Source organism: Endozoicomonas elysicola, from assembly GCF_000710775.1.
GTDB classification, from domain to species: Bacteria; Pseudomonadota; Gammaproteobacteria; order Pseudomonadales; family Endozoicomonadaceae; genus Endozoicomonas; species Endozoicomonas elysicola.
Map to the genome: position 1 here is coordinate 1,828,211 of NZ_JOJP01000001.1, position 57,671 is coordinate 1,885,881.

General features: G+C 46.5%; 50 protein-coding genes (2 of these 50 running past the window's edge). 40 read left to right on the top strand and 10 right to left on the bottom strand.

Annotated elements, in window-relative coordinates:
• The 9 genes from ubiB to GV64_RS07720 all read left to right on the top strand — a co-directional run.
• A protein-coding gene (gene ubiB, locus GV64_RS07680) for a ubiquinone biosynthesis regulatory protein kinase UbiB (protein ID WP_020580681.1) crosses the window boundary here: on the top strand, positions 1–142 show its end. It extends 1,466 nt beyond the left edge of the window; the window shows 142 of its 1,608 coding nt (coding positions 1,467–1,608); its start codon lies beyond the left edge, outside the window; it ends in the stop codon at positions 140–142.
• Positions 143–163: 21 nt separating this feature from the next.
• Positions 164–571, top strand: a complete 408-nt coding sequence (hisI, locus tag GV64_RS07685) for a phosphoribosyl-AMP cyclohydrolase (protein ID WP_033402625.1) — start codon at positions 164–166, stop codon at positions 569–571.
• A gap of 41 nt (positions 572–612) precedes the next feature.
• Positions 613–939: a phosphoribosyl-ATP diphosphatase gene (locus GV64_RS07690; RefSeq protein WP_020580679.1), complete on the top strand. Its 327-nt coding sequence runs from the start codon at positions 613–615 to the stop codon at positions 937–939.
• Positions 940–1,076: 137 nt separating this feature from the next.
• Entirely contained in the window at positions 1,077–1,313 is a 237-nt protein-coding gene (gene tatA / locus GV64_RS07695) for a Sec-independent protein translocase subunit TatA (protein WP_026257988.1), read from the top strand.
• Positions 1,314–1,489: 176 nt separating this feature from the next.
• Positions 1,490–1,945 carry a Sec-independent protein translocase protein TatB gene (gene tatB / locus GV64_RS07700; protein WP_081622007.1) on the top strand — a complete coding sequence of 152 codons (456 nt, stop codon included), beginning with the start codon at positions 1,490–1,492 and terminating at the stop codon, positions 1,943–1,945.
• A 3-nt stretch (positions 1,946–1,948) separates the two neighbouring features.
• The gene (gene tatC / locus GV64_RS07705; RefSeq protein ID WP_020580676.1) at positions 1,949–2,734 is read left to right on the top strand and encodes a twin-arginine translocase subunit TatC; all 786 of its coding nucleotides are present in this window, start codon (positions 1,949–1,951) and stop codon (positions 2,732–2,734) included.
• A 198-nt stretch (positions 2,735–2,932) separates the two neighbouring features.
• Positions 2,933–3,229 carry a hypothetical protein gene (locus GV64_RS07710; protein ID WP_020580675.1) on the top strand — a complete coding sequence of 99 codons (297 nt, stop codon included), beginning with the start codon at positions 2,933–2,935 and terminating at the stop codon, positions 3,227–3,229.
• Between the two features lie 79 nt (positions 3,230–3,308).
• Positions 3,309–4,019 (top strand): 16S rRNA (uracil(1498)-N(3))-methyltransferase, encoded by a 711-nt coding sequence (locus tag GV64_RS07715; protein WP_020580674.1) that lies wholly within the window; start codon positions 3,309–3,311, stop codon positions 4,017–4,019.
• Between the two features lie 131 nt (positions 4,020–4,150).
• Entirely contained in the window at positions 4,151–4,918 is a 768-nt protein-coding gene (locus GV64_RS07720) for a DUF2059 domain-containing protein (protein ID WP_020580673.1), read from the top strand.
• 228 nt (positions 4,919–5,146) lie between these two features.
• On the opposite strand, the gene GV64_RS07730 is transcribed toward GV64_RS07720, so the two are convergent.
• Complete coding sequence (locus GV64_RS07730; RefSeq protein ID WP_020580671.1) at positions 5,147–7,444, bottom strand: primosomal protein N'; 2,298 nt, start codon at positions 7,442–7,444, stop codon at positions 5,147–5,149.
• Positions 7,445–7,571: 127 nt separating this feature from the next.
• Positions 7,572–8,009, bottom strand: coding sequence for an Hsp20/alpha crystallin family protein (locus GV64_RS07735; protein ID WP_026257986.1), 438 nt, complete (start codon positions 8,007–8,009; stop codon positions 7,572–7,574).
• A 305-nt stretch (positions 8,010–8,314) separates the two neighbouring features.
• Here GV64_RS07735 and rpmE point away from each other — a divergent pair, with 305 nt between their 5' ends.
• From rpmE to GV64_RS07760, 6 genes are all read left to right on the top strand, one after another.
• Positions 8,315–8,533, top strand: coding sequence for a 50S ribosomal protein L31 (rpmE, locus tag GV64_RS07740; RefSeq protein WP_020580669.1), 219 nt, complete (start codon positions 8,315–8,317; stop codon positions 8,531–8,533).
• Between the two features lie 13 nt (positions 8,534–8,546).
• A complete protein-coding gene (locus GV64_RS07745) occupies positions 8,547–9,356 on the top strand; it encodes a thermonuclease family protein (RefSeq protein WP_157236874.1) in 810 nt (269 codons plus the stop codon).
• A 76-nt stretch (positions 9,357–9,432) separates the two neighbouring features.
• Positions 9,433–10,689, top strand: a complete 1,257-nt coding sequence (locus tag GV64_RS07750) for a malic enzyme-like NAD(P)-binding protein (RefSeq protein WP_020580667.1) — start codon at positions 9,433–9,435, stop codon at positions 10,687–10,689.
• Between the two features lie 299 nt (positions 10,690–10,988).
• Positions 10,989–12,284: a cytosine permease gene (locus GV64_RS07755; protein WP_020580666.1), complete on the top strand. Its 1,296-nt coding sequence runs from the start codon at positions 10,989–10,991 to the stop codon at positions 12,282–12,284.
• A gap of 2 nt (positions 12,285–12,286) precedes the next feature.
• Positions 12,287–12,454, top strand: coding sequence for a hypothetical protein (locus tag GV64_RS25220; RefSeq protein ID WP_020580665.1), 168 nt, complete (start codon positions 12,287–12,289; stop codon positions 12,452–12,454).
• 27 nt (positions 12,455–12,481) lie between these two features.
• A complete protein-coding gene (locus tag GV64_RS07760) occupies positions 12,482–12,952 on the top strand; it encodes a nucleoside deaminase (RefSeq protein ID WP_020580664.1) in 471 nt (156 codons plus the stop codon).
• A gap of 45 nt (positions 12,953–12,997) precedes the next feature.
• On the opposite strand, the gene GV64_RS07765 is transcribed toward GV64_RS07760, so the two are convergent.
• Together GV64_RS07765 and GV64_RS07770 are read right to left on the bottom strand one after the other, a co-directional pair.
• A complete protein-coding gene (locus tag GV64_RS07765; RefSeq protein ID WP_020580663.1) occupies positions 12,998–13,894 on the bottom strand; it encodes a LysR family transcriptional regulator in 897 nt (298 codons plus the stop codon).
• Between the two features lie 135 nt (positions 13,895–14,029).
• Positions 14,030–16,507: a penicillin-binding protein 1A gene (locus tag GV64_RS07770; protein WP_020580662.1), complete on the bottom strand. Its 2,478-nt coding sequence runs from the start codon at positions 16,505–16,507 to the stop codon at positions 14,030–14,032.
• A 298-nt stretch (positions 16,508–16,805) separates the two neighbouring features.
• On the opposite strand from GV64_RS07770, the gene GV64_RS07775 reads away from it, so the two are divergent.
• The 10 genes from GV64_RS07775 to hemE all read left to right on the top strand — a co-directional run bounded on the left by GV64_RS07775 (position 16,806) and on the right by hemE (position 31,461).
• Complete coding sequence (locus tag GV64_RS07775; protein ID WP_020580661.1) at positions 16,806–17,870, top strand: pilus assembly protein PilM; 1,065 nt, start codon at positions 16,806–16,808, stop codon at positions 17,868–17,870.
• Positions 17,870–18,433: a PilN domain-containing protein gene (locus tag GV64_RS07780; RefSeq protein WP_020580660.1), complete on the top strand. Its 564-nt coding sequence runs from the start codon at positions 17,870–17,872 to the stop codon at positions 18,431–18,433. The genes GV64_RS07775 and GV64_RS07780 overlap by 1 nt, the downstream gene beginning before the upstream one ends.
• The gene (locus tag GV64_RS07785) at positions 18,430–19,041 is read left to right on the top strand and encodes a type IV pilus inner membrane component PilO (protein ID WP_020580659.1); all 612 of its coding nucleotides are present in this window, start codon (positions 18,430–18,432) and stop codon (positions 19,039–19,041) included. Before GV64_RS07780 ends, GV64_RS07785 begins: the two co-directional genes overlap by 4 nt.
• Complete coding sequence (locus GV64_RS07790; RefSeq protein WP_020580658.1) at positions 19,038–19,574, top strand: pilus assembly protein PilP; 537 nt, start codon at positions 19,038–19,040, stop codon at positions 19,572–19,574. The genes GV64_RS07785 and GV64_RS07790 overlap by 4 nt, the downstream gene beginning before the upstream one ends.
• Positions 19,575–19,833: 259 nt before the next feature.
• Positions 19,834–21,876 (top strand): type IV pilus secretin PilQ, encoded by a 2,043-nt coding sequence (locus GV64_RS07795; RefSeq protein WP_020580657.1) that lies wholly within the window; start codon positions 19,834–19,836, stop codon positions 21,874–21,876.
• Positions 21,877–22,003: 127 nt separating this feature from the next.
• On the top strand, positions 22,004–22,525 hold the full coding sequence (gene aroK, locus GV64_RS07800; RefSeq protein ID WP_034844130.1) for a shikimate kinase AroK: 522 nt from the start codon (positions 22,004–22,006) through the stop codon (positions 22,523–22,525).
• 14 nt (positions 22,526–22,539) lie between these two features.
• The gene (gene aroB, locus GV64_RS07805) at positions 22,540–23,619 is read left to right on the top strand and encodes a 3-dehydroquinate synthase (protein WP_020580655.1); all 1,080 of its coding nucleotides are present in this window, start codon (positions 22,540–22,542) and stop codon (positions 23,617–23,619) included.
• A gap of 650 nt (positions 23,620–24,269) precedes the next feature.
• On the top strand, positions 24,270–28,727 hold the full coding sequence (gene gltB / locus GV64_RS07810) for a glutamate synthase large subunit (RefSeq protein WP_020580654.1): 4,458 nt from the start codon (positions 24,270–24,272) through the stop codon (positions 28,725–28,727).
• Positions 28,728–28,817: 90 nt separating this feature from the next.
• Positions 28,818–30,263, top strand: a complete 1,446-nt coding sequence (locus GV64_RS07815) for an FAD-dependent oxidoreductase (RefSeq protein WP_020580653.1) — start codon at positions 28,818–28,820, stop codon at positions 30,261–30,263.
• A gap of 127 nt (positions 30,264–30,390) precedes the next feature.
• The gene (gene hemE, locus GV64_RS07820; RefSeq protein WP_020580652.1) at positions 30,391–31,461 is read left to right on the top strand and encodes a uroporphyrinogen decarboxylase; all 1,071 of its coding nucleotides are present in this window, start codon (positions 30,391–30,393) and stop codon (positions 31,459–31,461) included.
• A gap of 163 nt (positions 31,462–31,624) precedes the next feature.
• Here hemE and GV64_RS07825 read toward each other — a convergent pair whose 3' ends face one another.
• From GV64_RS07825 to GV64_RS07860, 6 genes are all read right to left on the bottom strand, one after another.
• Entirely contained in the window at positions 31,625–33,970 is a 2,346-nt protein-coding gene (locus GV64_RS07825) for a response regulator (RefSeq protein ID WP_020580651.1), read from the bottom strand.
• Positions 33,971–34,286: 316 nt separating this feature from the next.
• A complete protein-coding gene (gene purD / locus GV64_RS07830; RefSeq protein WP_020580650.1) occupies positions 34,287–35,567 on the bottom strand; it encodes a phosphoribosylamine--glycine ligase in 1,281 nt (426 codons plus the stop codon).
• Positions 35,568–35,990: 423 nt separating this feature from the next.
• Positions 35,991–37,574 carry a bifunctional phosphoribosylaminoimidazolecarboxamide formyltransferase/IMP cyclohydrolase gene (gene purH / locus GV64_RS07840; protein ID WP_020580648.1) on the bottom strand — a complete coding sequence of 528 codons (1,584 nt, stop codon included), beginning with the start codon at positions 37,572–37,574 and terminating at the stop codon, positions 35,991–35,993.
• A 159-nt stretch (positions 37,575–37,733) separates the two neighbouring features.
• Entirely contained in the window at positions 37,734–38,048 is a 315-nt protein-coding gene (fis, locus tag GV64_RS07845) for a DNA-binding transcriptional regulator Fis (RefSeq protein ID WP_020580647.1), read from the bottom strand.
• A complete protein-coding gene (dusB, locus tag GV64_RS07850; protein ID WP_201772532.1) occupies positions 38,045–39,052 on the bottom strand; it encodes a tRNA dihydrouridine synthase DusB in 1,008 nt (335 codons plus the stop codon). The genes fis and dusB overlap by 4 nt, the downstream gene beginning before the upstream one ends.
• A gap of 644 nt (positions 39,053–39,696) precedes the next feature.
• Entirely contained in the window at positions 39,697–40,260 is a 564-nt protein-coding gene (locus GV64_RS07860; RefSeq protein WP_020580644.1) for a hypothetical protein, read from the bottom strand.
• A 445-nt stretch (positions 40,261–40,705) separates the two neighbouring features.
• Here GV64_RS07860 and GV64_RS07865 point away from each other — a divergent pair, with 445 nt between their 5' ends.
• The 15 genes from GV64_RS07865 to GV64_RS07935 form a co-directional block, all read left to right on the top strand.
• Positions 40,706–41,932: an outer membrane beta-barrel protein gene (locus GV64_RS07865; RefSeq protein WP_020580643.1), complete on the top strand. Its 1,227-nt coding sequence runs from the start codon at positions 40,706–40,708 to the stop codon at positions 41,930–41,932.
• 303 nt (positions 41,933–42,235) lie between these two features.
• Positions 42,236–42,805: a polysaccharide biosynthesis/export family protein gene (locus GV64_RS07870; RefSeq protein WP_020580642.1), complete on the top strand. Its 570-nt coding sequence runs from the start codon at positions 42,236–42,238 to the stop codon at positions 42,803–42,805.
• Positions 42,806–42,952: 147 nt separating this feature from the next.
• Positions 42,953–45,157 (top strand): GumC family protein, encoded by a 2,205-nt coding sequence (locus GV64_RS07875; RefSeq protein ID WP_020580641.1) that lies wholly within the window; start codon positions 42,953–42,955, stop codon positions 45,155–45,157.
• 209 nt (positions 45,158–45,366) lie between these two features.
• On the top strand, positions 45,367–45,648 hold the full coding sequence (locus GV64_RS07880; protein WP_020580640.1) for a nucleotidyltransferase family protein: 282 nt from the start codon (positions 45,367–45,369) through the stop codon (positions 45,646–45,648).
• A gap of 87 nt (positions 45,649–45,735) precedes the next feature.
• The gene (locus GV64_RS07885) at positions 45,736–46,212 is read left to right on the top strand and encodes a hypothetical protein (protein WP_020580639.1); all 477 of its coding nucleotides are present in this window, start codon (positions 45,736–45,738) and stop codon (positions 46,210–46,212) included.
• Positions 46,213–46,570: 358 nt separating this feature from the next.
• The gene (locus GV64_RS07890; RefSeq protein ID WP_020580638.1) at positions 46,571–46,807 is read left to right on the top strand and encodes a FitA-like ribbon-helix-helix domain-containing protein; all 237 of its coding nucleotides are present in this window, start codon (positions 46,571–46,573) and stop codon (positions 46,805–46,807) included.
• On the top strand, positions 46,794–47,210 hold the full coding sequence (locus GV64_RS07895) for a type II toxin-antitoxin system VapC family toxin (protein ID WP_020580637.1): 417 nt from the start codon (positions 46,794–46,796) through the stop codon (positions 47,208–47,210). The genes GV64_RS07890 and GV64_RS07895 overlap by 14 nt, the downstream gene beginning before the upstream one ends.
• A gap of 873 nt (positions 47,211–48,083) precedes the next feature.
• Positions 48,084–49,157, top strand: a complete 1,074-nt coding sequence (locus tag GV64_RS07900) for an undecaprenyl-phosphate alpha-N-acetylglucosaminyl 1-phosphate transferase (protein ID WP_020580636.1) — start codon at positions 48,084–48,086, stop codon at positions 49,155–49,157.
• A 147-nt stretch (positions 49,158–49,304) separates the two neighbouring features.
• A complete protein-coding gene (locus GV64_RS07905) occupies positions 49,305–50,624 on the top strand; it encodes a UDP-glucose dehydrogenase family protein (protein WP_020580635.1) in 1,320 nt (439 codons plus the stop codon).
• Positions 50,625–50,973: 349 nt separating this feature from the next.
• A complete protein-coding gene (locus GV64_RS07910) occupies positions 50,974–52,062 on the top strand; it encodes a hypothetical protein (protein ID WP_152553964.1) in 1,089 nt (362 codons plus the stop codon).
• On the top strand, positions 52,055–53,311 hold the full coding sequence (locus tag GV64_RS07915; RefSeq protein WP_020580633.1) for an O-antigen ligase family protein: 1,257 nt from the start codon (positions 52,055–52,057) through the stop codon (positions 53,309–53,311). The genes GV64_RS07910 and GV64_RS07915 overlap by 8 nt, the downstream gene beginning before the upstream one ends.
• 2 nt (positions 53,312–53,313) lie before the next feature.
• Positions 53,314–54,375 (top strand): glycosyltransferase, encoded by a 1,062-nt coding sequence (locus GV64_RS07920; RefSeq protein WP_020580632.1) that lies wholly within the window; start codon positions 53,314–53,316, stop codon positions 54,373–54,375.
• A gap of 9 nt (positions 54,376–54,384) precedes the next feature.
• Positions 54,385–55,644, top strand: coding sequence for a nucleoside/nucleotide kinase family protein (locus tag GV64_RS07925; RefSeq protein ID WP_020580631.1), 1,260 nt, complete (start codon positions 54,385–54,387; stop codon positions 55,642–55,644).
• A complete protein-coding gene (locus tag GV64_RS07930; protein WP_020580630.1) occupies positions 55,641–56,906 on the top strand; it encodes a glycosyltransferase family 4 protein in 1,266 nt (421 codons plus the stop codon). The genes GV64_RS07925 and GV64_RS07930 overlap by 4 nt, the downstream gene beginning before the upstream one ends.
• A protein-coding gene (locus GV64_RS07935) for a hypothetical protein (protein WP_020580629.1) crosses the window boundary here: on the top strand, positions 56,878–57,671 show its 5' portion. Its footprint extends 262 nt past the window's final position; the window shows 794 of its 1,056 coding nt (coding positions 1–794); the start codon lies at positions 56,878–56,880; its stop codon lies beyond the right edge, outside the window. Before GV64_RS07930 ends, GV64_RS07935 begins: the two co-directional genes overlap by 29 nt.

Here is a 57,671-nt window from a genome sequence, read left to right on the forward strand (position 1 = left end):
AAAGCAGAGACGCTTTGGCGCTATATTACTACTTGTGGGTGGTGTGGTATTGGCCACTTCAGGGTTGGAAAACATCTTGTTGGATGACGCCGTGCTGGGATTACTGACTGCCGCACTGGGTGGCTGGTTAATCGTTCGATAAGAAGAATATGTGGATGGTGAGATGACGACAAATCAGTGGCTGGATGAAGTGCAATGGAATGACGATGGTCTGGTAACGGCCATTGCCCAGGATCATGAAACGGGAGAGGTTCTGATGCTGGCCTGGATGAACCGGGAGTCCCTTGAACTGACGCTGAAAGAACAGGTTGCGATTTACTGGTCCCGCTCACGGGGCAGGTTGTGGCGTAAAGGCGAGAGTTCGGGGCATACGCAGAGATTGCTGGAGTGTCGTCTGGACTGTGATGGCGATGCGATCCTGCTTAAGGTTGAACAGGTCGGGGGGATTGCCTGTCATACCGGTCGCAAGTCCTGTTTTTATCGTTGCCTTGCGGATCAAGACGGAAAAGCATCGTGGAATACCGAAGACCCGGTACTGCAAGACCCTGAAACTATTTATGGACGTCAGTAAAGACTGTTTTCTTTGCTGTAAATCATCCTACGGGCTAAAAGATGAGCGATATAATCGAGAAATTGACTGAAGTGTTAAGCAGTCGCAGGCAGGCTGATCCGGATTCCTCTTATGTTGCACAGCTTCATAATAAGGGGCTGGATCATATTCTGAAAAAAGTGGGTGAAGAGTCAGCAGAAGTGCTGATTGCTGCCAAAGCCTCAGAATATGACCATAACCGGGATGCAGTTGTCTATGAAACAGCGGACCTCTGGTTTCACACTATGGTAATGCTGTCTCATCTTGGGCTTGAGCCTGCAGACGTGCTGAATGAGCTGGACCGTCGATTTGGGCTTTCCGGTATTGAAGAGAAAGCTTCCCGCGGGTAATTCCCGGCTTCTTTTCCCTGATTGGCTATAAAATCCCTGGCTATAAATAGCTACGCCTACCGATGGTGACTGGGTTATTATGCCAATTACTTGGCTATTATTTGACCAGCTTCCATATGGAGCTGAAGGAGCAGAAAATGGGTTTTGGTGGTATCAGTATCTGGCAGTTGGTAATCATATTACTGATCGTAGTTATGCTTTTTGGCACTAAGAAGCTACGTGGCATGGGTAGTGACCTGGGTGGTGCAGTGAAAGGCTTTAAGAAAGCCCTGAACTCTGAAGAGGATAAAGACCAGGACAAGGCAGATGTTATTGAACAGCAGCGGCATAACCTGGAGTCTGACCTGGAGAAGTCCAAGCATAAGCAGTCATGAGCTTGTAACCAGCCTTGGGTGAATAAAAGGTTTCAGAGCCAAAGTCATTCGGGGCTGTCTTTTATTGGAAAAGCTCATTCGTGTTAAGCGTAATCCCCGTATGAAGGGGCAAATCGTGTGCTGCAGCTACCCGTTGCTTATGCCAGTGGTGTTATTGAGAGGTGTGATAGTTCGCTGTGCTTGATATAGGGTTTACAGAGTTATTATTGGTTGCCGTTATCGCCCTGGTTGTGCTCGGGCCCGAGCGGTTACCTCAGGCTATTCGAACCACGGCTTACTGGGTGGGCAAGATTCGTCGTAGCTTTCAATCGGTTAAAGAAGAGCTGGAGAAAGAAATTGATGCCGATGGCATCAAGCAGCAACTTCATAATGAAGCGGTTATGAAAGAGTTGAATAAGACTCGAGAGCAGTTTCAAAGCCAGATTAATGATATTAAAAAGACCGTGAATATTGACGCTGTATCTGATGAACCTGCTTCCAAAGTGGCTGCTGAAGAGAGCGTACAGGAAAAGACATCTTCCAGTTTTGCTGGTAGTTCAACCATTGATGTATCTGGTAAAGATAAGGCCGTTGAGAAAAGGGCTGTGAATGACTCGCAGGTGCAGCAGCCTCAAGATAAGGACAGGCAGTAGCGTATGTCAGAGCACGATCCCAAAGGTCAGCAACAACAATCAGAAACACCGGAAAAAGATAAAGAGCAGCCTCTTGTTCAGCATCTGCTCGAGTTGCGTAGCCGTATTCTGAAGAGTTTGATTGCGGTGCTGGTGGTTTTTGCCGGGCTGTTTTATTTTTCCAACGATATTTACGTTTATATATCGGAACCGCTTCGGGCCAGCTTGCCTGAGGGTAGCACCATGATCGCCACTGAGGTGGCCTCACCATTTCTGGCGCCTTTCAAGCTGACCATTGTATTGTCGCTGTTTCTTGCGATTCCCGTTATTTTGCACCAGGCATGGGGGTTTATTGCGCCAGGTCTTTACCGACATGAAAAGATCATTGCCATCCCGTTGTTGATTGCCAGTATATTGCTGTTTTATCTGGGGATAGCATTTGCCTATTATGTTGTTTTTCCGCTGATTTTTTCATTCTTCACCTCGGTAGGGCCTGAATCGGTCACAGTGATGACTGATATCAACAGCTATCTGGATTTTATCCTGAAACTGTTTTTTGCTTTCGGTGTTGCTTTTGAAATCCCGGTGGCTACAGTGCTTCTGGTCTGGTCAGGGGTGACTACCGTAGAAAGTCTGAAGGAGAAACGCCCCTATGTGGTGGTTGGCTGCTTTGTTATTGGCATGATCATGACGCCGCCTGATGTTATTTCTCAGTCCCTGCTGGCGATCCCCATGTGGTTGCTGTTTGAGTGTGGCATTGTGTTTGCCCGCTTTGTCAAAAGCCGAAAAGATATTGAAGAAGAGGCGTAAAGCCGTCGTGAGTGGAAAGTTCCGCTCACCTCAGGCTATAAGTCCCTGAAGAACGCAAAGTGACGGCATTTTCATAATAAAACAGTGTCTTCCTGTAACGGTAATACTCTGTTCGGCATTGGCTAAAGTAAAAGAAAGGTTAATTTTTTACCACAGTCATTGTATAGATTCAGGATAGGATTGTTTCAGGGAGGAAGTATGCAATATTCTCATGCCTTAAATGGTCAGAAGGATTTACTTTTTGACCATTTTCACCACCAATCACCATTTGATGTTCCCATTGAAGTCGTTCAGAACGGATTAGTCTGGCTTCTTTCTGATTCCCGTTTTCATCCAGTAAAAGCCCTTGTTCAAGGTGAATTTTCATCAGTGGATGAGTTAAGGCTTGAGCTGCTCTCTGGTAATATTAAGCTCTCACCCATAGCCATTGATCAGTTACTTGATGAGATTGATCGGTTAGTGGATGACTATCGAAAAGGCGCAGCACTCAGCTGACGCTGTTTTCCTTTTGAAATGAATATACTGGAGAGAGCTTTGTTCTATGCTCCGGTATGTCTGGCTTATGGCTGTTTAGATGAATCTTCTTCTCCTGGAACCTCAGCACTTTATTGATGAACGGCATGCAGAGCTTGACCAGAGGCAGTTAAGACATGTCCTGGACGTTTATCAGGCCAATAAGGGTGATGAGCTTCGTGTTGGTGTTATTAATGGTCGTGTTGGAAGCGGTATAATCACGCATCTATCGGCGGAAAAAATGCAGCTGGAGGTTAATCTTGATAATCCTCCACCTCCGGCTTTGCCATTAACAGTATTGTTGGCTTTACCCCGGCCTAAAATGCTCAAGCGCTCACTGCAGCATCTGACAGCTTTGGGTGTAAAGAAAATTATCCTGATGAACAGTTACCGGGTTGAGAAAAGTTTCTGGCAGTCTCCCTGGTTGAGTCCTGAAAAAGTGCGGGAACAATTGATTCTTGGACTAGAGCAGGCCCGGGATACTGTTATGCCTGAAGTGATTCTTGAGAAGCGTTTTAAGCCTTTTGTTGAAGATCGGCTACCTGCTTTGATGGCTGGAAAACGAGGACTGGTGGCTCATCCCGTGGGTGGTGAGAGTTGTCCTCATCTGATTTCTGAGCCGGCTGTTCTGGCTATTGGGCCTGAGGGCGGCTTCATTGAATACGAAGTCGATAAGCTTGAGCAGGCCGGTTTTCAGAGAATTCATCTGGGTCCCCGTATTCTACGGGTAGAAACAGCGGTGACAGCGATAGTCAGTAAGCTTTACGACTGATTTCCAAGAGGGTATGGTAGAAATGTAAGTTAAAGACTGTTTTAACTTACGTCAATGCCAAGTGCTGACTCTGGCGTAGTGACACGGTCAGCATCTTATTTCTAATAAACTGTTTCAACACGGCTCTGACTATGGATGGAAAGAGATTAGTAGTTGTATGGTTGTTTGCCCCCCTGCTTTTTGTTGCCAGTGTCCAGGCGTCTTCTGAAAAAGATCAGTTGCTGGACAAACTTTATGATCAGACCGGGTTGGAGCAGCAGCTTAGCTGGATGCACGACAGTATGACTCTTCAGGAACAGCGCTACCCCATACCTGAAACCGTCGTTGATACTGTTAATCAAGTGGTTAAGGTGCGCTATAGCCCTGACTTTTTCCGGTCGTCCATGAAAGCAACGCTCGATGAAGCGCTTTCGGCTGGTGAGTTGGCTCGATTGATTAAATGGTTTGAGTCACCGCTTGGGCAGAAAATTTTGAGCCTGGAAGCGCAGGCAAATGATCCTGAAAACCAGGCGAGAATGGAAGCCTATATTCAGGAAAAACTGTCAAAAGAAGTGCCACGTAATAACCGGGTACGGCTAATCGAAGCGCTAATGGAAGCACTTGATGCCGTCGAATTAAGTACTGAGCTTGCAGCCAGCGCTTCAGTTGGGGCGCAGAGAATGCTTCGAGAGGTGATGCCGGCAGGTGCAGAGCAGCCCATGCGACCTGTTCAAGTGTTGAAAGCACTGGAGAAGCCTCACATTCGTAAGGAAATGCCTGAAAGAATGCGGAACATCTTTCTGTATACCTATCGCTCATTGCCAGATCATGAGATTCAGCGGTATCTTGATTTTGCCCGTGAAAATGCCATGCAGAATTTTCAGCGTGGGCAGATACAGGCAATGGCGCGTATGCTTTAATGGGGTCTCTTTAACCAATGGCACTGACTTAAGCTTAAAAGCCCCGTAAACATGAGGATTGATACAGGTTGAGAGATTTGAATTGGAGCCACAAAGCATACAAAGAGCGCTAAGAAGAGCTCTTCTTTTACTTTGTGCTCTTTGTGTGCCTTGTGGTTCAAATCGTAGGGTGCCTTAAAGCCAGCGTATGGCAAGGCTTTCACTCTTAAGTCAGTGGCATTAGCTTCTTTAACTCATTTCCTGTGGATCAATATCCACTGTCCACTTCAACTGCCTGGGAAGTCGATGGCTTTCCAGGTAGCTCACGACCCTGCCCACCAGACTGTGTAAGTGATTACGGTTTTTCCCATGAATGAGCAGGTGCCAGCGATAGCGGCCCTGACGTTTTTCCATGGGAGCTGGAATAGGGCCCAGTATTCGTAAACTGTTATCGAGTTGTTGCAGTCCTGACTGTTCGGCGTATTGGCGAAGCGCTGAAAGTAAGACTTCACTTTCATTCTGGTTGACAGATTCTGAGCGAATAAGCGTTAGATAGCCTTCTGGAGGCAGGTTCAGTTGTTTTCGTTCTATAAAGAGGTTGTTTGTAAAGCGACTATAGTCGTTCATCGAGAGAAGTTGGAGTGCCGGGTGCTCGGGATTGTAGGTTTGAATAATGACCTGGCCGGGTTTATCACCCCGTCCAGCACGTCCAGCTACTTGCATGATCAGCTGTCCTGTCCGCTCGGGTCCCCGGAAATCAGCACTGAACAGCCCTGCATCAGCGTTGATGATAGCTACGAGGGTGACGTCCGGAAAATGATGTCCCTTAGCCAGCATCTGGGTACCAAGTAGAATGCAGGCTTTTCCGGATTGTACCTCCTCCAGCATATCACTTAATGCCTGCTTTCTGCGGGTGGTATCCCTGTCAATTCTTAACACCGGATAATCAGCAAAGTGCTGGCTTAGTACCTGCTCTGTTCGTTCCGTTCCCTGACCGACCGGTTGCAGTTTCCTGCTTTGGCACGATGTGCATTGCCAGGGAATAGCTTGTTGCAGATCGCAGTGATGACAGTGCATATGAGGCGGATATCGATGGATAGTCATATGCGCATCACAGTGAGGACAGTCAATAATGTTGCCACAGTCCTGACAGATCATGGATGGGGCATAACCACGACGGTTAAGGAATACCATCACCTGATTTCCCCGGCCTAGATGAGCGGCCATTCTCTGTAAAAGTTCTGTGGATAACCCGTCTCTCAGAACCTGGTGACGCAGATCCAGCAATTCCATAACAGGGGGGCGGGCGTTTCCTGCCCTTTGTTTCAGGTGAAGCTGAGTGTATTTACCCTGATGTGTGTTATGTAATGATTCCAGCGATGGAGTAGCAGACCCGAGAACGACTGGGCATTGTCGTTGCCTGCCACGATAAATAGCAAGGTCTCTGGCGTTATAGCGCAGGCTTTCCTGTTGTTTATAAGAGCCATCATGCTCTTCATCCACAATGATAAGTCCGAGATGAGGCATGGGGGTAAAAATGCCGGAACGTGTAGAAATCAGAATACCTGCAGACCCCCGTGCAGCCTCAAGCCACCCCTGTAATCGTTCACCATCACTGAGACCTGAATGAAGGCAGGCGACCGGTACATTAAAGCGGTCACGAAAACGTCTGACGGTTTGAGGGGTGAGTCCAATCTCAGGCACCAGCACCAGCGTTTGTTTCCCCTCAGAAAGAGCTGCGGATATTGCCTGTAAATATACTTCGGTCTTGCCGCTACCAGTAACACCTTCCAGTAGATAAGTTCGGTAGTTTTCCAGACCATCAGTAATGGCTTCACAGGCAAATGCCTGTTCCTCATTAAGTTTCAGGTGTGCTGCTTTCAGTGGGTTGGTAATATCAGTGAAGGGCAGGGCTGAAGGCTCAACGTTACGAGAGCATATTAATCCTTTTTTGGATAATTCTTTTAAAGTGCTTTTACTAAAGCCAAGTTCATGAAGCTCAGTAGCACTGATGCCTTGTGGATAACTGGAAATCAGCTCAAGGGCTGCCAGTTGTTTTTTGGATCTTTTCAATTGGTTTTGCAGCTCACTATCGAGTTCTGCAATGCAGTTCCAGAAGGGAATAGCACCATAAGAAGCGGGTTTGCCAAGGCGCAGGTTTTTGGGCATTGCCTGAGCCAGTGTTTCTCCCAGGCTGTGATGATAGTAACGGGCAGCCCACTGGCAGAGATGGATAATGTCGTTTGGTAGCAGCGGCTCGTTATCCAGAACAGAAATAACCGTTTTAAGCTTACTGGTAGGGATATCGGTATCTGGTTCAATCGAGAGAACAATGGCGACAACTTGTCTTGGGCCAAAGGGAACGACAACTCTGCTTCCCGGGCAAATTCCGTGAGCCGGGTACGAATCTGGAGGAAGATAGTCGAATAACTGCCGTAGTGGTGACGGGATGGCAACCCTGATGAACTGCTTGTGGGCGAACGGTTCGGTCGGTATGGCGGCAGGGTTATGCCCTGTGCTGGAAGTGTTCGCCGGTTTGCTGCTCATTCAGGTTCCATCGTGGTGTTCCTAACGTTGGAATAATACAGGAACAGGCAATAGGCTTGAACAGAAACCGGTAGAGGGAGGGTTATGTCAACAGAACCTGCAGGAAGGCTTATAAAAAGAGAAGGCTTCAATTAACGTTGACTTTGATCTGTCTGGGTTTCACTTCTTCTGCTTTGGGAATGTTAAGGTTCAGTGCGCCATTATGGTATTTGGCATGAATTCCATCCGCTCTGATGGACTGTGGCAATGTAAAACTTCGGACAAATGAGCCGTAAAGGCATTCTGTTCTGTGGTGCTTGCGGTCTCTTTGCTCTTTCTTTTTCTCTCCTTTTATCGTAAGTACATTGTTGTCAACAGCGACATTGATATCTTCTTTGTGCACTCCTGGCAGCTCAGCCCGGATGTGGAATGCATCCGGTGTTTCATCAATATCCACGATGGGCATCCAGTCGCCCACTTCAAGGGCTCGATCATCACTTTTGGTCGGAGTCTTTCTGGAAGTACGGCTATACTTATCCAGCAGTGCTTCCATGTCATGGAAGGGATCCCAGACGTTTAAACTCATGACTTATCTCCCGGTTAAGGGTTGTGCAAGGTTGCTCTTTTTAATGCTAACCCATTAATTTTTATAGATTATTTTTTGTTCTTTTCAAGGTTTTTCATAGGTGTTGAAAGTAGTGGTATGTCCTGTACCTTGGACGAACATAAGACTGTTTCCCTTAAGGATAATCTCTGGTAATATCCCCGCCTCTATTACCCTCTCAGCTGTTATGCTGATGTGGATACCGTTTGCGGTGCCTGTCTCCGGAGTCTTTTAAAGGCTCGTGCAGAAAGTCAGGTGGCGGCATACACCAGTTCGAGGAAGCTCAAATGAAGCAGGATATCCATCCTAACTACGACGAAATCACTGTTAGCTGCAGCTGCGGTAACAAGATTCAGACTCGCTCTACTCTGTGTAAAGACCTGAGTATTGAAGTTTGCTCCAAGTGCCACCCATTCTACACCGGCACTCAGAAGGTGATGGATACCGGCGGCCGTATCGAGCGCTTCAACAAGCGTTTTGGCAAGCTTGGCGGCGGCAGCAAGTAATCGAGCTGCTGGTTTGAAGACCGAAAGGTTTATAAAGGCGACTGCATTTGTAGTCGCCTTTTTTATTGCTATTTTTTCCTCCGGTTTTGTCTGCGCCAGTGATTGCTATCTGAATAATGATGACAGAGTCGAACACGTATGGCTGGACAAGGTGATTGATGGTGATACTGTTCGCCTCAAAGATGGTCGTAAAATTCGTTTTTCCGCCATCAATGCGCCAGAAGTCGCCCATGAAGATAAAATTGCTGAGCCTTATGGTGATGCTGCCAGAGAGTATCTTCAAAAACGACTGACCAACAATAAGTCACTGCTCTATATTCCTTCTACAACATCGCGGGATAACTACGGCCGTTATTTGGGGCATCTTTTTTTAGAAGATGGTTCCTCCGTTGAATCTGAGCTGCTGCGTCAAGGGCTGGCTTTTCAGGTGTTTTTTAATCCTTCCAGTGACTATGAGCGTTGCCTGGCCGAACAGGAAAGTATTGCCCGCTCGCAGAATTCAGGTGTCTGGAGTGTCGAGTCGGTTGTATCTTCGACATCCTCGACACTAAATCCCGGGTTTGCCATTGTCAGTGGTCGGGTGGTTGATATAACTGAGAGTCGATCTGGCACAATCTGGGTGACTCTGGAGGGTAATGTTGTGCTCAGGTTGTCCGGTGATGCTGCCGCTTCCCCTGGCGCTACTCGCAAATGGCTGAATAAAAATATTGAGGTCAGAGGGTGGATGGTTGACCGGTCAGAGGGAGGGCGGAAGCTGACGAAGGGGTTTAAACGCTGGATGATTCTGGTTTACCAGAAAGCATCTGTCAGGCTTTTTCCGTAATTGACCTTGTTCCCCACATTTCCATCATATATTCTGGGTTTTCATATAACCTCCCCCCTATATCAGTAAAAAACTCATGGAAATGAAGCAAGCCGCTCTTGATTATCACGCTCTTCCAAAACCTGGAAAGATTTCGATCGAAATTACCAAGCCAGCAGAAACGGCTATGGATCTTTCACTGGCTTATAGCCCGGGTGTCGCGGAGCCGGTGCGAGCGATTGCTGAAAATCCGGAGGATGCCTATCGATATACTTGCAAGGGCAACCTGGTGGCAGTAATCAGTAATGGCTCTGCCATTCTTGGGCTTGGAAACCTGGGTGCACTGGCCAGCAAGCCGGTTATGGAAGGAAAGGCGCTGCTTTTCAAGCGATTTGCTGGTGTTGACTCCATTGATATTGAAGTTGAATCTGAAAGCCCTCAGGCGTTTATTGATACCGTTAAACGAATTGCCTGCACCTTTGGGGGGATAAACCTCGAAGACATCAAAGCACCGGAGTGCTTTGAAATTGAGCGTCGACTCATTGAGGCTTGTGATATTCCGGTCTTTCACGATGATCAGCACGGTACCGCTATTGTTACTGCAGCGGCGATGCTTAATGCGCTGGAGATTGCAGGAAAGAACATCGAAGAGGCGCGACTGGTGTGCCTTGGTGCAGGTTCTGCAGCCATTGCCTGTGTGAAATTACTGATCAGCTGCGGCTTCAAGGCTGAGAACATTCTGATGCTGGACAGCAAGGGGGTGATTCACTCAGAGCGGAACGATCTGAATCAATACAAGGCGACGTTTGCGGTTGAAACCAGCTGTCGTACTCTGGATGATGCCATTGACGGTGCCGATGCTTTTCTGGGAGTGTCTGGCCCTGACCTGCTTTCTCCAAAGCAGCTTGAGAAAATGGCCATAAACCCCATTGTTTTTGCCTGTGCAAACCCGGATCCTGAGATTCGACCAGAATTGGCCAGAGAGGTTCGCCCGGACGTCATCATGGCGACTGGACGTTCAGATTATCCAAATCAGGTGAATAATGTACTTGGTTTCCCATTTATCTTCAGGGGAGCGTTGGATGTGCGGGCTTCACGCATCAATGAAGAGATGAAGATTGCCGCGGTCAATGCTATTCGTGAGCTGGCAAAAGAGTCGGTTCCTGACGAGGTGGTAAATGCCTATGGTGGAGGGGAGCTTAGCTTTGGCCCAGGCTACATTATCCCCAAGCCGATGGATGTTCGTCTGCTGGGGCGCGTTTCTTCTGCTGTTGCCCAGGCTGCAGTAGACTCAGGCGTTGCCAGAGCTGGATACCCAGCCCATTATCCATTGAACTCTGTTTCGGATATTTGATGGGGTACTGAACTTTTTCGGTTTTGTCTCAATGAAAAGCGAAGCGTGCCTGCTGAATAGCCTTCAGGATAACGTCTTCGCTTTGTTTATTTTTATCTCTTTTCAATATTTACTGACCTATCTGTTTTCCTGATAGAACCTATCTTTTCTCCCTTCTATTTTTGAAGTCTCATGTCGTCTGTCGCTGCGATTTTCACGTTGATTACAACGGTTATGTCAGGGTGCGTTCTCGCTTAATCATGGGGTGTTGGCCACATGTTTAGTTGAGAATGTTCCCTGGATGGCATTGGAGAATAACAATGAGTGACTATGAGCGAACAGCCGTTCCACGGGATGCCAGAAGGGGGTTCTGGCAGATAACGTCGGTATGGGTAGGTTATGTTTTTATTCTTGTCAGCATGATGGCAGGAGCGGGGATGGCGGCAGGGATGTCGTTGGAAACACTGTTCTGGGCAATTCTGGTGGGAAACCTCTTTCTAACGGTTGTTTCGTCACTGATGTCCATTATTGCCTATAAGACCGGTTATACCTTTGCGCTGATCTGCCGGTTCAGTTTTGGCAGTCTCGGTGCAAAAATTCCCGCCATTATGTACGCCTTTATCCAGTTAGGGTGGTATGTCATTCAGGCGGCTCTGTTTGGCCATTTGATCGCTGTTTATTTTGAGTTGAGTCCATTCTTTGAAGCGCTTGCCATGATCGCCTCCTGTCTTTTTATGGGGCTATTTGCCCTGAAAGGCATGCGATGGATGAGTGTGGTGGGGCTGGTTTCAATACCGACCATGATTATGCTCTGTCTGGCAACAGCGATGCGTGCTGTTCAGGATGGAGGAGGGTGGGCTGCAGTCGCGGCATTCTCCGGTGAAGAAACCATGGACTTTATGACCGCAGTCGGGTTAGTTCTTGGTACGTGGATTTTTGGTGCATCCACAACGGTTGCTGATTTTAACCGGTTTGCTCGATCATCAAAGCATGTTGTCGCCGGGTGCGCTACCGGACTGTTGATTGTGAACAGCTTTATTATTGGTGTTGGTGCCATTGTGGGGGCTGCTTCTCAGCAGTGGGATCTGGTTGAAATTCTGTTTGGTCTGGGGCTGGTTATTCCTGCTTTTGTGCTGTTAACCACCAACCTGTGGACAACCAACAGCGCTAACTTATACAGCGTTGGCTTGACGTTAAGTAGTGTGTTTCCCAAAACGTCCAGACAGACAATTATGATCGGGATTATGATTCTGGCATCGGTGCTGTCACTGTTTAAGCCTTATGAGATCGGTGCCGTATTTGCCATGCTCAAGGGGTTGTCGATTATCGTGCCTCCATTGACTGGTATCGTTCTTATTGATTTTTATTTTCTCTGGAACAGACAGTATCCAGGGCATATCGAAAACCTTTCTTTCAAAACGGTTAACCCATACGCCATTCTTGCCTGGCTGGCAGGTATTGGTGTTGCGATATCGTTTGATATTGGCTTTGCATCACTGAATGCCATGGCTGGAGCTGCCTTTATATATGCTCTGATCATGAAGGCAACCCATTTACAAATGCTGAATACAGATAATGAACATCTAGCCGGTCATCAAAAAACGCAGGAAGCCTGATCATGTATAAATTATTAGCGTTAGGTGGAATTGTTGTTCTCAGTGTTGGCTCATTTATGAGCTGTCTTGGAGCGGGTGCACTTGCAACAGCGGGTGATGCTGTTCTTCTTCTGGGGTGTGGAATTTCCACGTGGGGATTCTGTTACTGGCAACCTGATAGTCAGGCTTGATTATAAATATCATCAAAAGGAAGCAACATGTTAAACGACGAAGATTTAATGCGCCATGTTATTAAAGTTGCTGAGCGTTCTGTGAGCAATGGTAACCACCCATTTGCCTGTATTCTTGTCAGTCCTGAAGGTGAAATTTTACTGGAGGCAGAGAATACCGTGGTGACTACAGGTGATAGAACGGGGCACTCTGAGCGAAATCTGGCAACTGCGGCTTCCATGAAGTTCAGTGAAGAGTACTTAAATGAATGTTCTATCTATATAAATGGTGAGCCTTGTGCGATGTGCTCAGGCAGTATTTACTGGTCAGGTATTGGTCGAGTGGTTTACGGCTTTACAGAACATCAGTTGCTTGAGTGTACTGGTAATCATCCGGAAAACCCAACCTGCAGTCTTTCCTGCGACACGGTGCTAAACAGTGGTCAGAGGAAAATTGAAATATTGGGAGGGATTCTGGCGGAAGAGTGTCTTGAGCCTCACTATACATTCTGGAAGTGATTTTTTATTGATAAACTGTGCCTGAGGCTGATCAGAAGATCGGTCTCAGGCGCAATAAATAGGTTCTTTTGCAAAGCGCTTTTGCAGCCAGAGTCCGCCTTTGCCAACGCTCGAGAGAGAGTTCCAAACCATATCAATACTGACTTCCCATTGAGTGTAAGGATACATCTCGTGCTTGATACGTTTCAATTCACCACTCTCAAGTCTGTCTTTTACCAGACTGTTGGGAATGGCTGCCCAGCCCAGTCCTTGGTTAATCATAGCAATCATTGCCCCATAGTTATCACAGAACCATTGGCGTGTTGATACAAGATGCTCCTGCTTTAATAGAGAGTTCAATGAGCGGCTGTATATAAGCTGTCTATGCTGAACAAGGTCGCCAGTTGTGACAATAGGCAGTGATGCAAGAGGATGGCTGTGATGAATGACTTCAGAGATCAGCATGCGCCCGATGCGTTGAAATCTCAGTGGTTGTCTGTACTGATCCTGACTTAGCAGTATGGCGATATTCAAGCTCTGGTCTGATAGGCGGGTCATGGTTTTAATTGAGGAAGCGTGCTCAATATTTATTGAGACATCCGGAAATGCTTCGGCAAATTCTTCAAAAATGGGGGATACGCTGGCATAAGGGAGTGACTCATCAAGGGCCAGGTTAATGGTTTCCTCTTCCTCGCTGGCACTCAGGCGGTAGGCGTGCTCTTTCAGGCGAGTAGCATGCATCAGTGCAGCTTCCGCTTCTCTTAAGAGTGCTTTTCCTGCCGGTGTTAGCTGAGGGGTGCGGTGAGTACGGTCAAACAGATCAACGCCCAGGTCAATTTCAAGGTTGCTGATTGTTGTGCTGACTCCCGATTGTGCTTTGCCAAGGCTTCTTGCCGCCGCTGAGAACGAGCCTTTTTCTGCGACAGCAACAAAAGTGCTTAACATATCAAAGAATGACGACATGATGCTTTGTTCCGCTCGCTTTGGAATCGGGCACTATGTCTGTTTTATTGTGGAAAGGTTTTGATCTGTACCAAAGAATTGCCGAGCCAGCTCCTGATAACCAGGAGCTGTAATGCCGTTTGTTCGAGAATACCGCTAGAACAGATCTTCTGGTGAAAACTCCTGATCCATCTCTCCAAGAGATGGCAGGTTTTCATCACTCAATTGCTGCGGGGCATTTTCCTGTCGGAAAACCTCAAAGATGGCATTTGGATCTCCGGGCTGGGCAAGCTTCCCGGTTTCACGGGATATCTTCAAGGTGACCAGACCTTCCGGCTGTGGTCGTTTATGCTCCGGTTTACCATCCAGAGCGGTATGCATGTATTCCAGCCAGATTGGCAGTGCTGCATTAGCGCCATATTCCCAGCGGCCCAGTGTGGAGTAATCGTCCATGCCAACCCACACGGCCGTCAGTATGTCTGGGTTAAAGCCGACAAACCATGCGTCTTTACTGTCATTGGTGGTTCCTGTTTTACCACCAATATCATGGCGTTTTAATGCTTGTGCCCGTCGGCCAGTACCTTTCCATATCACATCATTCATGATGTCATTCATGATGTAATTAACCTGTGGTGACATGACGGATTTGGCGATTGCCGGTTGTTGTTTGCTCTCGGTATCTGGCATCTCTTCTTGTATCAGTGTGTCCGCCAGATCAGGCTCTATAAAGAGCGTATTTTCGTCCTGACCTTCAATCTCCATGGTTTCTGTATTAAGGCTGGCTAAGCAGCTTTCATTACAGGCAATTGCAGGACTGGCCTCAGATATCAGCTCGTCAACCGTTTCAATCCGCTGAATGAAATAGGGCTCAATACGAAAACCGCCATTGGCCAGAACTGCGTATCCTGCAGCCAAATCAAGTGGCGTCATGGAAACATTCCCAAGAGACAGTGACAGGTCTCTGCTTAATGACTCTGCTTTGAAACCAAGCTGTTTCAGGTATTGAATGCTCTTGTTAATGCCAATCTGACGCAATACACGGATGGATACCAGGTTTCTTGAACGGTAAAGTCCTTCCCGGAGCCGCATCGGGCCATTGAACTTCATATTGTCATTATTAGGGCGCCAGCTATCTTCAAGTCCTGCGTCATCAAAGACGATCGGGGCATCATTAATAATGGTGGCTGCTGTCATGCCGTTGGCAATGGCGGAAGCGTAAACAAAGGGTTTAAAGGAAGAGCCAGCCTGTCGAACAGCCTGAGTGGCCCGGTTGTACATGCTGTCGTAAAAGTTGTACCCACCAACCAGTGCCAGAATGGCACCGTTTTCAGGGTGCATTGATACCAGTGCTGATTGGGCCTGAGGCTCTTGAGCCAGACGGTAGCTGCCGTCTTCTATGACTCTGACCCATATCTGATCACCGGCTTTGAGAACATCAGATGGTGTTTTTGGTGAATAGCCGAAGCTATTTACTGTCAGGAATGGCTTTGCCCAGTTCAGATTTTCCCAGCTGATGGTGCCGGTATGACCATTCTTAAGACCGATATCAACCGTTTCCTCACCCACTTGAGTGACCATAGCGGGCAGGAGAATACCAGGGGATGAGGTTTTGTTGATTCGCTGTTGCCAGCCTTCATCCGGAACATTATCGAACAGGTTGGTGATCGGGCCGTGATAACCATGGCGTTCGTTATAGGCCATTAACCCGTTGGCTACAGCAAGGTTTGCTGCTCTCTGCAGGTCACTGCTGACGGTGGTGTAGACCTTAAAGCCTTCGGTATAGGCATCCTGTCCATACTGTTCAAACATTCGCTGCCGAACCATTTCGGCAATATAGGGGGCTTCAAGTTCGACTTTAGCGCCATGGTAGCTAGCGGTGACCGGTTGGTTCACGGCTTCACTGTAATCTTCAGGTGTGATGTAGCCCAGGTCTTTCATTCTTCCCAGAATCCAGTCACGGCGAATCATTGCGCGCTTGGGATCATTGATCGGGTTATAACGGGAAGGGGCTTTTGGCAGGCCTGCAATCATGGCGATCTGGGCCAGGTTCAGTTCGTTGATGGATTTTCCATAGTAAACTTGTGCGGCAGACTCTACACCGTAAGATCGATTCCCCAGATAAATTTTATTGAGATAGAGTTCAAAGATTTCATCCTTCGACAGTTGCTGTTCTATTTGCAAAGCGAGTAGGATTTCGTTGAATTTTCGTGAAAATACCCGCTCATGGCTCAGGAAGAAGTTCTTGGCCACCTGCATTGTGATCGTGCTGCCACCGGATTGTATGCTGCCGGTGCTGACCAACTGGACAGCAGCCCTCATCAGGCCCATGATGTCAACGCCGGGATGATAATAGAAACGGTCATCTTCGGCAGCCATGAAAGCTTTGATCAGGTTTGTGGGCGCGTCTTCAAACTGAATAGGGGTGCGGCGTTTTTCGCCAAACTCGGCAATGAGCAGATTATCTTGAGAGTAAACTCGTAAAGGTGTCTGTAATTTGGCGTCACGCAGTGATTCTACTGAAGGTAGTGAAGGGCTGAGGTATAAATAGACACTTGCACTGACAAGCAGAATTCCACTGGCTACTGTTAATAGTGACCAGCACAGGAATTTAAGAAGTTTAACCGACCGTTTCATGCTGTTAGGACATCCTGATAAAGCGAAGGCCACCGGCTGAAGTAGTGACATTTAAACATTCTTGTCATAAGCAAGAGTCGTCCTGACAGCCGATCGTGACAGACTATTATACGGTGAAAAGGCCTTTAGCTGAAAATGTGGTTTTCCTTTACTGGCTGCAGTCTTGGGCGCAGGTGGGATTTTCCTTAAAAATCCAGTGTTTAGAGTTGGCTTTTTGGCCACTATAATTGCGAAAGTAAACAGACTGTTATTTAATTAGAGCTGTTGGTCTTATAACTAATAACCAGGGATTGCGCCAGTGTTTGGGCTGCTGAAGAACAAATCAAATACCGTTTTAGGGGTGGATATAAGCTCGACATCTGTCAAAGTCCTTGAGTTGGGGCTCAGTGGCAGTCAGTACAAGGTCGAAGCGTTTAGTGTTGAACCCCTGCCGCCGGGAGCCGTTGTTGAAAATAATATTCATGAGCTCGATGTCATTGGCGAAGCGGTCGCCAAGGCTCTTTCCCACTCCAGAACCAGTCTGAAAAGTGCGGCAGTTGCCGTGTCTGGATCTGCAGTCATCACCAAAACCATCGATATGGATGCCTCTCTCAGTGATGATGAAATGGAAACGCAGATCACTGTTGAAGCGGACCAGTACATTCCCTACGCCATGGATGAAGTGGCCATAGACTTTGAAGTTCAGGGACTGAATGAGAAAAATCCTGAGCGTGTTGAAGTCTTGCTGGCTGCCTGTCGCCGTGACAATGTCGAAATGCGGGAAGAAGCACTGCGACTTGGGGGAATAAAAACCAAAATTGTTGATATAGAAGCTTTTGCCATGGAGAGGGCTTGCGAGCTGATTGAAGGCCAGCTCGACCTTCCTGATGAAGACCCGGTGCTTGCGGTCGTCGATATTGGTGCAACGAAAACAACACTGAATGTGATTAGCCGGGGAAAAACGGTGTACACCCGTGAGCAGCTATTTGGTGGGCGGCAACTAACCGATGAAATCCAACGCCGTTATGGGTTGACTCCAGACGAGGCTGAAAAGGCCAAGTGTCGTGGCGGCCTCCCTGATGACTATGAGCCTGAAGTATTGGACCCGTTTCGTGAAACTGTGGTTCAGCAGGTGTCAAGATCACTACAGTTCTTTTATTCATCCAGCCAGTTTAATGATGTCGATGCGATTGCCCTGGTAGGAGGTTCAGCTTCCATCGTGGGTATGGCAGAAATGATTCAAGATAAACTGGGAATACCTACCAGGCTGGCAAATCCTTTTGCGGGAATGTCTCTGGCTGGAAGGGTGGATGCAGACGAACTGGCCAGTGAGGCACCATCTTTGATGATTGCCTGCGGCCTTGCCATGAGGAGTTTCGACTGATGGCAAGAATTAACCTGTTACCCTGGCGTGAAGAGCTCAGGAAAGAGCGGAAACAGCGTTTTGTAGCTGTCTGGGCTATGACTCTTTTGGTAGGCATTGGTCTGGTCTTTATTGGTGATCTTTACATCAGCAATAACATCAGTTATCAGCAAAGCCGGAATCAATATCTGCAGAACGAAATTACGTTGCTCAATAAACGGATCAGTGAAATCAAGGATCTGAAAACCAAGAAAGATCAATTGCTGGAGCGAATGCAGGTGATTCAGAACCTGCAGGGCAATCGTCCTGTGATTGTGCGCATATTTGACCAGGTGGCACGTGTAGTTCCAGAGGGGGTTTATTTCAAGCAGATCACCCTGGAGGGGGACCGCCTGTCTCTTGTTGGGGTTGCTGAGTCTAATAATCGTATCTCGGCTTTGATGAGAAACTTCGACAACTCAGAATGGTTTACTGAGCCAAACCTGACTGCGGTCAGAAAAGTTTCAGCAAACAGTCAGCGCTGGAATGAGTTTGATCTAACCGTTAAACAGATCAATCCCAATCAGGCTAAGGGGGGACTATGAGTTTTGCTGATTCGTTACAAAAGCTGAATGAGCTTGATCTGAATGAGATTGATTTTGATAACATCGGCTCATGGCCTCTGGGAGTCAGAATCATTGTCTGTGCTCTGACTCTGGCCTTGATACTTGGGCTTGGTTATCAGTTTCACCTGACCAGTTTGCAGAGCCGGTATGATGTCGCTGCCAGTAAAGAACAGGATTTACGGGAGCAGTATCGAATCAAGGCATTTCAGGCTGCGAACCTGAAATCCTATCGCGAGCAGATGGCAGAAATGGAGAATTCTTTTGGTGCGTTGGTTAAACAATTACCCAGCGATACTGAAGTGCCCGGGCTGTTGGAGGACATTACCTTTACAGGGCGTGGGGCAGGTCTGCAGATAGAAGAAATTAAGCTTCAGGCTGAAAATGTCAGTCATTTTTATATTGAGCTGCCTATCAGCATTGCAGTGCAGGGCACATACCATGATTTGGGCAATTTTGTCAGTGGTGTAGCCAGCCTTTCACGAATAGTGACCTTGCACGATTTTGACATTCGTCCGGGCAGGGATGGTCAATTGACGATGAGCATTCTTGCTAAAACCTATCGCTACAATGATCAGGGGGGGCTATGATGCAGCAGCTTCGACTTATTATTGTTGTCGGTACCATGCTGGTTTTAGCAGGTTGCTCAGATGGGGGCCGTCAGGGGTATAAAGATATTGATGCCTATATGGCAGAAATGAAGGCGAGGCCAACAGGTAATATTGAGCCACTACCTCAGTTCAGGGCTTATGAGGCTTTTACTTATCAGGCATCTGCCATGCGCAGTCCTTTCAGGCAACCTGTGAGAATTGCGCTGACCACTGAACAGATCAATAGCAATATCAAGCCGGATCAATACCGGGTTAAACAGTACCTTGAGCAATTTGAAATGGACTCGTTCCGTTTAGTTGGCTCGATCAGTAATGATGAAGGGTTCTGGGGCTTGGTGCGAGGCTCTGATGGTGTTCATCGAGTGCAGGTGGGGGATTACCTGGGGCGTAACCATGGCCGCATAACTTACATTGATGATCAGGAGCTGCGAGTAACGGAAATAGTTCCAGCAGGTCCAAAGTATTGGATCGAGCGCCCAAGGGTTCTTCGCGTTAATTTTAGTAATCAGTGATTTGATTTCCGGTATTGTGAATTAATCATCATTTTCTGAATATGAATGCTATTGTCAGTCTTTGCTCGGTTGACAGTGCGTCATGGGCTGTGTTGAGTTAGTCTGATTGTTGTTCTGGCATGGATGGCTTATTTTTGTCTGGGGGATTTTTCGTGGTATGAAAGGATGTGATATGGAACCGTCATGGCGGAATGGGCTGGATTATTTAAATATGATGCCGATGAAAACAACAATTCTAATTCTGAAATAGGTAAGTTAGATGAATATTAGTCCCCTGTTGCAGGCGAAAGCTGTTCGAGGGCTTCTGTATGCGCTACTGGCAATATTGCCTATTTCAGCGTGGGGCGTCATTCTGAAGAATATGGATGTTGCTGCGTTACCGGGTGATATGGTTGAGCTTCGTTTGACTTTTGATGGCGCTGCCCCGGTTGCTCATGGCTACAGTATTGAAAAGCCTCCCAGGATATCCATTGATCTGCCTTTTACGCGCAGTGAACTCCCGAAATACAATGAAGTTGGTTTTAATAATGCCAAGAGTGTGACTGTGCTTGAGGCTGGCGACAGAACGCGTCTGGTTATTAATCTTCAGCAGCCAACCCGCTTTACCAGTCAGGCTGATGGACGGACGCTCAGTATTTACATTGGAGATGACAGCAATATAGCAGCCGTTCAAAGGGAGTCAGCCCAAGGGGATAACTCGTCTTCCCAGGCTGCTGGCATAAAGACAGGAATTACAGATATTGACTTCCAGCGCGGAGATGATGGTGAAGGAAAAATCATTATTGCGCTTTCTGATGCCAAGATCCCAATGGATATGAATGAACAGGGTGGACGTATCCGTCTTGAGTTTCAGGGAGATGTTCTGCCACAACGCTTAAGAAACCGCCTGGATGTCATTGATTTTGCAACGCCGGTTAAGTTCATTGATGCCGCCGTTGAAGATGGCAACAGTATCATTACTATTGAGCCTAAGGGGAAATTTGAGTATCTGGCCTATCAGACGGATAACCTGCTGACTGTCAGTGTTAAGGCACCAGATACAAAAGACCTTGGTAGGAGAAAGTCGGGGCTTTCCTATAAGGGAGATAAGCTGTCGTTAAACTTTCAGGATATAGAAGTCAGGGCTGTTCTGCAGCTGATTGCTGATTTCACAGACCTGAACCTGGTGGCATCTGATACTGTTGGAGGCAATGTTACTTTGCGACTGCAGAATGTTCCCTGGGATCAGGCACTTGATATTGTGCTCAAGGCCAAAGGGCTTGATAAGCGGCTTGAGGGTAATGTACTCACTGTGGCTCCGGCTGCTGAAATAGCTGCACGTGAGCGTGAGCAGCTGGAGAATGAAAAGCAGATTCGTGAGCTGGCTCCTGTGTATACCGACCTGGTTCAGATTAATTACGCTGATGCGGCAGAGATTGCAACGGTATTGCAGGGGACTGAAGGGGCTAGCCTGCTGACGGAAAGAGGCTCGGTTCAGGTTGTAGCCAGAACCAACAGTTTGCTGGTCAAGGATACACAGGCCAAACTGGATGAGTTGAGAGCGCTGATTGATCAGTTGGATATTCCTATCCGGCAGGTCATGATTGAGGCGCGTATTGTTACGCTCAGTTCTAACTTTAAAGAAGATCTGGGTGTTAAGTGGAGTGGCTCTAAAAATGATGCGTTGAAAAACGATAATCGAGACCTTTCTATTGGTGGTGGTCAGGATGGTGATGTATTCACTGATCTGAGCGTTACAGGTGCGGGCTCCAGTGCGATTGCTATTGGTTTCTCCACGAATGGAGGGACAATTCTTAACCTTGAGCTATCGGCCCTGCTGAGTGATGGTGGTGGTGAGGTTATTTCACAGCCAAAGGTCATTACTGCGGATAAGAAAACTGCGGTTATCAAGTCAGGTAAAGAGATTCCCTATGAAGAGAAAACGTCCAGTGGTGCGACATCGGTAGCGTTTAAAGATGCGGTACTGGGATTGGAGGTAACGCCTCAGATTACTCCGGATGGTCGGGTCATTATGGATATCAAAATCAATAATGACGATACAACGGATGAGGCCTCAAATAACGTACCGATTATTTCGACCAATGAGATCACGACCCAGGTACTGGTTGAAGATGGCGAAACTGTTGTTCTTGGTGGCGTCTTTAAGCAGAGTAAGAAGCAGGGGGTCACTAAAGTACCCGTGTTAGGTGATATTCCCTGGGTAGGTGGTCTGTTCAGGAATAAAACAGAGACTGATGATAAAGAAGAGCTACTGGTCTTTATCACCCCGAGAATTATCACTGATGGGGTTTCGTTGCGGTAAACTGTTCCCGTATTATGGGTTCGAATATCTCTGACGGGAGCCTTGGCTCCCGTTTTTTTGTTGTCATAACTGCTTACGATGCGCTACGCTCGCTGCACACAGGCAGGAAGTCAGGCTGGCAAAGAGCATGCCATTAACAAATATCTATCTGATTGGGCCCATGGGGGCAGGAAAAAGTACCATAGGCCGAATGCTGGCAAAAGAGCTGGCGCGCCCCTTTCTTGATTCGGACCATGTTATTGAAGATCGCAGTGGCGCTGATATCCCCTGGATTTTTGACGTTGAAGGAGAGCAGGGGTTTCGAGACCGGGAAAGTCAGGTTATTGAAGAAATCTGCAGTCAGAAAGGTCTGGTGATGGCTACAGGCGGCGGTGTTGTCGGTCGACCGGAAAACAGGCGAAACCTCAGTTCCAACGGTTTTGTTGTGTATCTGAGTGCTCCGGTAACTATTCAGCTGCAAAGAACGGAAAAAGACAAAAGAAGACCGTTATTGCAAAGGCCGGACAGAGAAGAGGTGCTGACCCGACTGCTTGAAGAACGAGATCCTTTATACCACTCAATTGCTGACCTTGTTCTTGATACGGAAGTCTTATCGCCACGACAAGTGATTAAAAGAATTATTCAAGCTGTTGGCTTGGGAAGAGAGTGAGGGAGTAATCTGCCATGCTGGAACTTAAAGTTGACCTGGGGGATCGAAGCTATCCCATTTTTATCGGCGCAAATATTCTTTCTGATCCAAATTATTTCCTCCCATATATAAAAGGCAAAAGCGTTGCCATTGTTACTAATGAAACGGTAGCACCGATCTATCTGGATACGATCCGCTCCACGCTGGCTGGTTGCGATTTAACGGTGGTTACCTTGCCGGATGGCGAGCAATATAAAAACCTTGAAACGCTCAACCTCATTTTCGATAAGCTTTTACAGTCGAGGCATACACGAAAAACGACGATGGTTGCTCTTGGTGGTGGTGTAATCGGTGATATGACCGGTTTTGCTGCTGCCTGTTATCAGCGGGGGGTGGATTTTATTCAAGTGCCTACTACGTTACTGTCCCAGGTAGACTCATCGGTTGGAGGGAAAACGGGTGTCAATCATGCCCTGGGTAAAAACATGATCGGCGCTTTCTATCAGCCTAACGCTGTTGTTATTGATACTGCGACACTGAACACCCTGCCGGATCGGGAGCTTTCAGCTGGGTTGGCAGAGGTCATCAAATACGGACTGATCTGTGATCAGTCATTTTATGAGTGGCTGCAGGAGAATATTGATCGATTGATGAGCCGTGATCCTGAGGCGCTTTCCTACGCTATTCACCGTTCCTGCCAGGATAAAGCCAGAGTTGTAGAGGCTGATGAAAAAGAGTCCGGTATACGTGCGATTCTTAATCTTGGTCATACCTTTGGTCATGCAATAGAAACACATACCGGCTATGGTTCCTGGTTGCACGGTGAAGCTGTTGCGGTCGGTATGGTAATGGCGGCCGATCTTTCTTTCCGGGAAGGAAACTTATCTAAAGAAGACGTCGATGGTATTGTGACTATGCTCAAACGGGTAAGTTTGCCGACTCTGCCACCTTCGGGTATCAGTCCCGGGCGATTTGTTGAACTAATGGCTGTGGATAAAAAGGTGCTGGATGATCAGTTAAGGCTGGTGCTTCTGGACTCAGTGGGAAATGCTAACGTTACAGACCGTTTTAATCATAAAAATCTAATGGATTGCCTTGAGCAGTTTTGTTCCTGAATACTCTATCAATGGCTGGAGAGATCTCTTCAGCCTCATCTTTATTGGTCGTTCCTGTCTGAATTTGTTCTGAAAAGTTTCGATTTATCAATGTATTATTGCGGTTTTTACTTGCATTGATAAGGGTCATTTGTGATTACGCGAACAGGCGTGTAAAATGGCGAGCCGTTTTACGTGTCAGATAGTCATAAGTAAAATTTAGTTTTATGCATTTAAACTGAATAATTATGACGGGGGAGTCCGGTTACGAGAGGCAGAAAGCCCGCCGGTTAAAGAATAGCTATGGCTCGACAGACACTTGATTATCGGTAGTGTACCGAAGAGTGCTGAATGGCGAGGAGTTCGCCTGATTCAGGGAGCCCGTCTGACTTAACACTGACCTACTGCGAAAAAGCCGGATTTGGCCATTTTTTATGCTGCTTTTCGTTGAATAGAGTGACTATTCGCCTCAAATCATCATGAAGACTGACCCAAACCGGACTTTTTCTCGCTACGGTCGTCTAAGTCTGACAGGCTTCTGGTAGTGAAATACAAAGCCTTCCAGAGCAGAATTTCCTTCAGGATCGAGGGTGTTCCGGGAAAAGTCGGGATGACTTTTTTATTATGGCCGAGGCGAGCCAGAAAAATAATGGGTTGATGAGAGAGTGCCTATGAAAGCAGGTCTGTATAATCCTGGGGAGTTTCGGGATAACTGTGGTTTCGGGCTAATTGCCCAGATGGAAGGTAAGAAAAGTCATGACCTTCTGAAAACGGCGATTGAAGCACTGACCTGTATGACGCACCGTGGTGGTATTGCTGCCGATGGTAAAACAGGCGACGGTTGTGGCCTGTTGATTCAAACACCTGATACTTTTTTCCGAACAGTTGCGAAAGAAAAATTTGGCTGCGAGCTGCCTGGGCAGTATGCGGTGGGTATGGTTTTTCTCAGTACTGATAAAGCTCGTGCTGCTAAAGGCAAAAAAACACTGGAAAAAGAGCTGGAAAAGCAGCGGCTCAATGTTGTTGGCTGGCGTAAGGTTCCTGTGAATGTTGACTGTCTCGGGCCTATTGCGAAAGACCTGCTGCCAGGCATTGAACAGATCTTTGTCACCCCTGAAGGGGAGCTTGATGAGAAAGAGTTCAGTGCCAAACTTTACATGGCTCGCCGCTATACCAATATGGTGATGGCAGAGGACAAGGATTACTATATCTGTTCACTGTCGCCCAGAGTCATTACCTATAAAGGGTTGATGATGCCGGTGGATTTGCCCACCTTCTACCCAGACCTCGGTGACACCCGTTTTGAAACCGCTATCTGTGTATTCCATCAGCGCTTCTCTACCAACACCATGCCGCGCTGGCAGCTGGCTCAGCCATTCCGCATGCTGGCCCATAATGGTGAAATCAACACGATTACCGGTAACCGAAATTGGGCGGAGGCTCGTCGTCAGAAGTTTCAGTCACCTTTACTGCCGACACTGGATGATATTTCTCCCCTGGTAAACCGAACCGGTTCAGACTCATCGAGTCTGGATAATATGATGGAGGTTCTGGTAACAGGTGGTGTCGACCTTTATCGCGCTATCCGTATGCTGGTTCCACCTGCGTGGCAGAATGTGGATACCATGGACCCTGATCTCAGAGCATTCTATGAATACAGTTCCATGCATATGGAGCCGTGGGACGGTCCCGCAGGGCTGGTTATCACCGATGGTCGCAATGCCGTCTGTGCTCTGGATCGTAATGGTCTGCGCCCTTCACGCTGGGTTATTACCAAGAACGGTTACCTGACAGTAGCTTCTGAGGTTGGTGTTCATGGCTACAAGCCTGAAGATGTCGTTGCCAAAGGCCGGGTTGGACCGGGAGAAGTTCTGGCGATTGATACCGAGACTGGTGAATTGCATCAGGCTCATGATATCGATGACAAACTGAAAGTCCGTCAGCCCTACAAGAAGTGGCTGAAGCAGAATGCCTATCGTATCCGTTCGCACTTCAGTGAAGATGACTACAAGGTTGACCACCTTTCCCCTGAGCAGCTGAACGTCTATCAGAAGATGTTTATGGTCACCTTTGAAGAGCGTGATCAAGTGATCCGTCCTCTGGTAGAGTCTGGTCAGGAAGCGGTTGGCTCAATGGGTGACGATACGCCAATGGCCGTGCTCTCTGGCCGAACTCGCACCGTATATGATTACTTTCGTCAACAGTTTGCCCAGGTAACCAACCCACCTATTGATCCGCTGCGTGAAGCGATTGTTATGTCGCTGGAAACCTGTCTGGGTCGTGAGTTGAATCTGTTTGAAGAAACGCCGGAGCACGCTGCCCGGGTTATTCTCAAGTCACCGATACTGTCCACAGCGAAGTTCCTGGACCTGATGAGTGTTCGTCATCAGCATAAGTCCTTTGAGACAGAAACCATCAACCTGACTTACGACCCGTCTATTGGTCTTGAGCAGGCAGTATTGAATATCTGTGATCAGGCGGAAAAGGCTGTGCAATCCGGCAAGGTGTTAATCTGCCTTTCTGACCGTCATATCGATCAGGGACTGTTGCCCGTGCCTGCAGCGATGGCGACAGGTGCTGTCCATCACCGATTGATTGGCAAAGGGTTGCGTTCAGAATCCAACATTATTGTAGAAACGGCTTCAGCTCGAGACTCTCATCAGTTTGCCGTGTTGATTGGCTTCGGTGCCACCGCTATATACCCGTATCTGGCCTATGAAGTCATCAATGACCAGATTCGCTCCGGGGAGGTAATGACTGATCCTCGCGAAGCGTACAAGGCTTACCGTAAAGGTATTGGTAAAGGGTTGATGAAGATTCTCTCCAAAATGGGAATCTCTACCATTGCGTCCTATCGGGGAGCACAGTTGTTTGAAGCTGTAGGTCTTTCCAGAGAAATTGTGGACCTGTGCTTCTGCGGCGTTCAAAGCCGTATTCAGGGTGCTCGCTTTGAAGACTTCCATTATGAGCAGGGCCTGCTGGCCGAAACGGCCTGGAAAGCCCGCAAGCCGATTCAGCAGGGTGGTTTGCTGAAGTATGTTCACGACAGTGAATACCATGCCTTCAACCCTGATGTGGTTCAGCAATTACAGGTTGCGGTTAAAACGAGTGATTATCAGGAGTACCGGAAGTACGCCGAACTGGTTAACAAGCGTCCTGTGGCTACCCTGCGTGACCTGCTGGGCCTTAAGCTTAAGGGTAAGGCACTGGTGGTGGACGAGGTTGAATCCGTTGGCGATATCGTTCGTCGGTTTGACTCTGCGGCCATGAGTCTTGGTGCTTTATCCCCGGAAGCTCATGAAGCACTGGCGGAAGCGATGAACCGTCTTGGTGGTCGTTCTAACTCCGGTGAAGGTGGTGAGGATGAAACCCGCTACGGGACTGATCGTGTCTCGAAAATCAAGCAGATAGCCTCCGGTCGTTTTGGTGTAACGCCTCATTACCTGGTGAATGCTGAAGTGCTGCAGATCAAGGTAGCCCAGGGAGCCAAACCGGGTGAAGGTGGCCAGCTGCCAGGTGGTAAAGTTAACGAACTGATTGCCCGGCTGCGTTACTCCGTACCGGGTGTTACCCTGATTTCACCGCCTCCACACCACGATATTTACTCTATTGAAGATCTGGCCCAGCTGATTTATGACCTGAAACAGGTGAATCCGGATGCTCTCGTTTCGGTGAAACTGGTGTCTGAACCTGGTGTGGGAACTATTGCTGCAGGTGTGGCCAAGGCCTACGCAGATCTGATTACCATCTCTGGTTATGATGGTGGTACTGCTGCAAGTCCATTGACGTCTATTCGTCATGCCGGTTCCCCCTGGGAGCTTGGTTTAAGTGAGGCTCATCAAACCCTTCGAGGTAACGACCTGCGAGGCAAAGTCCGTCTGCAGACAGATGGCGGTCTCAAGACGGGTCTGGATGTGGTTAAGGCGGCTATTCTGGGCGCTGAGAGCTTTGGTTTTGGCACCACGCCAATGATCGCCATGGGCTGTAAATACCTGCGTATCTGTCACCTGAATAACTGTGCTACGGGTGTTGCCACACAGGATCAGTCACTTCGGGAAGAGCACTTCAAAGGTGATGTAGAGATGGTCATGAACTTCTTCACCTTTGTGGCAGAAGAAGTCCGTGAATGGCTGGCCTTGTTGGGCGCGAGAACGCTTGAAGAGGTTATCGGTCATACAGAGCTGCTTGAGTTGCTGCCCGGATTTACTGAAAAGCAGCAAAATCTTGATCTCTCCCCAATGCTTGGCAGCGATGACGTGCCTGAAGATAAGCCAATGACTTGTCAGGTGGATCGTAATCCTCCATTCGATAAAGGTGAGCTGGCAGAGGAGATGGTTCGTCAGACACTGGATGCGATTGAAAATAGCACTGGTGGAGAGTTTAGCTTTACCGTTGGCAACTGTGACCGCTCTATCGGTGCCCGGTTGTCCGGTGAGATTGCAAAGCGTCACGGTAACCAGGGGATGGCAGATAAGCCACTGAAGCTGAATCTGACTGGTTCTGCCGGGCAGAGCTTCGGTGTCTGGAATGCTGGCGGTCTGGAAATGCGTCTGGAAGGTGATGCTAATGACTACGTCGGTAAGGGTATGACCGGCGGTAAACTGACAATTCGCCCACCGGCCGGCAGTAGCTTTGTAACCCATGAGACCTCCATTATCGGTAATACCTGCCTCTATGGTGCTACAGGCGGTACGTTATACGCCGCTGGACGTGCAGGTGAACGTCTTGGTGTTCGAAATTCCGGTGCGAGTGTTGTGGTTGAAGGCGCAGGCGATCACTGTTGTGAATACATGACCGGAGGACTTGTTACCGTACTTGGCAGGGCTGGACATAACTTTGGTGCGGGTATGACCGGCGGATTTGCCTACGTCCTTGATCTGGAAAGAAGTTTTGTTGATCGCTATAACCATGAACTGGTGGATATCCATCGCATTGATAATGAAGCCATGGAACCCTATCAATCGCATCTGCTGAGTGTTCTTGAAGACTATGTTGCAGAGACAGGCAGTGCCTGGGGACAGGAACTGATTGATGATTTCTATGACTACAGTGGTCGTTTCTGGCTGGTGAAGCCAAAAGCTGCCAGTCTCGATACCTTACTGGCCAGTACCCATGGCAGCCCTGAGTAATCAGGGACTCTGCAGCCAAAATAAGCTGCAGGGCATGGGAAGAAGAGCAACGGGTATTGAACATAAGAACAGCTTTGTGAGGTCAGCGAAATGTCACAATTACATTTGAAAAATGGCAAGGGTGGAAGGCTTAATAACAACTTTCAGTTTGTTGATGTGGGTCGTCTTGACCCGGATAAGAAAAGTCTTCGTCAGCGAAAAACAGAGTTCGTTGAAATCTATCAACCATTTGATGAAAAACAGGTAACAAATCAGGCGCACCGTTGTCTGTCCTGTGGTAATCCATATTGTGAATGGAAGTGCCCTGTACACAACTATATTCCGGACTGGCTGAAGCTGGTCTCGGAAGGTCGTCTTTTTGAGGCCGCCGACCTGTCGCATCAGACCAATACGCTGCCGGAAGTGTGTGGTCGGGTTTGCCCACAGGATCGTCTCTGTGAAGGCGCCTGTACCCTGAATGACGGGTTTGGTGCGGTTACCATTGGTTCAACCGAGAAATACATTACGGATACGGCACTGGCTCTCGGCTGGCGTCCAGACATGTCCAAGGTGTCCTGGACCGACAAAAAGGTAGCAATCATTGGTGCCGGGCCAGCAGGTCTTGGTTGTGCCGATGTGCTGGTGCGTAACGGTGTAACACCCGTCGTGTTTGATAAAAATCCGGAAATTGGTGGTCTGCTGACGTTTGGTATTCCAGAATTCAAGCTGGAAAAGCATGTCATGAGCCGTCGCCGTGAAGTGTTCACCGAGATGGGCATTGAGTTTCAGTTGAACACGGAAATCGGTAAAGACATCACCATGGAAAAGCTGCTTGAGGAGTATGATGCGGTATTCATGGGCATGGGGACCTACACCTATATGAAAGGTGGCTTCCCGGGTGAAGACCTTGAAGGTGTCCATGATGCTCTGCCTTATCTGATCTCCAATGTTAACCGTAACCTTGGCTTTGAGCAGGATCCGGCAGACTTCATTGATATGAAGGGCAAGCGGGTGGTGGTGCTTGGTGGTGGTGATACCGCCATGGACTGTAATCGTACTTCCATTCGTCAGGGCGCTAAGTCGGTTTCCTGTGCTTATCGTCGTGATGAAGAGAACATGCCAGGTTCGCGTCGGGAAGTGGCCAATGCCAAGCAGGAAGGTGTGCACTTCCTGTTTAACCGTCAGCCTGTTGAGATTGTTGGTGATGGCAAGGTTGAGGGCATTCGTCTGGTAACTACTGAACTGGGTGAGCCGGATGAGAATGGCCGTCGCCGTCCGCAGGTGGTAGAAGGCAGTGACCAGATACTGGAAGCGGATGTGGTTCTGGTTGCGTTTGGTTTCCGTCCAAGCCCTGCCGACTGGTTTGAAGATCATGATATCCAGATCGATGAAGGTGGCCGGGTTGTTGCTCCTGAGAAAGCCAAATTCAAGTTCCAGACCAGCAATCCCAAAGTGTTTGCCGGCGGAGATATGGTTCGGGGCTCTGACCTGGTGGTAACTGCTATCTGGGAAGGACGTCAGGCCGCTGAAGGTATTCTTGATTACCTGGATGTCTGATTGATCATTAGTAAGATAATATAAGGGGCGTTTCCTGTGTGGGGGCGCCCCTGTTTTTTCTACACTGTTTTTTTAAACTGCTATTGGAACAAATCATTGTTCAGGCAAAACGGGTGTTAGGACTTTTATGACTCCATTAAAAAATGATCGCTTTCTTCGAGCCCTGCTCCGGGAACCAGTGGATGTAACTCCCGTCTGGATGATGCGTCAGGCCGGTCGTTATTTGCCCGAATACCGGGAAACCAGGGCTAAGGCCGGTGACTTTATGGCATTGTGTCAGAACCCTGAACTGGCCTGTGAGGTAACCCTGCAGCCATTGGAGCGTTTCCCGCTGGATGCCGCCATTCTTTTTTCCGATATTCTAACTATTCCCGATGCCATGGGTCTTGGACTCTATTTTGAAGCCGGTGAAGGGCCGAAGTTCAGAAAGCCGGTTCGTACCGCTGCTGATGTAGAAGCGCTGACAGCGCCTGATCCGGAGAAAGACCTTGGCTATGTGATGGATGCGGTCAGAACCATTCGCCGAGAACTGAATGGCCGGGTTCCTCTGATTGGTTTCTCCGGCAGTCCCTGGACGCTGGCAACCTATATGATCGAAGGTGGCAGCAGTAAGGATTTTCGCCGTATCAAGGCGATGATGTTTGATCAGCCTGAGCTGCTGAAACATGTGCTGAGTGTGCTTGCCGAGTCGGTGACCACATACTTGAATGCGCAGATTGAAGCCGGTGCCCAGGCGGTTCAGATTTTTGATACCTGGGGTGGTGTGCTCAGCCCGGAAAACTACCGCGACTTCTCTCTTCACTATATGGAGAAAATTGTTAAAGGCCTTAAGCGGGAAAATGAAGGCAGAAAGGTGCCAGTCATTATGTTTACCAAAAATGGCGGGCAGTGGCTTGAGTCGATGGCAAACACGGGTGTTGATGCGCTTGGGTTGGACTGGACAACCGATATTGGTGAAGCACGGCAGAGAGTTGGTGATCGAGTAGCCTTACAGGGCAATATGGACCCATCGACACTGTATGCATCGCCAGAGCGCATTCGCCAGGAAGTGGCTACGATTCTGGAAAAGTTTGGCACAGGAAATGGCCATGTGTTCAATCTTGGCCATGGCATTCATCAGTTTGTTGAGCCTGACAAGGCGGCTGCTTTTGTGAATGCTGTGCATGAGCTGTCACCCAGGTATCATGCTTCAGTATAAGTCTGTTTTCTTTTATCTAGGAGCCTGTCGGACTTACCACTGACCTACTGCGAAAAAGCCGAATTTGGCCATTTCTTATGCTGCTTTTCGTTGAATAGCACGCTATTCGTCTCAAATCAGCATAAAAACTGTCTCAAATCGGACTTTTTCTCGCTACGGTCGGCTAAGTCCGAAAGGCTCCTAGAGCCTTGATCAGGGCTCTTTGTACCGTAAACCGGGTAACCGGCTTGGTGAGAATTGAGCTGATACCCAGTTTGCTGGACTGGTATTTATCCGGTGGATTACTGATGCCTGTCAGCATGATAATGGCAGGCATAGGGTCAATGCTGGGGTCGGCATTAATGCGTTCAGCTACCTGAAGACCTTTCAGTCCAGGCATATGGTGGTCAAGAATAATGATATCAAATGCCCTGTTCAGGTAAGTCTCGTTACGAATCATGGCAAGAGCTTCGAGCCCATCACCTGCTTCAATGACTGGAATGCCCAATAGCTGGCACTGTTGGCGGAGAACCTTACGACAGGTTGCGCTGTCATCAGCTATCAGTACCCGCATATGCTCATATTGTCCCTGACGGGGTGTTTCATCTTGGCTGGGTGGGGCTTGTTCATCCCCACAGTTGCAGGGCAGTGTAAATGAGATGATGTTGCTTCGTTTACTGACCTCCCCCCCAAGTTGTCGTATAAGGTGGGTTGCAAGGTAGAGATTCAGCCCCATGGCTGTTTCTGCTTTTATCTCGGATAAAGAGTGTTCACCGGATAAATGCTTTTCCTCAAGGCTGCTGCCAGCAGGGTTCTTAAAGCTGAATTCAAACAGTAAATTGCCGGTAGGATCTTTCTGAATAGACAGCGCAACCTCGCTCATTTCAGCCTGGTTCAGCCCGTAGAACAGAAATGCTTCCAGAATCAATGAAACCCGATAGCCATCGATATGGCATTCAGTGGACAGGTTATCATCGACGAAGCAGATAATTTCAATGCTTTGCTGCTCCGCTCGATACTGGAAATGGCGGACCAACTCCTCCACAGTGTTGTGCATATCGACAAGGCGTGTACCCGATACTATTCCCTGGTTTTGCGCCTTAATGCTGGAGGCCAGAAGATTGACCAGGTTGCCCAGCTCATAACCCGCGTATCGCAATGTTTGCACGTAGTCTTCCTGCTTTGGGGTCAGCGGTGTGCTCAGTAGCAGTTCTGACATGCCCATCACGCCATTTAGCGGTGTTCGCATTTCATGGCCGAGTGAATTCATTGCCTCCTCATCAAGTTCTTCCGGGCGTTTGTTGTTATAGGCAAACTGTTTCTTGTTGAGCACTTTCCTGTTGGTTCTTGCAGGTAATGACAGAAACCCCAGAGTCAGTGCCAATGTTTGAATAAGCAGCCAGGTGGTATTTCTGGAGGATATGCCCAGTCCACCAGTATGGTTCAGCGCAAAAATAAACTGACTGATGGCCAGTGGAATCAGTAACCAGGCTGAAACATAACGACGGTGAGGTTTTACCAGCCAGAACGATAGACAGAAAGAGGCATTGCCAATCAGTGTGAGCATCAACAGGTTGGTATTTAAAGTGTTGCTGTCGCTTAATGGCAGCCACAGGGCCGCAATCAGGTAGATAAAAGAGAAGGTGTTAAAAAAACGGATCAGCAGTGGCCTTTGATGGCCAAACAGGTTGATGGCAAGCTGACAGAACGTCAGGCTGATCAACAGCAGTGATAACTGGTAGAGCCATGCTTCGACCGTGACTGGTACATAGAGCCATGTGCTCAAGTATCCCTGCCAGGAAGCCATAAAAACCAGTATAAAAGAGGCAGCAGCGGCCAGCAGCAGGTGAAAAATGCTGAGATGCTTTGCAGGCGACAGGCTGTTTGAATCCTTTGACTCCAGTCTCATTGACAGGAAAAGCCAGGCATTAGCAAGGATGATGGATAGCAATAAGCCGCTGACCAAACCGGTCTGCCAGAATTTATAGCGCTGTTGTTTGATCAGCTGGTCAAAACTTCCCAGCTTCAGGCTTTTGCTCAACTCTGGATTAAATGGTGCTTTGAGGTATAAGGTTGCCGTCTGTTCTGGTAGCAGAGTAAAGGTCGTAGTGTTGACCCGGTCCATTGGCAGAGGTTTCACGACAGTCTTTCCGGAGGCAGAGCTGGTGTATTTGAGATAAAGGGTTGGCAGTTCCTGCTGTTGATAATCTACAGACAGTATGGGATGAACTATTTCTGATGTATGGTTTGTGACTGGAAAGCGCAACCAGAGACTTTTTTGCTGCTCTTCAATATTGAGTAATGAAGGCTGCCAGGGGGCAAAACGGAATTTGAACTCTTCATCAGCCAGCTCTTTGATGGTCAGCTGACCGGAATCGTCAATAAAGAACTCCGTACTTGCTCCAGGCTGGAGTAAGTATGATGTGTTATTGATGTCGACATTCGCTGATACATTAAAGCTAGTGAAAATGAGCGATATAATAAATAACAGTGCGAATGTCCATGTAGGCCCTGAGGCTTTATAAAACACTGTTGAAAATTCCGTTTTTCATATTTATTGTCGGATTATACTGAAAAGTACCTATCTGGACAGTGAATCAGTCGCTGATTTACAAAAGTGCAGAAAATATAGAGTTTTTTCTTGTTCCAGCTTGAAGTGAAAGACTTTTTGTTCAGCTGCGGAAGTTACAGGAAAAGACAAGATTTCTTGAACCACAAAGTCCACAAAGAAAGATAAGTTTTTTACTTCTTTTCTTCGTGCGACCGCCAAGGATGGTGGAAGTGCCGGTAATGCAGGAGCAGTTACCGGTGATCTTTGTGGTCTCTGTGGTTTAAAAGGCTTTTAACTACGCTTCTTCACGGGCAATAGCTTTATGGCCGATGTCTGTGCGGTAGTAAACATCTTTCCAGTCGATGGCTTTTACCGCTTTATAGGCTTGCTGCTGTGCTTCTTTAACACTATCCCCAAGCGCAGTAACGCACAGTACACGACCACCGTTGGTGAGCGTCTTACCGTCTTCAACGCGGGTGCCTGCCTGGAAGACTTTTGCACTGCCTGTATTGCTAATGCCAGTGATTTCATCTCCCTTGTTGTAAGCTTCCGGGTAGCCACCGGCTGCCATCACCACGCCAAGGGCAGTGCGGCTGTCCCACTCAACGTCAATCTTATCCAGTTCACCACGAGTGCCTGCGAGGCAGAGTTCTACCAGGCTGGACTTCAAACGCATCAGGATTGGCTGGGTCTCAGGGTCACCAAAACGACAGTTGTATTCCAGTACCTTTGGCGTGCCATCGGTGTCAATCATCAGCCCGGCATAAAGAAAGCCTGTGTAGGGCATACCTTCACTGGCCATACCTTCTACGGTTGGGATAATGACCTCCTGCATAGCACGGTCATGAATTTCCTGAGTCACTACGGGAGCAGGGGAGTAGGCACCCATACCACCGGTATTTGGCCCTTTGTCATCATTATCACGGGCTTTATGATCCTGGCTGGTGGCCAGTGGCAGAATATTTTTTCCATCCACCATCACGATAAAACTGGCTTCTTCGCCGATGAGAAACTCTTCTACTACCACACGGTGCCCAGCTTCACCAAACGCATTGCCTGCCAGCATGTCTTCGATGGCATCAAACGCTTCCTGTTCGGTTTGAGCAAGAATAACGCCTTTGCCTGCGGCCAGACCATCAGCCTTAACCACGATAGGTGCGCCTTGCTGCTTAACATAGGCTTTGGCAGGCTCAATTTCGGTGAAGTTCTGATAGGCGGCAGTGGGAATATTATGGCGGGCAAGAAAGTCCTTGGTGAATGCCTTGGAACCTTCCAGCTGGGCGGCGGCCTGAACCGGGCCAAATACCGGTAGACCGGCTTCTTGAAACTGATCAACAACGCCGGCGACCAGTGGTGCTTCGGGGCCAACAATGGTCAGGCCGATGTTTTCCTGCTGGGCAAACTCAACCAGTTTAGCGATATCCAGAACATCGATATCAATGTTGGAAACTTTGTCTTCACAAGCGGTGCCAGCGTTACCGGGAGCAACAAACACCTGGGTGACGTTCTCGTCTTGAGCAGCTTTCCATGCCAGGGCGTGCTCCCGCCCACCATTACCGATGATCAGCACTTTCATAAAGGATGTCCTTTTTTTGAACCACAGAGACCACGAAGTGCACAAAGGTGTTTGTTTTGTGATGTCTGTTGGGCAAATTTTTTGCTCGAAGGCTGAACCTGTTCTTCAGCCTTTTTTGCTTTGAACCACAGAGATCACGAAGTGCACAAAGGTTTTCTTTTTGTGATATCTGTTGGGCAAATTTTTTGCTCGAAGGCTGAACCTGTTCTTCAGCCTTTTTTGCTTTGCACCACAAAGATCACAAAGTACACAAAGGTTTTTGTTTGTGATTTCTGTTGGGGCAAATTTTCAGTTTGCTCGAAGGCTGAATCTGTTCTTCAGCCTTTTTTACTTTGAACCACAAAGGTCACGAAGTGCACAAAGTGTTTATTTAAGAAAAATCGTAAACTTTGTGCGCTTTGTGATCTCCGTGGTTCAAAAAAATCAATGGCGGAAATGACGAACGCCGGTAAACACCATGGCTATGCCGGCCTGGTTGGCGGCGTCAATCACTTCCTGGTCACGCATGGAGCCGCCGGGTTGAATCACTGCGGTGATCCCAGCGCTGGCTGCTGCATCGATGCCATCACGGAATGGGAAGAAGGCATCGGATGCCATTACAGAACCACGAACTTCCAGCCCTTCATCGGCGGCTTTAATGCCTGCGATACGAGCGCTGTAGACGCGGCTCATCTGGCCAGCACCAATACCGATGGTCTGGGCATTTTTGGCGTAAACAATGGCATTGGACTTCACAAACTTACCAACCTTCCAGGCAAACTGCAGGTCTGCCATTTCCTGTTCGGTGGGGGCTCGGTCAGTCACCACTTTCAGCTCAGAAGGGTCCACAATACGGATATCCGAATCCTGAACCAGCAGGCCGCCATTCACTCGTTTGAAGTCCAGAAAGGGTGTCTGAACTGAAGGCAGTTGTCCGGCACTCAGTACACGAATGTTCTGCTTATCCTGAAGAACGGTAGCCGCTTCAGCGTCCACTTCGGGCGCAATAATCACCTCAACAAACTGGCGCTCAATAATGGAGCGTGCAGTCGCAGTATCCAGCTTGCGGTTAAAGGCAATAATGCCACCGAAAGCAGAAGTGGGGTCGGTTTCGTAAGCGCGGTTGTAAGCTTCAAGAATGTCAGTGCCAGTTGCAACGCCACAGGGGTTGGCATGCTTAACGATCACACAGGCGGGCAAATCAAATGCTTTAACGCATTCCAGTGCAGCATCGGTGTCGGCAATATTGTTGTAAGACAGTGCTTTGCCCTGAAGCTGCTTCGCGCTGGAAACAGAGCCTTCAGGCGGGTTTTTCTCAGTGTAGAAAGCGGCTTTCTGGTGAGGGTTCTCACCGTAGCGCATATCTTCCACTTTAATAAACTGGGTGTTGAAGGTGCGGGGGAAGGCTTCCGGCTCATCGTCATCGCTGTTGATCACCGTGCCCAGGTAGTTGGCAATGGCGCCATCGTAATGGGCTGTATGTTCAAACGCCTTAACCGCCAGGTCAAAACGGGTGGTCAGATCAATAAGGCCATCATTTTCCGCCATGCTGTCCAGTACGTGCTGGTAGTCACTGGCATTCACCACAATGGTGGTGTCGCGGTAGTTTTTGGCTGCGGCTCTGACCATGGTAGGACCGCCAATATCAATGTTCTCAATAGCGGTGGCCAGGTCGCAGTCAGGGCGGGCAATGGCTTGCTCGAAGGGGTAGAGGTTGACGACGACCAGATCGATGGGCTTAATGCCGTGCTCTTCCATGACTGGCTCATCCTGACCGCTGCGGCCAAGAATACCTCCGTGAACCTTGGGGTGGAGGGTTTTTACGCGGCCATCCATCATTTCAGGGAAGCCGGTATAGTCAGAAATCTCAATGGCAGGAATATCATTCTCTACCAGCAGTGCGTAAGTCCCTCCGGTGGATAAAATCTCAACCGAATGCTGGTGGAGGGTCCGGGCGAACTCGACAATCCCTGTTTTGTCGGAAACGCTAATCAGAGCCCGGCGAATTGGGCGTGTCGTGACTGCCATCGTTTCTCACTCACAGTTTGTTGGAATAAAAATTCCGGCAGATTTTAGCTGGAAACGCCGGCTATTGGCAGGGGGGAGGGGAATAAAGGTGAAATCAGTAGTGTCCGGTGTTCCAGAAACTACTGATTACTGAGGTGAAAATGGTGATGAATGAATCAATTAAAGCAGGCCGTATTGCTTCAGCTTTTTGCGCAGTGTCCCCCGGTTAAGCCCCAGTAAAGTGGCTGCGCGGGTCTGGTTGCCCTTAACGTAGGCCAGTACAGTTTCCAGCAGAGGCGCTTCTACTTCAGATAAAACCATCTGATAGACATCGGTGACGTCCTGCCCATCCAGGTGGGCAAAGTAGTTATTCATGGACTTTTCCACACTGTCGCGCAGAGTCTGGGACTCTGGTATTTTCGACGCTGTGGCAAGGCTTCCCCCATGGCCATTTACTGGACGACCTTCTTCTATGATTACTTGTGTTGCCGTCATGCCGCTATGTCCTCTCCGTTACCTTTAACAAAAGTCGACTCTGAAAAACGTTGAAAATACTCCTGAATGCAGGTGTGCTGTTCCTGTGAAGACTCCAGCTTATTAAAATGCCGGCGAAACTCCAGGCCAGATGGCTGATCCTGCATATACCAGCTCACATGCTTCCTGGCGATCCTTACACCCTGAAGCTCACCATAAAACTGGTGCAGCGCTTCCAGGTGCCCCTTAAGGATCTCGTGAATTTCGTTCTGATCCGGTGCGGCCAGATACTCGCCGTGTTTCAGGAAGTGATTAATCTCCCGGAAAATCCAGGGGCGACCCTGGGCAGCGCGACCGATCATTAAAGCGCTGGCGCCGGTAGCGTCCAGAACCTGCCGTGCTTTGTCCGGTGAAGTAATGTCACCGTTAGCAATCACCGGAATGCTCACCGCCTTAACGATGCGGGCGATGGTTTCGTACTCTGCTTCACCCTTATACATGCAGGCCCGGGTGCGGCCATGAACCGCCAGTGCTGTAATGCCGCACTGTTCGGCCAGCTTTGCCACCTCGACACCGTTGCGATTGTCCGGATCCCACCCTGTGCGAATCTTCAGGGTCACCGGAATATCCACCGCTGCTGTGACAGCCTTGAGAATGGATTCCACCAGTTCAATATCTTTCAACAGAGCCGAGCCAGCCGCTTTGTTGCAGACCTTTTTGGCCGGGCAACCCATATTGATATCAATAATCTGGGCGCCAAACTCCTGATTCAGTCGGGCGGCTTCAGCCATCTGCTCTGGATCACCTCCGGCAATCTGCACCGAGCGAGGCTCAGACTCACAGCTGTGATCCATGCGCAGTCTGGACTTTCGTGTATTCCAGAGCTTCGGATTACTGGTCACCATCTCCGAAACCGCCATGCCTGCACCCATTTTCAGACAAAGCTTGCGAAACGGACTGTCAGTAACCCCCGCCATGGGTGCCAGTACCACTGGATTCACAATTGGATAAGGACCAATTTTCAACGATGCCGCTGGTTGCTCTGACGACAGGTCTTCTGAAACCAAGTCTTCTGAAACCAAGTGTTCTGAAACAACGTGCTCTGACAAAAAAGAAAGCCTCGATCTGATGGATGATGAAACCAACGAATCATCATACTCTCTACATATTTCACGATAAAGTGAAATTGATCAATATTTGTTCAGTTTAAAGTGATGATTTTGCGTATACAAAAACCATAACCCGCTGAGCTTCAGGCCTTCTGGCGCAGCTCAATAATAGAACCATTGGGTTGCTCATTTTTTGATATAAGTCAGCAAGAAACCGGTTCAATGCAGGCATAAGTACTGAAAATGTGCATTTTGTTGATACATTGCATGAAAAACGGGCGATTTTTTAAAACACAGAGATCAGGCTTTGAACCACGAAGATCACAAAGTTTTTACTTTTTATAATTTTGTATGCCTGTGCATCCGGGTTGGGTCCAGCACACTTTAGCTGCATACAGCTTTCTCCGACTTTCTCCAGAGAGTCAACGGAAACTGTGGGAATAAAAAGGGATCTTATAAACCCTTTGTGCACTTTGTGACCTTCGTGGTTCAAAAAATGCTTTTCATCGTTCAAAAAAGAGAGATAAAAAAACACCCGAACATATCGGGTGTTTTTAAACTCAGTTTGGACTGGTAGAAGGCGGCTTGTCGTTAGAACCACCGTTAGAAGGAGGTGGTGGTGGAGGCGGTGGCGTCGTTGCAGCTGGTGGCTGAGCGGGGGCGGTAGTTTCAGTCTGTTCCGCTTCAGTCTCAGTTTCGGGCTCACCCTGAGTGTTGGTGGTATCACCACCTTTAACAACCTGCTGCTGTTCAGCAGAGTCAGCGGCCTGTTGAACGGCAGCCTGTGCGGCAGGGTTGTCGGCCAGCTGAGCAGTGGCTGTTTTGGTAATGCTTGCCTTTTGGGAAGGTACGGCACTCACTGCAGCATAAACGATTTGTGCCGCCTGTTCAGGGTAGGCATTAACTGCAGCGCTGATCAGGGCGTTTAACAGCTGTGGGCTTTTTTCAAGCTGGCCAGCCGCGTCAGCGATCAGGGATTCAATGGAAACTCCCTGAGTTTGCACCGCCTTTGCCAGGGCATCGGCAGCAGGCATTTGAGTGAGGTCAGTGGCCAGATCCGCCCGGGCAACCCCTGTCATTGCTGACAGCGCCAGTACGGTGGCTGCAACAAATTGTTTTTTCATGAATATCCTTTCGATTTAAATCGAGTCAGGAGCAGGCCATACCGCGGGGAACTCTATAACCATGATAATGCATAATTCATGGACACCTTATCACTCATTCGCTGTCAGCTGGGAACAGGTTGTTCATCAGGAGTGTGGCACGAGTGAGAATAAAGCAGCTTATGAAATATCCGGATTAAAACAGTATTGCCCTGACCAGTATTGCCCTGAATAGGAAACTGGTTTGCCGTATTTTCCGAAGTAAGTAAAAACGTACAATAACCAACTGGAAATTATATTGACATGATCTTTATAATACAATCCGTGTCGTATGGTTGGCTGGTTTCGTTCTAAGCCCTGATACTGTGAAAAGTACTGTCTGGCCGTTAGTGCCACGCTGTACGACCTGACTTTATTTTACAAATGCCACTATCGGCGGTCGTTAAAAGACAACAGGGTAATATTGATGAAAGGGCTGAATGTTAACCAGCTGGCAGTAGCCATTGCTTTAGCGGGTTATAGTCTGAGTGCTGTAGCAGCGGTAGAAGATGCCGGTCATATCAATCTCGGGCCGGTGGAAATGACCCCGATGGCAACACTGGGGATTGGGTATGATGATAACGTCTACCGTGAAGGTGAAGGCGAGCTGGCTGACAAAGGTTCTGCCGTGTATAAGCTGGACGCTTCCGCTGCCTTTCGCGCGCAAAAAGGTCTGAGTACCTACGAAGCCACACTGGCTGCAAAGAACACCTCTTTCAGCAGCGAATCCGACGCAAACTACATTGATTACGGTGTAACCGGTAAGATCCACGAAGACATCAACAGCCGCAACCGTCTGGATGTGGACTTTGATTTTGGTCGCTACCACGATGCCGGTTCTACAGTTAATGGCGCAATCGATAAAGAAGCGCCAGAGTATACCCGCACCAAAGGTGGTCTTAAGTACGGCTTCGGCTCCATGGAGGCGATGTTCCGGGTTGATCTGTTTGGTAACTACAACAAGCAGAAATACCAGGACACCAATGGTACTCCTGAAGGTAACAACCGTAAGAACTCTGAGTACGGCGCAACGGCGTATTACCGTTTTATGCCAAAGACCGATGCCCTGGTTGAAATCAAGCAGCGTGACCTGGATTACACCGATGCCGGTAAAGACGGCTACGACGTCACCAGTTACCTGGTTGGTCTGAACTGGGAGGCGACTGGCAAGACCTCGGGTTATGCGAAGGTGGGTCGTCGTGAGCGTGACAGCAAAATCGCCAATGTTGATTCAAATAGCTCCACTGGCTGGGAAGTGGGCGTCAGCTACATGCCGGTTGACCACTCTGTATTCCAGTTGAGTACCAGCAAAGACTACGGCTTTGACTCTGAAGACCCAAATGCAGTCAACCCGCTGTTTACTGATGGTTCTACCTACTCCCTGAACTGGAATCACAAGTGGACGGCTAAAATTGCCACCAATGCTAACTACCGCTTCACCAAAGAAGATATTGAGAACGCTTCTGGTGTCGTACAGAAAGACCGGACCATCAACGGCTTTGGTCTGTCGGTTGACTGGAATGTGATGCGTAACGCCACTGTCTCTCTTGCCTATGACTACACTGACCGTGATGAAAGTAACAAGGTGGTTAATGGTGGCGCAGACAGCTACAAGCGTGGCGCTTACCTGCTGACAGGAACCATCGCGCTCTAAACACAGCACTTCTCTCCAATAAAATAGAGAGGACAGGTGTTTGTATCACAGACAGGCTGGTGTAAAATCCCGCCTGTTTTTTCATGCCCTCCTATCTATATACCCAAAGGATTTGGAGTTGCTACGCGGCGGCAAAGGAGTGAAGCCCCGTGAGCCTACAATCAGTAGGTGATCGGGGTGAGCAAATGCAGCCAACAAAGTAGCAGCTTCAAAGGCGACAGGTATGGGTTTCCGTTAATTTGCCGGTAGTCATGATTTCCGGGCAGCGAGCAGTTCCTTCCAGAGTTTTCAATCGGGTCATTAATGATGAAATCCATTCATCCATCAACATTCATACGATTATTGACGTTTATATCCCTCCTCGTGGTATTGACTCAGGGCGTTGCTGCACATGCGGCTGAAAGCATGAGCCTCTCACGTTACGAGTTGGGTGCTGGTGATAAAATCAGTATTTCGGTCTTTGGTGAAAAGGATATGGAAAAAGAGCTGATCCTCACCGATGCTGGCACTATTTCTTATCCGTTCCTCGGCGAGTTTAAAGCAAAAGGCTTAACCGTAGGCCAGTTGGAAGCACTCATTACCAGAAAGCTGAAGGCCGGTTACTTTATTGACCCGCGCGTGAGTGTCTCAATCAAAGAGTACCGTAAATTCTTTGTGAGTGGTGAAGTGAAGTCTCCCGGTGGCTTCTCATTTGAACCGGGCCTGACCCTGGAAAAGGCCGTGGCCCTGGCGGGTGGGTTTACTCAACGTGCCTCCAAAAAAGGCATTATGGTCACCCGGGAAGAGAATGGCCGGCCATCTGAGCGAGAGCTGTCGTTGAATGACTCCGTTCTGCCCGGTGACATCATCGTCATTAACGAAAGCTTCTTCTAGTAGACATGCTTTTTTGCACCACAAAGGCACAAAGAACACAGAGGAAAAGCGTTTTTTGGTAAGAGCGTTGTCTTTGCTCTTCTTTGTGCCCTTTGTGCCTTTGTGGTGAGAATCTTTTACTCTTCGCTCCCTCGAATTTGAACCGCTATGAACACAGAAACCAGACACGCCGGCTCAGCCCCTGCTCAGACCCGGAATCCACAGGACGAAGATATCATTGACCTTCGTCAGATCTTCCATGTGCTGAATAACCACCGCTGGGCGATTCTTGGATTTACCGCTGCGGTAACGCTGATCGCCATTCTGGTGGTCTTCTCCATGACGCCGATTTACCAGGCAACCTCCGTCCTGCAGATTGAACAGGAGCAGGCTAAGGTTGTCTCCATTGAAGAGATCTACGGCATTGAAGGTGGGAACGACAGCTACCTGAACACCCAGTTTGAAGTCTTGAAATCCCGCGGTGTGCTGGAAAAGGTGGTCAACAAACTTAATTTGTTGAACAACCCGGAGTTTAATACCCGCTTGCAGGAGGCTCCCTGGTACGCAGGCCTGCTGGACTGGCGTGACTGGCTTGGCCTTAAAGAGCCTGAGGCAGAGGTAGACCCGGCCACGGTTATGCGAGATACGATTAATGTGCTGAGTGCACATGTCAGCATTGAGCCGGTGCGCAAAACCCAAATCGTTAAAATTCATGCCCAGTCTGAAAGCCCGCAGCTGGCTGCCAGAATTGCCAATGCCATTGCCAATGCCTACATCGAATCCTACATGGAATCGAAGCTCTCTCTGACGCTGAATGCCACTGACTGGATGCAGGGGCGGCTGGGAGAGCTCTCAGAAAAGTTGAAAATTGCCGAACAAGAACTCCAGGACTACCGGGAAGAAGAGCAGCTGATTGACCTGGAAGGCGTGTTGACCGTTTCCAGCAATGAGCTGAAAGCGCTGACCGAATCGCTGGTACAGGTGCGTAACAAACTGGCGGTCTCTGAGAACATCTATAAGCGGATACGCTCCGGGGAGATGAAGCAGGGTGATAACCAGTCCCTGCAGGCCGTTTTGCAGCACCCGTTAATTCAGGATCTGAAACAGGACGAATCCAAGCTGGAGCGGCAGGTGCTGGACATGTCCCGCCGTTATGGCCCGAAGCACCCGAGCATGATCTCTGCCCAGTCGGAACTGGAGAGTATTCGCGAGAACCTCAATATACAGATTCGAAACATTGTGGATGGTGTGGAGCGGGACTACGAAATAGACAAGGCCAACGAAAAAAGTCTGCAGATTGCTGTGGAGAATGTGAAGAAGAAAGTTCAGGACATTAACCGAAAGCAGTTCCGCCTGCGTGCCCTTGAGCGGGAAGTGCAGACCAACAAAGACCTGTATGATGCCTTCTTTAAACGCATTCAGGAAACCTCGGCCACCAGTGACCTGCAAACCGCCAATGCCCGTATTGTGGACCAGGCGTTTACACCTCAGGTTCCGGTGAAGCCCAAGAAGAAACTGATTGTTGGTATCGCAGCGTTACTTGGGCTCATGGTCTCCTGCGGTATCGCCTTCCTGCTGGAGATGCTTAACAACACCATTCGTACCACCAGGGATGTGGAAGAAAAACTCAACCTGCCGGTGTTGGGTGTACTGCCGAAACTGACCGACAAAAAACTGCTGGACCATGTCTTTAACCTGTTTAATGACAAAGGTCAGCCAGGCTTTGGTGAGGCGGTACGCACCATTCGCACCAGTGTAAACTTAACCGCCATGGATCAGCAGCACCGGTTGTTTGCCGTTACCTCCACGGTGCCTGGTGAAGGTAAATCGTCCACCGCCTCCAACCTGGCCCTGGCGCTTGGTCAGCTGGGTAAAACCTTGCTGGTGGATTGCGACCTGCGCCGCCCGGTGGTGGGTAAAAACTTCCACATTAAAGGTGGCTCAGCCGGGCTGGCTAACCTGCTGGCCGATACCGCCGGATTGAACGATGCGGTTCATAAGCTGGAAGGGATTGATATCATCCCCTGTGGGCAGGTGCCACCCAACCCCCAGGAGTTGCTCTCTTCAGAGCGGTTCTCTGCATTGCTGAAACAACTGCGGGAACAGTACGACTATGTGGTGCTGGACTGCCCACCGGTGCAGAATGTCAGCGATGTGCTGATGGTCTCCCGCCATTGCGATGGTCTGGTCTATGTGGTGGAAGCCGGGCGCATGCAGGCTAATGCCGTACAGGCTGCTGTGGGTCGCCTGCTGCAGGCCAGGGCGCCAGTTACCGGTGCCGTGCTGAACAAAATCGACCCTAAAGCCAAAGATACCTACGGTTATAACCAGGGGTATTACGACGCTACCGGCTATTACTCGGGTACTGCCTGATTTTTTGCTTTGAACCACTAAGATCACAAAGCCCACAAAGGAAAAGAAAAGTCTTTCTTCGTGCTCTTTGTGATCTTTGTGGTTCAAAGGCTTGTGCTTCTTTTTTGCTACAACCTCGCTCTGGGTGGAAATGCATTGGTCTCTATGCTCGCTCCTGAGCCAGAAAACCATGTACAATAAATCCATTGTCTAACCAGGGTTTAATAGCATTGAGACTCACTCTGAAAGAGCAGGAGGCGATCAGAACCGTCATATATCAGGCCGACTCTGAGGCGCAAATATGGCTATTTGGCTCCCGAGCCAATAACGAAGCAAAGGGGGGGGATATTGACCTGCTTATTATTTCGAAAACACTGGGCCTGAAAGACAGAACCCGGATTCGGCTGGCGCTGTATGATCTGATAGGTGAGCAGAAAATTGATCTGGTCATTGCTGGCGACGATACTGATCCATTTACCAGAATAGCGCTGGCAGAGGGTGTTCAGCTTTAGTTTCTGCTGAGAAAGGAACCTTATGTCAACAGAACCTAAGTTGAACGATCATAGAGATAGGCAAAAAATCAGGCATATGAGCTCCCCATGACAAAGTCTCAGGCAGGTAGCAAAAACAAAGACCGGCTCCAATTACTGGAGCAGCAGCTGGAGAATATGGCGCAGATGGAGGCGCTGTTACTCTGGTCATATGAGCGTTGCCGGGTGTTGCCCATGATTGAAGGTCAAATGCCGGAACAGGAAGCGCTGGAAAAGTTCGAATCACTCACTGCCCGCTTTGCTCGTTTTAACGATATTCTGCTGCAGAAAATCTTCCGACTGATTGATAGCATCGACCTGGATGATGTTGGAACGGTGAGAGACCGCATAAACCGTGCAGAAAAAAAAGGTCTGATTGATGATGCGCAACAGTTTATTGAGATACGCGAGCTGCGTAACAGTATTGCCCACGAATACCAGCCAGAAGCCCTGAGCATAATTTTTCCAGAAACGCTTCAGGCCACGCCGGTATTGCTGGATATTGCGGAAAGGGTTCGTGAATACGCTCGGCGTTACGGCATCTAATACATTTCCTTGAGCCTTCGGTAATCAGGTTGTCGCAAAAAAAGCAGCACAAGCCTTTAAACCACTAAGATCACAAAGGAAAAGAAAAGTCTTTTTTCGTGCTCTTTGTGCGACCACCATGGATGGTGGAAGTGTCTGTTTTGTATGGAACATTAACAGACCGACCGCAATGATGGCGGAAGTGCCGGTGTAGCAGGGAGTATTCATCGGCTCTTTGTGGTGCCAGCATTTCGTATTCTCCTCGTTCCCACTGTCCCCCGTGGAGAGCTTGGCTGTGGCTTCTGTTGAGATAGGTTTTTCTTGCTGTATATGATATCAATGCTATCATTTTATATAGCCTTGATTGCAGGAAAAACAAATGGCCAACCTAATTGTGCGTAATATTGACGATAACATAGTCGATGCACTCAAAGCGCGTGCTGGCAAACATGGGCGAAGCGCTGAAGCAGAGCATCGGCTAATTTTAGAATCTGCCTTGCTGGGGCCCGTAAAGAAAAGCTTTGCCCAGGCTTTAAAAAGTATTCCAGATGTCGGTGATGACAGTGATTTTGAGCGTATTAATGATAATGCAGGCGATCGTGATGTATTTAATTGATACCAATGTCGTCAGCGAGTTACGGAAGAAGAAAAAAGCAAACCCGGGTGTTCAGTCGTTTTTTAAAACAGCAGAGCAGCAAGCATCACTCCTTTTTCTGAGTGTTATCACGGTAGGAGAGTTACGACGAGGAGTTGAAAAAATTCGTTATCGTGGTGACCACATTCAGGCAAAACAACTCGAAACCTGGCTTAATACACTGATAGACGAGTACCAAAGCAGAATTCTTGATTTTGGCGCTACCGACGCACAGGTTTGGGGCAAGCTCAGGGTGCCGCATTATGAAAATGCAATAGATAAACAAATAGCCGCAACAGCCATTACCTATGATTTAGTGGTTGTCACCAGAAATACAGACGACTTTGCCGGAACCGGGGCCAATGTGCTTAATCCTTTTAAGTAATAGGGTTGGGGGTGCAAAAAGGAAAACCTGACCCCGGTTTTCCAAAATTTTTCTGGTTGTTCTTATGTTGAGCGTTGAGCACACGCCAAACTTTTCTTTTCCTTTATGAGCTTCGTGCGACCGCAATGATGGCGGAAGTGTCGGTGTTGCAGGGAGTATTCATCGGCTCTTTGTGGTTCCAAAAAAGCTTTTCTAGACCTGTGCAGTCTCCTTACTCAGCCTGGCTAAATTACCATGGATTACTCGTTTTCTAATTAATATAAGAACATCGTCTAATAAAAAAATAGCGCTGAAATAAGAATGCTATTTACAGAAAATGATCGTTAATTTTGAGGTTAAGTGAGTTTCGAAAGCTCTTCTCTGGCAACGCCTCTATCAAGCTGAAGCTGTGCGTAAAGTGTGACACGGTTCCGTAAAATTACGAATAATTCAGACGCTTTTTATACACTATACTGTCGTTTAGTTTACACAGACCAATCATTGGTTCTCCTTTTACAGTCAGGCATTTACAAGCCTTCTGCCGTTTGCTTTCCATTCGAAAATTGTTTGCTTCTCCATGGTTATGGAGCGGGTAGTGGCTGGGTTGAGCATGATTGTAGTGGTTGGTTGTATCAGTCGTGTGTAGTACCGCTGTTGCGGATGTTGTTATCACAATTTAAGTCTGGTTGTTTCGGTATAAACCCCTAAATCGACGGGCGGTAGCGTGGGGAAGGGCTTGTGTTTTAATGCGAGCCAGGCTTTAAGCGTTATTCGTCAATACATCGATACACTAAGGCTTGTGCTCAGGCTGTGTTAATGCACCTGACCGTAAATGCGTTGTGTGTTGAACATCAGATCGTCTTTTTTGAACTCCCATCCAGTAGAAAACTATAAATGGAACTCGCAATAGTTAAAGCCGTTTTTGCCTTTGTGCTGTCCTTTGCTCTTATAAAGTTACTGAAGCCGGTTTCCCGAAAAATGGGGCTGGTGGATAAACCCGATGAACGTAAACACCATGAGAATGCAGTGCCATTAATTGGTGGGTTGGTGATTTACCTGACATTGTTGATTATCGGAATATTCTTTTTTGCGGGCAGTACAACCCTGGCTGCTTATTATGCTGCGGCTGGCCTGCTGACGGTCGTGGGTGTGTTTGATGACCGGTTTAACCTGAGCGTTCGGCTACGCATACTGGCCACCTTTATAGCCACTGGTATGATGATGTATTTTGGTGGCACCATTTTTACCAACCTTGGGAACCTGCTGGGGTTTGGAGTCATTATCCTGCCATTATGGATCGCAGTGCCATTCACCCTGATTGCGGCTTTTGGCATTGTTAACTGCATGAATATGATTGATGGGATAGACGGCCTCAGCTCCGGCATCTCAATTATTGCGCTGACTTCCATCCTGATTGCTCTGGACTTTAATACCCGGCTGCAGATTTTCATTATCGTGTTTATTGCAGCGATTCTGGCCTTTCAGGTATTTAATTTACAGCTGACGTCACGTTTGCAAAAAGTATTTATGGGCGATGCAGGCAGCATGATGATTGGCTTTACCCTGATAATGCTGATCGCCTATTGCACACAGGCGACTGCCACCCGTGGGCCAAGGTTTGAAGCCGTCACCGGATTGTATTTTCTGGGCCTGCCGCTGATCGATATGGTTTCTACCGTATTGCGGCGGGTGAAAAAAGGGATGAACCCCTTTAAGCCGGATCGTACCCATGCGCACCATATTTTTATGCATGCCGGTTTCAGCCCAAGGCAGACGCTGGTGATTATGCTGGCCATTGCGGCACTGATTAACGGCATGGGTATATTGTTGAACCATCTTGAAACACCGGCCTGGTTACAGTTTGGTTTGTTTATTTTGCTGTTTGCTTTTTATTTTCAGGGGGTTCAGCATGGGTTCAAACTCAGCCACCTGTTGCAGAAAGTACATGGTGAGCGGGTTCCTTCCTGAAATTTACATGATTGTTCACCACAGAGGCGCAGAGGACACAGAGTTTTTTAAATTAAAAGCCTTCCCTCTGTGTTCTCTGTGCCTTTTATGCCCTTTGGGTACTGTGGTGAAAAAGTCTTTTCATCTGATCTTCCTAAGGACTAATAAATGAGAGTCACCGTTTTCGGTATTGGCTATGTAGGCTTGGTTCAAGCTGCCGTTCTGGCAGAAGTCGGCCACGATGTTATGTGTGTTGATATCGACCAGCAGAAAGTCGACAACCTGAAGAACGGTATCATCCCCATTTACGAACCCGGCCTGGAGACACTGGTCAAAGGAAACTTCGAATCCGGTCGGCTGCAATTTACCACCAACGCCGCAGAAGGTGTTGAACACGGTAAACTGCAGTTTATTGCGGTAGGCACACCACCGGATGAGGACGGCTCGGCCGATCTGAAATACGTACTGGCCGTGGCAGAAACCATCGCCACCCATATGAGCAGTGATAAAATCATTATCAATAAATCCACCGTACCGGTGGGAACGGGCGATAAGGTAAAAGCCAAAGTCACAGAAGTATTAACTGCCCGTAATGCGGAGCTTGGCTTTCATGTGTGTTCAAACCCCGAATTCCTGAAAGAAGGCGCTGCCGTTAACGACTGCATGAAGCCTGACCGAATCGTGATCGGTACCGACAGCGATGAAGTAAAAGATGTGATGCACGAACTCTATGCACCGTTTAATCGCAACCATGACCGTATCATTTTTATGGATGTGCGCAGTGCCGAGCTGACCAAATACGCCGCCAACTGCATGCTGGCCACCAAGATCAGCTTTATGAATGAAATGGCCGGGTTGGCAGAACGGTTAGGCGCTGATATTGAAATGGTTCGCCAGGGTATTGGGTCAGACCCTCGGATTGGTTACCACTTTATTTACCCCGGTTGTGGTTATGGTGGTTCTTGCTTCCCGAAAGATGTGCAGGCACTAAAGCGTACCGCAGAAGAGATTGATTTTGAGCCCCTGATATTAAGAGCTGTTGAAGATCGTAATGCTCAGCAGAAGCAGGTGCTGTTCAACAAAATCTCGGCTCATTATAAAGGTGATTTGGCTGGTAAGACCTTTGCACTCTGGGGACTTTCTTTCAAACCCAATACTGACGATATGCGTGATGCGCCCAGTCGGGTATTGATGGAGGCACTGTGGCAGGCTGGTGCTAAAGTGCAGGCATTTGATCCGGAAGCTATGGAAGAAACTCAGCGTATTTATGGTGTGCGGAACGATCTGCAGCTGTGTGGTACCCGGCAGTCGGCGTTGCAAGGGGCGGATGCTTTGGTGATTTGTACTGAATGGAAACAGTTTTGGGCGCCCGATTTTGAGTTGATGAAAGAATTGCTAAATGAAGTAGTGATTTTTGACGGGAGAAATTTGTTTGACCCTGAATTGATGAAGCGGAATGAATTTACTTATTTGGCTATTGGCCGGTGAGCTTGAAGAAAGCCTAAGTTTAAAAAGATAGGCATTGGGTGTTCAAGATTCAAGACTTGACCCCAGCTTTTTAGTGCCCGGCTTCTTAGGATCGCTAAGGGTTCAGTTGATAATGGTCACAAAATGAAAAGTATTGCAAAGAAAAAATACACTTGGGATATCATAACGAATATGTATGAATCTCTTTACTAATACATGGCAGTAGGTCTCAAGCTTGTCAGTTCTCAGAAAGAAAATAAAAGAGTCATTCTTAAGTAGTAATTCTCGTCTGCTATTTTCCATAATTGGATCGTTAACTCTCGTTCCGTTACTTATAACACATCTAGGACCTGAAAAGTACGGGATGGTTATGTCCATTACAGTCATAACTGGGTTGACTGTTTGTTTTGAATCAGGCGTAGCAAAGTATATTGTAAAAAAGGCAGGGAATCATGGTATAGAATATAATATTGTTTATATATTAACATTGTCTTTGATAAATGTTTTAAGTACTTGCGTACTACTTTTTTTGTTAAGCATGCTATTTGAGTTTAATAATGAACACTATGCCTACTATGTTGTATCTATAACTGTTTTGCTGTTGATGTCGATCAACACACTTTTAAAATCAATTCTAGAATATAATTTACTCTTTAAAGAAATACAAACCTATGCCTTCATCAATTCATTTAGTATGTTGGTGTATTTGTTTTTTATCAGCTTAATTAGCCTTGATGTTAGGCATCTGTTTTTGGCTCATTTTTTTTCTGTTATCAGTGGATCAATTTACTTGGTTTGCAAATTAGGTAAAATAGAATTAAAAAATATCAACAGACAACCGTTTGTCGATGTTTTTAGAGAGCGAAATGTACTTTTAAAATATTATTTTATGGGCTTGAGTGTTTCGGGTTTTCATCCGTTATCGAGAGCGTTATTTCTAACATGTTTTGGAACAACTGGTTTTGTAATCTGGGACGTTTCTTCAAGGTTAGCTCAGGTTGCTAATAGCATTATAACTAGCTTATCTCTCCCTATATACTCTTTAGCAATTAGAGAGCCAAAGTCTGTAAGTAAAAATGCAGTCCTTAAGATATTTATTGGTTCGCTAATGATGTATGTTCTAGGAATGGTATTTTACTATTTTACGCGATGTTATATTGTTAAATATTTTTCTTTATCCGAAGTTTATAACTCAATCGATACCATAATATTTTTTCTGGTTTTTGGTTTCTGTTGTAATGGTGTTTCTGAGCCATTCAGTAGATACATTATTGCAACCTCAAATTTAAAAGATTATGTGATGATAAAAATGTCATCAATTATGATGATGTTTGTTTTATTTATAAGTAATACTCTGTCCGATGTTAATTTTTCCATTTGGTACTTCATAATTAATGTATTAACTTCCTTTCTAATATCTATCATGTTTTATCGGCGGAATATATATAGTTATGGATGAGTTGCAAATACTATTTATTTCATGCATGTTTCTATACTGGTCTATTGTTAATCCCACTTATGCAGTTATAATATATTTATTATTTTCCACTAAGGTGCTTGGTTTTTATGACCTGGGTGACTTGATTATAGGTGGTCTAGATATTGGCTACTTCACTCTACACATGATTTTGATGGTTTCGATTATATTAACTGGTGCGTATAGAAGACTTCCCAGCAAGTTAACCGGTTTATATTTAGTGGCAATATTATTACTTTTCTATGGGTTAATTTATCCAGTTGCACTTGGTTATCAGTCATTTACATATTCAATTATTGGTTCAAAAGACTACTTGTCAATAATTTTATTGTTTTATATGGCCGCAAATGTAGATACGATTGACCGAGATTTGGTATTTAAGTTTTTATGTGGTGTCGCAATTTATTTTTCATTTGTCTATGTAGTGTTTGCTTTATTCACTATTGCTCCGACAAAGTATTTGGTTATATATGAAAGTGGGACTATTGCCGCTAGAACATACTTTCCTACTTACATAAGTCTTGCAATATTTTATTTGTTAAGCAAGGGGAACCTCAAACAAACTAAAATAACAATAGCATTTACCATAATGATTATTGGGTTGATATTTAGCAATTACACATCAATTACATTAACTACACTTGCTTTTGCTTATTTTAGTCTTTTATTTAAGAGTGGGAAATACTCTAAAGGTGCTCATCTTTTTATAACTTTACTGTTATTGATTACATTGATATGTCTAGTAGAATTATTACATCCAAATTTTTCAAGCCAGTTATGGACAAAAATATCAGAAGTACTTAGGCAAGAAGATTTATCTCAGCGCACAAGAACGATTTATAATGAATTTAGATGGGAGGCTATTAACAAGAACCCTTTATGGGGTTATGGCTTTCTACATCCGTCATCTTATGTGATGGATAGTTTTGTGGGGCGAGTGCAAGGAAGTTACTTGATGAATTCTCTTGCTGTAATTGACTCTGGTTATGTTGATCTTTTGACCAAGTTTGGTTTTTTTGGTACAGGAATATATCTAATCTGTATTGTATATTACGTAGGTTTGCTAGTTAAACAAAAAGATACTCGAGTGATGGGTTTTTTTCTAGTTCAGTTTTTCCTTGTCAATTATACATGGTCGGTACTTAGCTATCGCCATGGGATTATTCCTATGTCCATTGTGTTGGCATTATTTTTATTTACGCATTCAGGGAAGAAGATTAAAAGGGTTTGAATATGAATGTTCTGTATCTACTCGCTACATTGAATATCAAAACGGGTACACCAAAGAAAATACTCGATTTAGTCGGTGAGAGTTCTGCTAATAGTACAGTTTTTACATGGACACTTGGTAGTTCAGAAAACGCTAAATTATATAGGGCTAATGGTGCAGACGTAGTTCAAATTGATGGTGGTAGAAATGTATTTTTAGTTATATATAAACTTAAAAGATTAATTGATGCAAAGAATATTGATGTAGTGGTTTGTCATTACTCTTATGGAGAGTTTATTGGTTCGATATTGAAAGTGCTATGCCAAAATATAAAAATTGTTGTGCCCTTCGTCGGCCCGTTCGCACCTTCTAGATTAAAAAGAATTGTCCTTGAAAGCTTCTCATATAAAAAATTAGATGCCGTAATCTATGTTTCTGAATATATCAAGAAAGAAAAGCTTATTCAATTTCCAATGCTAAAGAACGTCGAGTCTAGAGTAATATATAATGGTACAGATCTTCCTTTGGAAAAATACAAGATTAAAAGTGAAAATTTTTTGACAATGAGTACCACTGGCTCACTCATTGACTGGAAAAATATCGACTTCCTTTTGCCCATTATTAAGGATTTAAAAAGTAAACATCACCTTGATACTCGACTTTATATTTTGGGTGCTGGCCCAATGAAAAGCATATTGCAAGATAAAATTGCGATGTTGGGCTTAGGAAATGATGTGGTATTGGTCGGCGCCACTGACAATGTTGGCGGTTATCTTAATGCAAGCGATATATATTTACATCCATCCTTAAAAGAAGGATTTGGTGTAGCCGTCATTGAAGGAATGTATTGTGAAAACTGCGTGATTACATCAGATAAAGGTGCACTTCCTGAATTGACCAATAACGTATCTTCATTTTCAATAGCTTGTGATAGCACGTTATGGGTAGATAAGATTGTCGAACTCTGTGGGTCAGATAAGTTAGAAGTTTTAAAACAACATAGTAAAACTTATGTAGAAAGTAAATTTTCTACAAAATTGTTTTCTAGTAAATATGACACCTTTCTTGATTCTTTGATAAAATAAGATTGTTTAATGTATAAAGAAGTATTTAGTTTTTTTGAAGAAAATAATATCGAATATGCAGTACTTAATGGATATGAAGAGCTGGAGAATATATATGATACTGCGAAAGACGTAGATATATTAATTGAGCGCGTGTCATTTGGAAATCTAAGAAATATTATTCATGATATGTGCAAAGAAAATAACTTCTCAATTGTTCAAATTTTACATCATGATGTTTGGGCTATGGATGTGTTTTTATACTCACATAGTCAAAATCAAATGTTACATTTGGATTTTTATGCAGAAGTTTCTTCTAATGGTAAGTATATTTATAGTACAAGTGAACTACTAAAAAATACGAAAAATTATCGCGGATTTAAAATATTATCTCCTGCTCACGAACTTATAACCTATTTTGATAAATGTATCAGAAAAAATAATTTCAGTAAGGAAGTATTAGAAAAATTCGGTAGTTTGTTATTTGAAAATTCGAAAGCATCTGCAGAGTTACAGCGTATCTTCGGGGAAGACGCTAGCTTGCTTGAATCTATCTTTGCTAACAAAGACACTGATTTACTAGTAGATAATATAGATGTGCTAAAGGATAAAATAAATCAAAGGAAAATTACAGCTAGATTCTACTTATTAGGCGAGATTAAAAGAATTATTTCTCGAATATTGAAGCCAACTGGTATAACTATTGCCTTCTACGGTTGCGACGGGGTAGGTAAGTCAACAGTAATAGAAAAAATTATACGAAGCCAAATGCCGTTTCGTCAGACACAATATTTTCATTTCAAGCCTTTGCATGCTCGAAACACAACTGAAGGAAATAGCTCTACTCCTCATTTGATGGGAAAATATTCTTATACCAAGTCAGTCGTTAAGCTTTTTTATTTCGTATTGCAATATAATCTGGGATGGTTGAAAAATATTTCACCCTTGAGGGTGAAGAGTTATATGATCATTTTTGATCGCTATTACTTTGATATTTTTGTAGACCAAATAAGATATCGTTATGGTGCAAGTGACATACTGTTACGATTAGCTGGTTGGTTAATACCTAAGCCAAACATTAGCTTCGTTTTAGTTGCTCCGCCCGAAGTAATTTATGCAAGAAAACAAGAAGTTGAATTGGCCAACCTTTCAACACAAGTCTACGGCTACAAAAAATTGGCAAAAAATAACGATTATTATCTAGTTGAAGCTAACTCTTCACTAGACAAAGTAGTGAAAACAGTTAGAACACATATCTTAGATCAGATGAAAGAAAGGCACTTGAATTGAAGAATATCCTGATTGCTGCATATGCTTGTGAACCAAATAAAGGTAGCGAACCAGAAGTTGGTTGGCAAACTGTAGTGCATATAGCAAATGAAAATAAAGAGAGCACTATTTATGTAGTGACAAAGAAAAATAATCAAATTTCTATCAACAACCAAGAGGGTATACCAACAAACATAAAGTTCATTTATTATGAACTCCCAAAAAAATTTACATTTTGGAAAAGAGGTCAGCGTGGTGTTCGTACGTATTACTATATGTGGATGTATGGTGCTGTCAGGCATGTCAAAGCGCAGGGACTTGATTTTGATGTTATACACCATGTGACATTTGTAAATGACTGGCTCCCTAGCCTCTGGTATAAGTTGAAAAAGAATGACAATATATTTATTTGGGGCGCGATAGGTAGTAACGATAGAATACCAAGAGAATTTATACCCAAAAAAAAAAATCGACTTATAGAATCATTAAGAATGACACTGCAGGCGATTTTTCGAAACTTCGACATCCATTTTCACAGATGTAAACGTTCAGCGGACTTTATCATTGGCATAAATGACGACGTTTTTAATAAAATGAATTTGAATGGTTCGCACAACTTTTACCATACCCCTGCTATTGCTGTAAGCGAGAAGTATGTTAGAGCAGTAGATTATGTTCGTGAGCCAAACAATGATTTTCTAATTGTATCGGTTGGCCGGTTGATTTACATAAAAAATTTCAAACTGACTATTGAAGCTTTTGCTAGTTTTCTAAATTTCAACAAAGTTAATAGTCGACTTATAATAATTGGTTCTGGCCCAGATTTAGAAGAGTTAAAATCTCTTGCTATAAAGTTGGGGGTTGCTGACTTTGTCGACTTTAAGGGGCAAATTGAACAAGAAGAAGTTTTTGAATATATGAAAAAGAGTGATCTTTTTCTATACCCAACCTTGGAAAATGCCGGTTTTGTGTATTTAGAGGCGATGACATATGGATTGCCCATTGTTGCACTTGATCATGGTGGTGCAAAACAATTTATCACGACAGATAAAGAACTACAGTTAGTTCAGCCTAATCAACCATATAAAGAAATTGTATCTTCTATGGCATCTCGCATTGAAGGTTTTTATCAAGACAGTAAAAAGTGTCGTGAAGTTGGTGATTTAAATCGTGAAAACCTTTTAAATAGTTTAACTTGGGAATCCAAGGCGAAATTTTATTCGAAACTTTATTTTAAAAAACAAGGGCGTGAAAATGTACTACAAGTTGACGCTAAAAAATAGCGCAGTTTGTTTTGTTAGCTTGAAGTCGAATAAGTGCATAATTGATTCGCTTTCCTTTTATCAACCATTGAGTTTAAAAGGTAAGATATATAAATTCTTTATGGGTTCTTACTTTATTCTACTCAGGAATTTAGGGTTTATAAAAAGCCGAAATTTGCTAAGTGAAGGCGATATTATAAAATTTCTTATTAGCCTGTCTTTTGATGTTCAATCTAGCGATGTTTGCTCATATCCTATGTTTCTTTCCTCTTGTGGTCATAAATTGATTATAAAGGAACGCAATAATACCTATCGTAAGTTTGGTATATATGATGCACAACATCCTTGTATTAACGAGATTAAGGCATACGTCATTATGAATGACAGGATATCAAATTTCGTTGCTTCCAGTATATCAGATATATCAATCTCAAGTAATATTGTTTCATTCAGAATGAGTATGGAACAAGAATCATCATATAAAAATGATTCTTTTTACGAATATAAGGCAATAAATAGAAGTTTAATCGAACTATTTAACTTATCTCGAGATGATTCAAGAATACTTCTCTCAACTATTGAAAAGCTTAGCATGAAACTTAGTGAATTAAATTTACAGCGGGATTTTTATGAAAATATAAAATCGTATTTGGAGTCCTTAAGTGTGACTAAGATTAATGTACCACTTGGGTTCGTCCATAATGATTTTAAAATATGGAATATCAAATCTTGCAATGGAAAAATACATATTTTTGATTTTGAAAGTTCTTATGCGTCAGGATTGCC

Bases quoted from the DNA above. Each gene is read 5' to 3' on its own strand.
- GV64_RS07875 (WP_020580641.1), top strand. From the start codon at position 42,953: ATGAACACAGAAACCAGACACGCCGGCTCAGCCCCTGCTCAGACCCGG.
- fis (WP_020580647.1), bottom strand. From the start codon at position 38,048: ATGACGGCAACACAAGTAATCATAGAAGAAGGTCGTCCAGTAAATGGC.
- GV64_RS07925 (WP_020580631.1), top strand. From the start codon at position 54,385: ATGTATAAAGAAGTATTTAGTTTTTTTGAAGAAAATAATATCGAATAT.
- GV64_RS07890 (WP_020580638.1), top strand. From the start codon at position 46,571: ATGGCCAACCTAATTGTGCGTAATATTGACGATAACATAGTCGATGCA.
- GV64_RS07915 (WP_020580633.1), top strand. From the start codon at position 52,055: ATGGATGAGTTGCAAATACTATTTATTTCATGCATGTTTCTATACTGG.
- GV64_RS07780 (WP_020580660.1), top strand. From the start codon at position 17,870: ATGGCAAGAATTAACCTGTTACCCTGGCGTGAAGAGCTCAGGAAAGAG.
- tatA (WP_026257988.1), top strand. From the start codon at position 1,077: ATGGGTTTTGGTGGTATCAGTATCTGGCAGTTGGTAATCATATTACTG.
- rpmE (WP_020580669.1), top strand. From the start codon at position 8,315: ATGAAGCAGGATATCCATCCTAACTACGACGAAATCACTGTTAGCTGC.
- GV64_RS07690 (WP_020580679.1), top strand. From the start codon at position 613: ATGAGCGATATAATCGAGAAATTGACTGAAGTGTTAAGCAGTCGCAGG.
- GV64_RS07720 (WP_020580673.1), top strand. From the start codon at position 4,151: ATGGATGGAAAGAGATTAGTAGTTGTATGGTTGTTTGCCCCCCTGCTT.
- GV64_RS07750 (WP_020580667.1), top strand. From the start codon at position 9,433: ATGGAAATGAAGCAAGCCGCTCTTGATTATCACGCTCTTCCAAAACCT.
- GV64_RS07870 (WP_020580642.1), top strand. From the start codon at position 42,236: ATGATGAAATCCATTCATCCATCAACATTCATACGATTATTGACGTTT.
- purD (WP_020580650.1), bottom strand. From the start codon at position 35,567: ATGAAAGTGCTGATCATCGGTAATGGTGGGCGGGAGCACGCCCTGGCA.
- hemE (WP_020580652.1), top strand. From the start codon at position 30,391: ATGACTCCATTAAAAAATGATCGCTTTCTTCGAGCCCTGCTCCGGGAA.
- aroB (WP_020580655.1), top strand. From the start codon at position 22,540: ATGCTGGAACTTAAAGTTGACCTGGGGGATCGAAGCTATCCCATTTTT.
- GV64_RS07765 (WP_020580663.1), bottom strand. From the start codon at position 13,894: ATGTCGTCATTCTTTGATATGTTAAGCACTTTTGTTGCTGTCGCAGAA.
- GV64_RS07860 (WP_020580644.1), bottom strand. From the start codon at position 40,260: ATGAAAAAACAATTTGTTGCAGCCACCGTACTGGCGCTGTCAGCAATG.
- GV64_RS25220 (WP_020580665.1), top strand. From the start codon at position 12,287: ATGTATAAATTATTAGCGTTAGGTGGAATTGTTGTTCTCAGTGTTGGC.
- GV64_RS07910 (WP_152553964.1), top strand. From the start codon at position 50,974: ATGTCCATTACAGTCATAACTGGGTTGACTGTTTGTTTTGAATCAGGC.
- GV64_RS07865 (WP_020580643.1), top strand. From the start codon at position 40,706: ATGAAAGGGCTGAATGTTAACCAGCTGGCAGTAGCCATTGCTTTAGCG.
- GV64_RS07885 (WP_020580639.1), top strand. From the start codon at position 45,736: ATGACAAAGTCTCAGGCAGGTAGCAAAAACAAAGACCGGCTCCAATTA.
- GV64_RS07770 (WP_020580662.1), bottom strand. From the start codon at position 16,507: ATGAAACGGTCGGTTAAACTTCTTAAATTCCTGTGCTGGTCACTATTA.
- GV64_RS07790 (WP_020580658.1), top strand. From the start codon at position 19,038: ATGATGCAGCAGCTTCGACTTATTATTGTTGTCGGTACCATGCTGGTT.
- GV64_RS07795 (WP_020580657.1), top strand. From the start codon at position 19,834: ATGAATATTAGTCCCCTGTTGCAGGCGAAAGCTGTTCGAGGGCTTCTG.
- GV64_RS07715 (WP_020580674.1), top strand. From the start codon at position 3,309: ATGAATCTTCTTCTCCTGGAACCTCAGCACTTTATTGATGAACGGCAT.
- GV64_RS07785 (WP_020580659.1), top strand. From the start codon at position 18,430: ATGAGTTTTGCTGATTCGTTACAAAAGCTGAATGAGCTTGATCTGAAT.
- GV64_RS07710 (WP_020580675.1), top strand. From the start codon at position 2,933: ATGCAATATTCTCATGCCTTAAATGGTCAGAAGGATTTACTTTTTGAC.
- GV64_RS07900 (WP_020580636.1), top strand. From the start codon at position 48,084: ATGGAACTCGCAATAGTTAAAGCCGTTTTTGCCTTTGTGCTGTCCTTT.
- GV64_RS07920 (WP_020580632.1), top strand. From the start codon at position 53,314: ATGAATGTTCTGTATCTACTCGCTACATTGAATATCAAAACGGGTACA.
- GV64_RS07735 (WP_026257986.1), bottom strand. From the start codon at position 8,009: ATGAGTTTAAACGTCTGGGATCCCTTCCATGACATGGAAGCACTGCTG.
- purH (WP_020580648.1), bottom strand. From the start codon at position 37,574: ATGGCAGTCACGACACGCCCAATTCGCCGGGCTCTGATTAGCGTTTCC.
- hisI (WP_033402625.1), top strand. From the start codon at position 164: ATGACGACAAATCAGTGGCTGGATGAAGTGCAATGGAATGACGATGGT.
- gltB (WP_020580654.1), top strand. From the start codon at position 24,270: ATGAAAGCAGGTCTGTATAATCCTGGGGAGTTTCGGGATAACTGTGGT.
- GV64_RS07755 (WP_020580666.1), top strand. From the start codon at position 10,989: ATGAGTGACTATGAGCGAACAGCCGTTCCACGGGATGCCAGAAGGGGG.
- GV64_RS07760 (WP_020580664.1), top strand. From the start codon at position 12,482: ATGTTAAACGACGAAGATTTAATGCGCCATGTTATTAAAGTTGCTGAG.
- GV64_RS07815 (WP_020580653.1), top strand. From the start codon at position 28,818: ATGTCACAATTACATTTGAAAAATGGCAAGGGTGGAAGGCTTAATAAC.
- tatC (WP_020580676.1), top strand. From the start codon at position 1,949: ATGTCAGAGCACGATCCCAAAGGTCAGCAACAACAATCAGAAACACCG.
- GV64_RS07730 (WP_020580671.1), bottom strand. From the start codon at position 7,444: ATGAGCAGCAAACCGGCGAACACTTCCAGCACAGGGCATAACCCTGCC.
- aroK (WP_034844130.1), top strand. From the start codon at position 22,004: ATGCCATTAACAAATATCTATCTGATTGGGCCCATGGGGGCAGGAAAA.
- GV64_RS07895 (WP_020580637.1), top strand. From the start codon at position 46,794: ATGTATTTAATTGATACCAATGTCGTCAGCGAGTTACGGAAGAAGAAA.
- GV64_RS07905 (WP_020580635.1), top strand. From the start codon at position 49,305: ATGAGAGTCACCGTTTTCGGTATTGGCTATGTAGGCTTGGTTCAAGCT.